Origin of the sequence: Novosphingobium sp. B 225 (assembly GCF_002198665.1) — a bacterium.
GTDB lineage: Bacteria > Pseudomonadota > Alphaproteobacteria > Sphingomonadales > Sphingomonadaceae > Novosphingobium.
The window spans coordinates 1-56207 of the sequence record NZ_MWLM01000056.1; the positions used below are offsets into that span (position 1 = coordinate 1).

A 56207-nucleotide genomic window follows, 5' to 3' on the forward strand; every position below is an offset into this window, starting at 1 on the left:
GGTGGGGGTGGGGGGTCCCCCGCTGGCGTCGAACCCCCATCCCAACCCTTCCCCAACGGGGAAGGGCTTTGGTGGTGCAGATTTACCGCACGCCGCTCAGTCTGTTTCCGCGGGAGTGGAACAGACTCTTGGGCAAGTCGCGCTGCAATAATTCCACCCCAACGGGGGGCGAATCTTGACCCTTACCCTTCGCCGATCAGCGACTGGTGGAAAACCACCGCCGTTCAAACCACAGTGCCAGGTTGACCAGCGCGATTAGTGCCGGGACTTCGACCAAGGGTCCAATCACGGCTGCAAAGGCAACCGGAGAGGCGAGGCCGAAGGCAGCGATGGAGACCGCGATAGCCAATTCGAAATTGTTCGATGCGGCGGTAAAGGCCAATGCCGCCGTGCGCGGGTAATCGGCGCCAATCATGCGGCCGGCCGCGAAAGCCAGCACGAACATCACCACGAAAAACAAGACGAGCGGCAGGCCGACGCGGAGCGCATCTCCGGGCAAGGCCAGTATCTCGCCGCCTTTCAGGCTGAACATGGCGACGATCGTGAACAGCAGCGCAACCAGCGTGATCGGGCTGATCGCAGGCAGGAAATGGTGTTCGTACCAGTCCGCCCCGCGTAGATTGATCAACCACTTGCGGACGAGAAATCCCGCCAGGAACGGCACGCCAAGATAGGTCAGGACGGCCCTGGTGATGGTTCCGAAATCGATCTGAACCACTTGCCCGTCCAGTCCGAACAGCGGAGGCAGGACGGTGAGGTAGAACCACGCATAAGGCACATAGAATACGATCTGGAACAGTGAATTGAAGGCGACCAGTGCGGTGACATATTCGGCACTGCCACGCGCCAGCTGGTTCCACACCAGCACCATGGCAATGCACGGCGCGATCCCGATCAGAATCAGCCCGGTCATGTAAGCGGGTTTGTCTGGCAACAGCCAGGCAGCCAATGCGAACATGAAAGCCGGGGCGACAATCCAGCACAGCACGAACGACAAGGCCAGGATGCGGGTATCGCGAAAGACTGCGCCCAATGCCTCGTACCGAACCTTGGCCAGTGGCGGGAACAGCATCAGGATCAGGCCGACGGCGATCGGCACACTGGTCGATCCGATTGACATTGCACCGAATGTTTCGGGAACAGCTGGCACCAGCGTCCCCAATGCGATGCCCAGCGCCATCGCGGCGAAAATCCACAAGGTCAGGTAGCGATCAAGAAACGACAGCCGCGGGCGCGGCAGGTCTTCGGCAATGCTGGCCATCAGGCTGCTCCTTCCATCTGTCCTATTTCGGCCAGCACTTGCTGGGCCTGTGCCCGGCCCATCGCCGCCAGATCGAGCGCGAGCATGGCGCGCACCCGCATATCCAGCAAGCGCCAGGTTTCGGCAAAGGCGGCGTCGACCTCGGCCTCGCTGCCGGTCACATCGGCCGGATCGGGCAGGCCCCAATGCGCGCGCAGCGGGGTGCCGGGGAAGATCGGGCAAGCCTCGCCCGCGGCATTGCCGCAGACGGTGATGGCCAGATCAATTTCCGGCGCATCGGGGCCGGTGAACTGGTTCCAGCTTTTTGAACTGAACGCGGCGGTATCGATCCCCTTGCGCGCCAGCAGCCGCAGCGCGCCGGGGTGGGGCTCACCCTTGGGCTTGCTTCCGGCGCTATAGGCGGTCAGTCGCCCCGCGCCGCGCAGGTTGAACAGCGCTTCGCCCAGGATCGAGCGGGCGGAATTGCCGGTGCAAAGCACCAGAATATTGCGGATCTGGGTCATGGGATCGAATCGGTCCGGGCTTGATGGAAATTTCCGAGGGTCCGTTCGTGTCGAGCGAAGTCGAGACACCTTGCGCAAGGTGTCTCGACTTCGCTCGACACGAACGGGAACAGGAACGGGAACGGGAACGGGAAGGAGAGGGAAAGGCTACGGGAAAGGGGGCGTTACCCGCAGCAGCCGGTGCTGGCCGGGGCAGCCGCTTGCGGGGCAGGTGCGCAGCACGCGTTCGCCGCCGCATTGGCCGAGGCGAGCTGGTGCAGTTCCGGGTTGCCGCCATAGACGGTCGAATCCCCGGTGGTCAGGAAGGCTTCCCAGACCACGCCATCGGGATCGGCGATCCAGCTTTTTTCGGACTGGGCATAGCAGCAGGTGGTCGCGCCTTCTTCCAGCACGGGGCGATCCGCAGCCTTGAGCGCGGCGTAAACTTCTCCCAGTTCGGCCTGATCCTCAACCTGCAGGCCCAGATGCTCGACCCCTTTGGCCGCGCCGCATTTTTCCGAAATGGCGAAATTGATGCGCGGATCGTCCAGCATCCATTTGGCATAGTCGCGCTTGGTCACGCTGGGTTCCTGCCCGAACAGCGCGGAATAGAACGCGATCGACTGATCAAGGCTGGTGACCCCGACGTGGACGTGAAAACGCTTCATGCAACATTCCTTTCTTCGCTGGTGCTGGCAGGGGCGCAGGCAGCGGCAGGGCCGCATTGATCCTGCCCTGCGCAGCAATTTTCGGTAAGGTAGGCGAGCAGGCCGGTCATCGCCGGATAGTCTGCGGAATAGAGGATCGAGCGCCCCTCGCGCCGCTGGCTGACCAGCCCGGCATGGCTGAGCTGGGCCAGGTGGAACGAAAGCGAGGAGGGCGCGACGCCAAGCGCTTCGGCCAGCGCGCCCGCCGCCAGTCCCTGTGGCCCGGCCTGCACCAGCAGGCGGAACGCGGCGAGGCGGTGTTCCTGCGCCAGCGCGCCGAGTGCGCGGATCACGTGTTGCGGGTCCATCTCAATCCTTCAACGATTCGATAAATGTTGAAATATGGAATTGAGAGGGTCCGCGTCAAGCATTTTCCTACATGCGGCGAATCTGTCATGCTGCGATTCGCCCTTTGAAACCGTGAATCCCACCATCCCAAAGGCCGCATCCCCATGCGGCCTTCAGCGTATCTGGCTGCCTGCAAAAACATTTCGCCAATATCCGCCGCCAGGATGTGTTTCATCAACTTGCCTGCCTGGCAGGCGCACCAACGGCCACGAAAAAGGGCGGCCCCGCAGGACCGCCCTTCTTGAATTCTGGTTGTGAAAACCGGAACTTAGCGCGAATAGAATTCGACGACCAGGTTCGGTTCCATCTTCACCGGATAGGGCACTTCGTCGAGCGTCGGAACGCGCACGAAAGTGATCTTGTCGGTGCCGTCCTGCGCGACATAATCAGGAACTTCGCGTTCCGGCAGGCTCTGCGCTTCGGCGATCAGGGCCATTTCCTTGGCCTTCTTGCCCAGGCTGACCACATCGCCCGGACGCACGCGGCGGCTGGCGATGTTGCACTTCACGCCGTTCACATAGATGTGACCGTGCGAAACGACCTGACGGGCCGAGAAGATCGTCGGCGCGAACTTGGCGCGATAGACCACCATGTCGAGGCGCTGTTCGAGCAGGCCGATCAGGTTCTGACCGGTATCGCCCTTCATCTGCGACGCTTCCTGGTAGGTGCGCTTGAACTGCTTTTCGGTGACGTCGCCGTAATAGCCCTTGAGCTTCTGCTTGGCGCGCAGCTGGATGCCGAAGTCCGACACCTTGCTCTTGCGGCGCTGGCCGTGCTGGCCGGGGCCATACGAGCGGCGGTTGACCGAGCTCTTGGGACGACCCCAGATGTTTTCGCCCATGCGGCGGTCAATTTTGTACTTCGATGACTTGCGCTTAGACATGGCGCGTCGCTTCCTTCAATTTGCCACCCGTGGGCGGATGCCCACAAGCTGATAATGCCCGGCGTTGATGCCGTGGCTTCTGGTCCGGAACCGCACCACCCGGAAAACCGGATGCGAGCAGGGCTTCACCGGAGTGCCCGCTCAATTGCGAAGGCGCGCCCTTGGCCGGGAACGCCGGTAAAGTCAAGCGTCGGGGCGCGGCTTTCGGCCCAGGTGGGTCAGAACCCCGCGCAGGGTGCGCACTTCCAGGTGGTTCCAGCCCGGCTTGGTCAGCAGATTGCGCAAGGTCAGCCGGGTGGCCGCCGCGCGGTCTTCGGGATAAAAATAGCCGGTCGGCTGCAAAATGGTGTCCAACTGGGCGATCATCCCCTCCAGCTCCTCCTGCGGGGCAGGGGGCAGCAGTTCCTCCAGGGTCGGCTGCGCAAGGCCGGTCTGCTTTGACCATTCATAAGCGCACAGGATCACCGCTTGCGCCAGATTGAGCGAGGCGAATTGCGGATTGATCGGCACGGTCACGATCGCACGGGCCAGCGCGACATCCTCGGTATCGAGGCCCGAGCGTTCCGGCCCGAAGACCAGAGCGGACCGCCCCGGATCGGCATGGATTGCCCGCGCGGCCTGTTCCGGTGTGACTACCGGCTTGGTCACCCCGCGCTTGCGCACCGTGGTGGCATAGACATGCGCGCAATCGGCCACGGCATCGGCCAGCGTTTCGAACACTGCGGCGTGCTCCAGCACCTCGTCCGCCCCCGATGCGGCGGGGCCGGCGCTGGGGTTGGGCCAGCCATCGCGCGGCGACACCAGCCGCAGCTCGGTGAGGCCAAAGTTGAGCATTGCCCGCGCCGCCTTGCCAATGTTCTCCCCCAATTGCGGGCGAACCAGGACAATGACGGGCTTGCGATCAGGGCTTGCCGACATCGCGGACCGTTCCGGCGAATTCCTCGAAATCCCGCGCCTCGGTGAAATCGCGATAGACGCTGGCGAAGCGGATATAGGCGACAGCATCAAGCCGCCGCAGCCCTTCCATCACCATTTCGCCAATCGCCCGGGCCTGGACTTCGCTTTCACCCAGGGTTTCAATCTGGCGCTGAACGCCAGAGACCAGCTGGTCGAGCCGTTCCTGCGCAATCCCGCGCTTGCGGCAGGCGAGGTCCACCGATTGTTCGATCTTGGCGCGATCGAACGGTTCGCGTTTGTCACCGCTTTTCAGCACGGTAATCTCGCGCAGCTGGACCCGCTCAAACGTGGTGAAGCGTGCCCCGCAGCTTTCGCACTGGCGGCGGCGGCGGATCGCGGTGTTGTCCTCGGTCGGGCGCGAATCCTTTACCTGGCTGTCATCGTGGGCACAGAACGGACAACGCACTTAGGGCCTGACCCGCTTGTAGAACATCCAGCCCGCACCGATGATCAGCCCCGCGGGCAGCGACAGCACAGGCAGTAGCGCCCCGGCCACCGCGCCCACGGCCGCGCCGGTCAGCACCGGCTTGGTTGAGGGGTGGCGCATGCCGCCCTTGGCCATGCCGGAAAGTTCAACCTTGGCGTCGTCGATGAAATCATTGCTCATGGCTCAAAGCTCCGGATAGATCGGAAAACGGCTGCACAGCTCTTCCACCCGGTCACGGACCCGGGCTTCGACCTGGCCGTCGCCATCATCGCCGTTGCGCGACATGCCGTCCACCACTTCCGCGATCAGCTGACCGATGGTGGTGAACTCTTCCTCGCCAAACCCGCGGGTGGTGCCGGCCGGAGTGCCAAGCCGGATCCCCGAAGTGACGAAGGGCGAGCGCGTGTCATAGGGCACGCCGTTCTTGTTGCAGGTCAGCCAGGCGCGATCGAGGCCCTTTTCGGCGGCCTTGCCGGTGACGTCCTTGGCCGACAGATCGACCAGCATCAAGTGGTTGTCAGTCCCGCCTGAAACCACGCGCAGGCCCTGCGCGGTGACACTGGCAGCCAGCGCCTTGGCATTGGCGACGATCTGCGCGGCATAGGCCTTGAATTCCGGCTTCAGCGCATCGCCGAACGCGACGGCTTTGGCTGCGATCACGTGGACCAGCGGGCCGCCCTGCAGGCCCGGGAAGACTGCCGAGTTGAGCTTCTTGGCGAGATCCTCGTCATTGGTCAGGATCACGCCCGAACGCGGCCCGCGCAGGCTCTTGTGGGTGGTGGTGGTGACCACGTGGGCATGCGGGAACGGCGAAGGATGCGCGCCGCCCGCGACCAGGCCGGAAAAGTGCGAGATGTCGGCCAGCAGATAGGCGCCCACTTCATCCGCAATTTCGCGGAAACGCTGGAAATCCCAGTGGCGTGAATAGGCGGTGCCGCCGCAGATGATCAGCTTGGGCTTGTTCTCCCGCGCGATCCGGGCAACCTCGTCCATGTCGATCAGTTCGTCCTCGCGGCGCACGCCGTAAGGGATCGGTTTGAACCACTTGCCGCTCATGTTCACGGGGCTGCCATGGGTCAGGTGCCCGCCGCAGTTGAGGTCGAGCCCCATGAAGCTGTCACCCGGATTAAGCAGCGCCAGGAACACTGCCTGGTTCATCTGGCTGCCCGAATTGGGCTGGACGTTGGCATAGGCACAGCCGAACAGCTGCTTGGCACGCTCGATCGCCAGCGTTTCCACCACGTCGGCATATTCGCAGCCGCCGTAATAGCGCTTGCCCGGATAGCCTTCGGCATACTTGTTGGTGAAGACGCTGCCGGTGGCTTCCAGCACGGCCAGGCTGGTGATGTTCTCGCTGGCGATCAGCTCGATATTGTGGCGCTGGCGCTTCAGCTCATTCTGGATCGCGGCGTGGACCTCGGGGTCAGCCTCGGGCAGGTGAGCGGTAAAGAACCCGGCGGAGCGGACGGCATCAGTCATCGGTGTCGAACCTTCAGATCGTGGGATTGGACAGTTTTTCAACGCGGCCAGAATGGCGGCCGCCGCCGAAGGGGGTGGAGAGGAATGCGTCGAGGCAGGCTTTGGCCATGTCCTCGCCGGTCAGCCGTGCGCCCATCGCGATGCAATTGGCATCGTTGTGTTCGCGCGCCAGTACTGCGGAAAGCGGTTCGGAGACCAGCGCGCACCGGCAGGCCGGATTGCGGTTGACCGCGATTGAAATGCCGATCCCGCTGCCACACAGCGCCACGCCGCGCTCCACCGTGCCATCGGCGACCACTTCGGCCAGCGTGTAGCCGAAATCGGGATAATCGACCCGCGCGTCGCTGTCCGGTCCCAGATCGGCCACTTCATGGCCCAGGCCGATCAGATATTCGCGCAATACGGCCTTGAGGTCGAAAGCGGCATGATCGGAAGCTATCGCGATGCGCATCGGGCAGGGTCTCGGCACGGAGTGGAAAGATTCGCTGGCGCTCCTTTAGGCTGCCCCCGCCGCAATCGCCAGCATGACCGGTCTAAATTTTGCTTATACCTGCCGATGCTGCGCTATCGCCTTGTTTGGCTTCGGTTTGACAAGGGCCGCCATGCGGCGCAGCCTGCATGCGGGACAACAGGAGGGTGAGCGATGGGCAAGATGTGGCCGCTGGTATTGGCAGTGCTGCTGGGCATTGGGCTGGCGATCAGGGCGACGACACCGCCCGCTCCGGTCCTGGCCGGTTCCCCGCCTGCGCTATTTTCTGCCGACCTGGCGATGGAAGATGTCCGCGCCGTGGCCAGCGAGCCGCACGCCACGGGGACGCAGGAAAACGCGGCAGTCCGCGCTTTCCTCGTCGCCCGGATGCAGGCGCTGGGAATGAACGTTTCAACCGAGCAAGGCACGATTGACGCGCGCGGCACCGAAAAGCGTAACCGCTGGACTGGGCAGAACGATCCGCCAATGCCGCTGACCAATCTGATTGGCGTGCTGCCCGGCAAGAACCCGGCGCTGCCCGCTGTGCTGTTGATGGCGCACCATGACAGCGTCTGGGGATCGGCTGGCGCAGCGGATGATGCCGCAGGTGTGGCCGCGGCGCTGGAAGTGGTCCGCGCGGTCAAGGAACGGGGCCAACCGCAACGCGATCTTATCGTGCTGCTGACCGACGGGGAAGAGCTGGGCCTGCAGGGCGCACGCCAGTTCTTTGCCGCCAATCCGCTGCGCACCCATGTTGGCGCGGTGATCAATATGGAAGCGCGCGGCGGGGGCGGGCGCACCACCCTGTTCCAGACTTCGCGGCAGAATGGGGCGGCGGCGCAGTTCTATGCCTCGGCAGTCGGTGCGCCGGGGGCTTCTTCACTTTCGGCATTTGTCTATTCCGTGCTCCCCAATGACACCGATCTGACCCCGGTGATCAAGGGTCCATACCTGGCCTACAATTTCGCCTTCATTGGCCGGTCCGGCCTGTACCATTCGCCGCTGGCCACGCCCGACCGGCTCGATCAGGGTGCGTTGCAAGACATGGGCGCGCAAGTGCTGGACCTGACCGATGCCCTGGTGCGGGCGGACAGCCTTCCCGGCAAGTCCGCCGATGCGGTGTTCTTTGACCTGTTCGGGCTGACCACAGTGACTTATCCGACCTGGCTGGGCTGGATCCTGCTGGGTCTGGCCGGAGCAGCGTTCGGCCTGGTGCTGAAGCGTGGTGGCCCGGCGGGAGCCGGTAGCGGTGCCGCGCGGATGGTGGGACTGATCGCACTTTCGGCGGTGCTGCTGTATGTTTTCAACCGGCTCTCGCTCGGCTTCGCAGCATCCAATTATTATGATCGGCTGGCCGCGATCCCCCGACTGGAAGCGATGGCGGCGCTGGTCGGGCTTGGCAGCTTTCTGTTGGTCTTCGGCAAATCCAGCCTCAGCCGCAGCCAGATTGCCGGGGCGGCATTGCCACTGCTGGCGCTGGCCGTGCTGGCGCAAGTGCTGGCTCCGACGGCTGCCTATGTGCTGAGCCTGCCTTTGCTGGTGGTGGGGCTGGCGATGGCCTTGCCAGCGCTGGATGGCGCGGGCTGGACCCGGCCTGCGGCGGCTGTGCTGGCGGTAGCTGCGCTGGCGGTGATCCAGCTGTCGCTGGGCGAACTGGCGGTGCAATCGCTGCGGCTTTCGCCCTGGCTGGTGCTGGGCATGCTGTTGCTGGCGATACTCGCGCTCCAAGCGTTCCGGTTGGGAGATAATCCGCTGCGATTGCTGGCCTGTTTCGGCGGAGCATTGGTGCTGGGCTATCTGATCGCCCTTGGGCATCAGTTGATGCAAGGGGTGGGTCCGACCATGCCCTCCGCCGCGGCCCTGCCGATCGCGCTGGGCGCTCTGGCCATGCTGCCCTTGTGGCCGGGCCTGACCCGGCGGCACATGCATGGCGCGGCGGCTGCGGCGCTGTTGGCAGCGGGAGCGATTGCCCTGTGGGTGCAACTGGATGAACCGGCGGCAAGCCGGGCGATCTATTCCGATACCAAAAAGTAGGGCGCCCTAACCGCGCGCCGGAATCCCGGCCAGCGCGCGCAGGGTCAACAGGATCATCATCATGGTCGGGTTGGCCCCGCCGCTGGTGGGCAGTACCGACGTGGCAAAAATCCGCACATTGTCGAGCCCGTGGACCCGGCACTGGTCATCCACAACGCCCTGATCCGCGCCCGCACCGATCCGTGTCGATCCGCAGGGGTGGAAAATCCCGCCCGAATTGTCGAGCTCGGCCAGGATCGCGTCATCCGCAAGCGGGGTCAGGCTGCCCAGTCTGGCCAGGGGTGAAGCGGCCCAGGCTGCGGAAAAGCTGCGCGCGCTGGCGAGCAATGCCGCCCGGTCGCGTTCGGTAATGCGCCAGTCGATCGCGGCGAGCGGTACCCCGAAGCGGTCGCTCTGCGCGGTGGACAGAGTAATCCGGCTGTCCGGGGTGGGGGTCTGTTCGGTCACCGTGAACAGTTCCGCCACGGCCCCGCGCGGGGCCAGCACGCGGCGTTCGGCAAAGCGCCACCAGACCGCTCGGGCCAGCCAGGGGCTGTGGCGCAGCAATTGCGCGAATGTGGCCATGTGCGGCAGACTTTTACGCTGCACGGCGCGGAACAGGTCACGCAAGGCGGCAAAGCCATCGGCTTCATCACCGCTGAACTGGATATGGGTGAACTGCGGGGGCAACTGGCGGCGCAGTGCCGTGGCGGGGGCCAGTTCAAACCGCAAGTTGCGCATTCCCGCCCCCTCAAAGCGAAATCCGGCAAGGCGGTTCAGTTCGGCCTGATTGGCAGGAGTGATCCGTGCGGTGCGGGATGAGAGGTGATCGTGGAAATAGCGCCCCACCACGCCGCGTGGCGCCAGCAGCCGGGCGTCCAGGGCCCGGTCCAGCAGTAGCGCCAGCCGGGTGCTTTCGATGGCGCCGCCGCAGATAAGCAGGTGATCGGCTGTCAGCGTCTGTTCGGTGCCATCCGGGCGGGCGATCCGCACTCCGCCGATGCGCCGGTCCTGGCCGGGAACGAACCCGGTAACATGCGCATTCAGCCAGACGTCAATGCCGTGGTTTCCAGCGATCCGATCGCGCAGCAGCGCAGCGACATTGCGTTTGCCGAACGCGGGCCATTTGCCAAGCCGGGCGCAGTAATCAGCGGCCTGGCCCATCAGGTCCGGCAGGTCGTAAGCGGAGGCGGGCAGGCCGAACAGTGCTTCAACCTCGGCCACAAACGGGGTGAGTTCAGTCAGCGGGATTGGCCAGAGCGCCGGATCAAGGTCGGCCGCCTGAAACGGGATCAACGCGCCGCCCCAGCGGGTGGACGTGCCGCCCAGACACCGGAACCGCCCATCGCGCGCGCCCAGATAGTCGCGGCCCAGCATTTCAACCGTGTTGAGCGGGTGAGTGTCCTCGTCCTGTCGCTCGCTGCCGCTTTCCAGCACGGTGACGCGGTAGCCCAGCCGGGCGAGCCGGTCCGCCGCGATCAGTCCGGCAATCCCAGCGCCGATTACCAGATAGTCGCTGCGCTCTGCCGGGGCCGCTCCGGCTGGGCCGAGCGCGCGGATCACCGCGCCAGTTCCGCCGCCGCCGCCAGTCGTTCGGGCTTGCGGGTGCCATAGATCACGCTGCCGGTGCGGTTGCGCGCCAGCCCCGCGGCCAGGGCCTGCATCGGTGACAGGTCAGCGCTGCCCCGGATATAACCAAAGGTGATCTGCATTTCGCGGTCGTGGCCGTTCAGCACATCGGCTTCGTGCCCGGGGACGCTATCAGACAGTTGCAGCACCTCGCACAGCGGCGAAGCGCGGTCGAGAAACGGCGCGGCGCGGTCAGCCAGGACGGCCAGGCCGAAGTGGCGGACCTTGCCCTGCGTCTTCACGTCCTCCAGCCAGCGCAGCCAGCCATCGTGATCGATCAGGGCCAGTTCGGGTTCGTGCAGCAGGTAGATGTCGATCGCGTCACGGCGCAAGCGGCGCAGGCTGCCCTCCAGGCTTCGCCGCGCCCAGGCCAGGGCAAAGTCGGCCTGCGCGGCAGACAGCGCCGGGATAGCCTTGCCCGCCGCCTTGCGCAGCACTGCGCCAACCGCCGACTGGTCATCCCCCCCGGGTGAGCGCAAGCCCACCTTGGTGGCCACGGTGCAGTCTGCGCGGTTGCCAATTACCCGGCCCAGATCGCGCTCGGCATTGCCAAAGCCATAGAGCGGGGCCGTATCGAAATGGGTAAAGCCCGCGTCCAGCGCCGCGCCGATCACCGCATCACGGTTGCGGCGCGATCCGGCGCTGAGCAGCGATGCCGTGCCGAGCGACAGGCGCGAAACCGTAAGGTCCGTTCCCGGCAGCACCAGCGATTGCATCGCCCGCCCTTACTGGTCGAGGAAGGAACGCATCTTGCGCGAGCGGCTGGGGTGCTTGAGCTTGCGCAGCGCCTTGGCCTCGATCTGGCGGATACGTTCGCGCGTCACCGAAAACTGCTGGCCGACTTCTTCCAGCGTGTGATCGGTGTTCATGCCGATGCCGAACCGCATGCGCAGCACGCGTTCCTCGCGCGGGGTCAGGCTGGCAAGGACGCGGGTGACCGTTTCCTTGAGGTTCGCCTGGATCGCCGCATCGACCGGGATGATCGCGTTCTTGTCCTCGATGAAATCGCCCAGGTGGCTGTCTTCCTCGTCCCCGATCGGGGTTTCGAGGCTGATCGGCTCCTTGGCGATCTTCATCACCTTGCGGACCTTTTCGAGCGGCATCGACAGACGCTCGGCCATTTCCTCAGGCGTGGGCTCGCGGCCCTGCTCGTGCAGGAACTGGCGGCTGGTGCGGACCAGCTTGTTGATCGTTTCGATCATGTGCACCGGAATGCGAATGGTGCGGGCCTGATCGGCGATCGAACGAGTGATCGCCTGCCGGATCCACCAGGTCGCATAAGTGCTGAACTTGTAGCCGCGGCGGTATTCGAACTTGTCGACCGCTTTCATCAGGCCGATGTTGCCTTCCTGAATAAGATCAAGGAATTGCAGGCCTCTGTTCGTGTACTTTTTGGCGATCGAGATCACCAGTCGCAGGTTCGCTTCGACCATTTCCTTCTTGGCGATGCGCGCTTCGCGTTCACCTTTCTGGACCATGTTGACGATGCGGCGGAATTCGGTGAGCGCCATGCCGGTCGCCCCGGCAATATCGGCCACTTCGGCGCGGATGCGTTCAACTGCATCGGCTTCCTGATCAGCGAAGGCCGCCCACTTCTTGTCCTTGCCGGACTGCGCCTGCAGCCAGCCATCGTCGAGCTCGTGCCCGACATAGCTGTCAAGGAAGTCCTTGCGGTTGACCTTGTGGCGTTCTGCCAGGCGCAGCATCTGCCCGCCCAGCGCGGTCAGGCGGCGGTTGAAGGCATAGAGGTTGTCGACCAGATATTCGATCTTGGTCGCGTGGAACTGCACGCTTTCAACTTGCGCGGTCAGATCTTCACGCAGCTGCTGATAGGTCTTTTCGCGCGCGGCCGAGAAGGCTCCGCCCGCGGCCATGACATCAAGCCGTTCCGACTGGATCTTTTCGAACTTGCGGAACAGCGAGGTGATCGCGGCGAACTTCTCAAGCGCTTCAGGCTTGAGTTGCGCTTCCATCTGGGCGAGGCTGAGAGTGTTGTCCTCTTCCTCTTCCTCTACCGGGCGGCGGGCGCGGCGTTCGACGCCGTCCTCGTCCTCGTCCTCATCGGCCGAGGGCTCTTCCTCGATGTCTTCTTCTTCCTTGTAGGTCGGCCCGGCGGTGGCTTCGGTGATTTCACCGTCGCCTTCTTCCTCACCATCCTCGGTCAGGTTTTCTGGCGCGGGTTCCTTGGACAGCATCGCGTCGAGATCGAGGATTTCACGCAGCTGCATTTCGCCCGCGTTGAGCGCTTCGGACCACTGGATGATCGCGTGGAAAGTGATCGGGCTTTCGCACAGCCCCAGAATCATCGTGTCGCGCCCGGCCTCGATCCGCTTGGCGATGGCGATTTCGCCCTCACGGCTGAGCAGTTCGACCGCACCCATTTCACGCAGGTACATCCGCACCGGATCGTCGGTGCGTTCGATGGTTTCCTTTTTCTTGATCAGGTCCGGGCGTTCGCCAACCGGATCCGGCTCGTCGATTTCATCGACTTCCTTCTCATCCGGATCGACCGCGTCCTCATCGCTTTCCACGATGTTCACGCCCATTTCATTGAGCGCCGAGGTAATATCCTCGATCTGATCGGACGACATGTCCTGCGGCAGCGCTTCGTTCAGCTCGTCATAAGTGATCACGCCGCGACGCTTTGCGCGCGCGATCAGCTTCTTGATCGAAGCATCGTTGAGATCGATCAGCGGGGCGTCGCCGCCCTCCTTGTCGCTGCCGTTGAGTTCTTCGTCCATCAGTCCGCCATTGTTCCGTCGTTGGGCAGCGCTCCCCCCGGAGCGCCTGCTCGCGCGCTGGCCATTTGCCTTAGACGCGAGTCGAAATCCAGTTTTCTCTTCAACAGCCTTTGCTGCTCGGCATAGGCCCCGTCAGAAAGGTCGCGCTCGAACTGCCGGGTCGCTGCGGCCAGCGCTTGTTCAAGCGCGGGCCGTTCGACCAGCAGGCCTACCGCCTGGGCCAGATCCTCGCGGGCCTGATCGGGCGGCGCCGCTTCGGCCAGAAAGCCAAAGGGCAGGGCGGCGTATTCGTCGGGATGAGGGGCTGCCATACCCCGCTGCGCCAATATGGTGGCAAGTGCGTCAGTTTCAAGCGGCGCACCATCATCCACGGCATCTGCCAGTGCGGCAAAGCGTGGATCGGCCAGCGGGGCGTGCCACAATTGCTCTGCGTGCCGGGCCAGTTCCGCAGGAAAGCGCAGCAATCCGGCCAGCACCGCAGCTGACAGGGCATCACGCGTGCCGCCATCCACGGCGCGGCGCAGGCGGCGCATCTGGGCCGGATCGGACCGCGCCGGGGCAGGGGCGCCGCGTCCGCCACCAGGACGCCATTCGCGCTGCTCGCGCCGGGGAAAGGCATAGGCAGAAAAGCGTTCCAGCAGGTCGCGGCGATAGAGCGCCTGAATGTCACGATCGGCAATCGTATCGACATGCGCCATCAGCCGCGCCTTCAGCCCGGCCTTGTCCTCTGGCGAAGCGAGCGGCGCGGCATCGCGCTCGTGTTCCCACAGCAGATCCAACAGCGAACTTGGCTGTGTCAGCAATGCCTCCAGCGCCTTGACCCCATCGCGCTTGATCAGGTCGTCCGGGTCCAATCCAACCGGCAGGCGCACGATTCGCAGCGAATGCGCGGGGCGCAGCATCGGCAAGGCGCGGGTGATTGCCCGCATCGCCGCGCGCTGGCCCGCCGCATCGCCATCAAAACAGAGGATCGGCGTTTCGACCAGGCGCCACAGCATCTCGATCTGCCGCTCGGTCAGCGCAGTGCCCAGCGGTGCGACCGCATCGGCAATCCCCGCTGCCGCCAGCGCGATCACGTCCATATAGCCTTCAACCACCACAATCCGCCCGGTCTGGCGGCTGGCGGGCCCGGCGCGGTGGAGGTTGTAGAGCGTACGGCCCTTGTCAAACAACGGCGTGTCGGGCGAATTGAGGTACTTGGGCGCATCGGTCTTCTGTGCGTCCAGAATGCGTCCGCCAAAGGCGATCACGCGCCCGCGCGCATCCTCGATCGGCAGCATCAGGCGGCCGCGAAACCGGTCATAGGGTTCCTTGTCATCGACCGCGATCCGCAGTCCAGCCTCGATCAGCCGGTCTTCGGGGAAGGCCTTCAGCGCGCCCTTCATGGCCTGTCGCCCTTCCGGCGCATAGCCAAAGCCAAACCGCTGCACCGTATGCGCATCGAACCCGCGCGTGGCGAGATAGGCCCGCGCCCGCTCGCCTTCCGGCCCGGCCAGTTGTGCCATGAACCAGTCCTGCGCGGCCTTCATCACTTCGTGCAGCCCGCCCATCTGCTCGGCCTGCTGCGCCGCGCGCGGATCGGGGGCGGGGACTTCCATCCCGGCCTCGCTCGCCAGTTCCTTGACCGCATCCATGAACGACAGCCCGCGCTGATCGGTCATCCAGCGGATCACATCGCCATGCGCGCCGCAGCCAAAGCAGTGGTAAAACCCCTTTGCATCGTTGACCGTGAAGCTGGGGCTTTTTTCGTTGTGGAACGGGCAACAGGCCTTGAATTCATGCCCCGCCTTGGTCAGCCGCGTAGTCCGCCCGATCACCCCGGAAAGGGTGACGCGCGCACGCAGTTCGTCAAGCCATTGAGGGGAAAGGGCCATGGTGCTCTTGGTGTCTCGACTTCGCTCGACACGAACGGAAGTTGGGGGAATGACGTCGGCTAGAGTCTAACCCCCACCTCCGTTCGTGTCGAGCGAAGTCGAGACACGCTCGCAGGGCGGCGCCCCTTCGCGCTCTCCAGGTGGTTTGGCAAAGTATGACAGGCGTTCCCAATCTGCTGCAGCCAGCGCTTCCTTCTTGGCGCGAGACCACTTCTTGACCTTCAATTCGGCGTCGAGTGCTTCATATCTGCTAGGGAATGAGTCGGCCCAAATCAGCTCGATCGGGCGGCGTTTTGTGGTGAAACTGCAATAACCGCCGACGTGGTGTTCCGCGATCCGGCGATCCAGGTCATCCGTGTGACCGGTGTAGTACTTTCCATCGGCGCAGCGCAGGATGTAGCACCAGAAGGCCATGTCAGCGCGGGTGTGTCTCGACTTCGCTCGACACGAACGGAGGGTGGTTTTTAATTATCATGACTTCTCTCAAACCTATCCGTTCGTGTCGAGCGTAGTCGAGACACCCTTGCGCTACCTCACCCCAAGGCTGCCTTCACCAGCCCGCTGGCCTTCCCCATGTCCAGCTGCGATCCATGCCGCACCTTCAGTTCGGCGATCACCTTGCCCATGTCCTTCATGCCCGTAGCGCCCAGTTCGGCCTTGATCGCCTCGATCGTCGCCTTGACCTCGTCCTCGCCCATCTGTTGCGGCAGGAATTCCTCGATCACCGCAAGTTCGGCCTGTTCCACTTCGGCCAGTTCCTGGCGGCCGCCCTGTTCATAAAGCGTGATCGATTCGCGGCGCTGCTTGGCCATTTTCTGCAGCACGTCCACCACCAGCACGTCATCATCGGGCACCGAACTGGCGGTGCGCAGTTCGATGTCCTTGTCTTTCAGTTTGGCGAGGATCAGGCGGACGGCGGAGAGGCGGCTCTTGTCGCCAGCTTTCATCGCCGCAACCTGGGCGGCCTTGATCGAATCGCGGATCATGGTGTCCTTCAATACGTTTGCAGTTGGGGAAAGCTTGGCTCTACCCGAAAGATTCCGCCTTTCATAGGTTGACGCTGCCCGATCACCCCTCTAGCGGCGGTGCCTTAGCGACATTGCTGGAACCGACTGTACGGAGCGCCCCTACCATGGCTGACGCCGCCACCTCGCACGCGCCGCAACCTGCCGGCGCGACGGGAGTCCTTGTGCTGGCCGATGGCCACGTGGCCTGGGGCCGCGGATTCGGTGCTGAGGGTGAGGCGGTGGGCGAAGTCTGCTTCAACACCGCGATGACCGGCTATCAGGAAGTGATGACCGATCCCAGCTATGCCGGGCAGGTGGTGACTTTCACTTTCCCGCACATCGGCAATGTCGGCGTGAATGACGAAGATCTGGAAAGTCACGTCGATGGCGCGGTGGGCTGCGTGGTGCGCGAAGATGTGACCCGGTCCAGCAATTTCCGCGCAGCCAGCGAATTTGGAGCCTGGTTGGCCAAGCTTGGCAAGATCGGCCTGTCGGGCGTGGACACCCGCGCGCTGACCCGCCGCATCCGTCAATCCGGCGCGCCCAACGCAGTGATCGCCCATTCGCCCAGCGGCAAGTTCGATATTCCCGCGTTGATCAAGCGCGCAGCGGACTGGCCGGGGCTGGAAGGGATGGACCTTGCCCGCGTGGTCAGCCGGCACGAGGTTGAAAGCTGGGAAGGCGGCGTGTGGACACTGGGCAAGGGCTATGCCCGCAGCCCCCGCGATGCGCGCCCGCACGTGGTCGCGATGGATTTCGGGGCAAAGGACAACATCTTCCGCAATCTGGTCAAGGCCGGAGCGCGGGTGACAGTGGTGCCGGCGCAGACCCCGCTTGATGGCGTCATGGCGCTGGAGCCGGACGGCGTGTTCCTCTCCAACGGCCCGGGCGATCCGGCGGCGACCGGCTCCTATGCCGTGCCGGTGATCCAGGGCCTGCTGGCCAAGGATGTACCGGTGTTCGGGATCTGCCTTGGCCACCAGATGCTGGCGCTGGCGGCGGGGGCCAGGACCACCAAGATGCACCAGGGCCACCGCGGCGCGAACCATCCGGTCAAGCGGCTGGAAGACGGCGTAGTCGAAATCACCAGCATGAACCACGGCTTCGCGGTGGACAATTCGGCGCTGCCGGACGGCGTGGAGGAAACGCATGTCTCTCTGTTCGATGGCTCGAACTGCGGGATTTCGGTGACGGGCAAGAAGGCGTTCGGGGTGCAATATCACCCTGAGGCATCGCCGGGGCCGATGGACTCGTTTTACTTGTTTGAGCGGTTTGTGGGGATGTTGGATGGCACATCTGATGCCCGGTAAATTTGCGTCTCTAGCGGTTAGCTTGGCAGCGCTGCTTGGCGCGTGGTCTGGTGTACAGGCTCAGTCGACATATAAGGTCGATGGTCGGCCCGACCAGATCGTCGCCAAGGAAGGCCAGCTCAGTATCAAAAAGATGCCAAGCGCTGATGCCGCTACCGTCAAGTTGGTCGCAAAAGTGCCTACCACCAAGGGGACTGGCACTTGCATTATCCAGTTCAGCAAATCCCCCGAGCAGGATTTGTTGCGAGTTGAAAGTCGTGCGCGGACCGCTTTCGAGGCAAACGGACTTCCTGCGCCGGTAGCGGGTGCCAGCTCTGATTGGGTACGCCAGTTCCGTAGCATGAAGGACGATACGCTTCTGACTATCGTCTACTATGAACAGCGTGGGACGATTCAGGTGCTCTACAAGACCTGCAACGCAATTGGTCAGGCTTTGATAGCCGTCCAATATTCAAGATTTTAAGACCGGAACGCTGATAAGCCATGCCCAAACGCACTGACATCTCCTCGATCCTCGTCATTGGCGCTGGCCCGATCATTATCGGGCAGGCGTGCGAGTTCGACTATTCCGGCACCCAGGCGATCAAGGCGCTGAAGGAGGAGGGGTACCGGGTGGTCCTGGTCAACTCCAACCCCGCCACGATCATGACCGATCCGGACATGGCCGACGCGACCTATATCGAGCCGATCACGCCCGAAATTGTCGCGCGCATCATCGAGAAGGAGCGGCCTGACGCGGTCCTGCCGACCATGGGCGGGCAGACCGCGCTCAACACCGCGCTGGCGCTGTTCAACGATGGCACGCTCGAAAAGTACGGCGTCAAGATGATCGGCGCCGATGCCGATGCGATCGACAAGGCCGAAGACCGCCAGCGCTTCCGCGAGGCGATGGACAAGATCGGACTGGAAAGCGCGCGCAGCGGCGTGGCGCACACCGTGGACGAGGCGTTCGCGGTGCTCGAACGCACCGGCTTGCCCTCGATCATCCGCCCCAGCTTTACCCTGGGCGGCACCGGCGGCGGGGTGGCCTATAACAAGGCGGAATTTGAACACATCGTCCGCACCGGGCTCGATGCCAGCCCGACCACCGAAGTGCTGATCGAAGAATCGCTGCTCGGCTGGAAAGAGTATGAGATGGAAGTCGTGCGCGACCGGCACGACAACTGCATCATCATCTGCTCGATCGAAAACGTCGATCCGATGGGGGTCCACACCGGGGATTCGATCACCGTCGCCCCGGCGCTGACGCTGACCGACAAGGAATACCAGATCATGCGCAACGCATCGATCGCGGTACTCCGCGAGATTGGCGTGGAAACCGGCGGGTCGAACGTGCAGTTCGCGGTCAATCCCGCCGACGGCCGCCTGATCGTGATCGAGATGAACCCGCGCGTGTCGCGCAGTTCGGCGCTCGCCTCCAAGGCCACCGGCTTCCCGATCGCCCGCGTCGCGGCCAAGCTGGCGGTGGGCTATACACTGGACGAGCTGACCAACGAGATCACCGGGGCCACCCCGGCGAGCTTTGAACCCAGCATTGACTACGTCGTCACCAAGATCCCGCGCTTCGCCTTTGAAAAGTTCAAGGGCGCCGAACCGCTGCTGTCCACCGCGATGAAATCGGTGGGCGAAGTCATGGCGATCGGGCGCAACTTCAAGGAATCGATGCAGAAGGCGCTGCGGGGCCTCGAAACCGGGCTTGACGGGTTCAACCGCGTCATGGCGCTGGAAGGGGCCGGGCGGGACGAGATCACCGCGGCTCTCTCACGCCAGACCCCGGACCGCCTGCTGATCGTCGGTCAGGCCTTCCGCGAAGGCTTCACCGTGGACGAGGTCCACGCCATCACCCATTACGACAGGTGGTTCCTGCGCCACATCAATGAGATCATCGCGGAAGAAACCGCGATCATGGAGAACGGCCTGCCGAACGATGCGGCCGGGCTGCGGCGGTTGAAGGCGATGGGCTTTTCGGACAAGCGTCTCGCCGTTCTGGCAGTGCGGGGGGTCCATGTGGCCGGCGGGCTGGGCGAAACCAGCGCGCGCCGCTCGGGCTTGCTCCATGATGCCCTGCGCGCCATGGCCGGGGCCACCAGCGAGGACGAAGTGCGCGCGCTGCGCCACCGTCTGGGGGTCCGCCCCGTGTTCAAGCGGATCGACAGCTGCGCCGCCGAATTCGAAGCGGTCACGCCTTACATGTATTCGACCTACGAAGGCCCCCTGTTCGGAGAGCCGGAGTGCGAATCTGCCCCGACCGACCGCCGCAAGATCGTGATCCTGGGCGGCGGGCCGAACCGGATCGGGCAGGGGATCGAATTCGATTACTGCTGCTGCCACGCCTGCTTTGCGCTGGACGAGGCGGGCTATGAAACGATCATGATCAACTGCAACCCGGAAACGGTCAGCACCGATTATGATACTTCCGACCGGCTCTATTTCGAACCGCTGACCGGCGAGGACGTGCTGGAAATCCTGCGCACCGAACAGCAGAACGGCGAACTGGTCGGCGTGATCGTGCAGTTCGGCGGGCAGACCCCACTGAAACTGGCGCAGGCGCTGGAAGACGCCGGGATCCCGATCCTGGGCACTTCGCCTGACGCGATTGACCTTGCCGAAGACCGCGAACGGTTTGCTGCGCTGGTCAACAAGCTGGGCCTCAAACAGCCGCTTAACGGCATCGCCCGCAGCCGCGATGAAGCGGCGGCGGTGGCGGGCCGGATCGGCTATCCGGTGCTGATGCGCCCCTCCTATGTCCTCGGCGGGCGGGCGATGGAAATCGTCGACAGCGAAGCGCAGCTTGATGATTACATCGCCACCGCGGTGCAGGTTTCGGGCGATTCGCCGGTGCTGATAGATCAGTATCTGCGCGATGCGATCGAATGCGATGTCGATGCCCTGTGTGATGGTGAGCAAGTGGTGGTCGCGGGCGTGATGCAGCACATCGAGGAAGCCGGGATTCACTCCGGCGATTCGGCCTGCACCCTGCCGCCCTACAGCCTGGACCAATCGATCATCGACGAGATGGAACGTCAGGCCGAAGCGCTGGCGCTTGCGCTGGGCGTGAAGGGGCTGATGAACATCCAGTTCGCGGTCAAAGGCGAGGACGTCTATCTGATCGAAGTCAACCCGCGCGCCAGCCGCACCGTACCGTTCGTCGCCAAGGCAATCGGCCAGCCGGTCGCCAAGATTGCGGCGCGGGTGATGGCGGGCGAAAAGCTGAGCACGTTCCCGCCGTTCAAGCGCAAGTTCGATTACATGGCGGTCAAGGAAGCCGTATTCCCCTTTGCGCGCTTCCCCGGGGTCGATCCGGTGCTCAGTCCCGAGATGAAGAGCACGGGCGAAGTCATGGGAATCGATGATACTTTTGCCATGGCCTTTGCCAAGAGCCAGCTCGGCGCGGGGACTGTCCTGCCGCAGGGCGGGGTAGTGTTCGTCTCGGTCAAGGACAGCGACAAGCCGGTGGTGCTCCCGGCGGTGAAGAAGCTGGTCGAACTGGGCTTCAGCCTGATCGCAACGGGCGGAACCCAGCGCTATCTGGCCGAAGCCGGGGTGCCGGTGGTGCTGGTCAACAAGGTGGCCGAAGGGCGACCGCACATCGTGGACAAGATCATCGACGGCGATGTCGCGCTGATTTTCAACACCACCGAGGGCTGGCAGAGCCTGAAGGATTCGCAATCGATCCGCGCATCGGCGCTGACCGGGCGGGTGCCTTACTTCACCACGGCGGCCGCTTCGGTCGCTGCAGTCGAAGCAATTGCGGCTTTGCGCGGCGCGAAACTTGAAGTGCGCTCGTTGCAGGCCTATTATAGTTAGGAAATCGCGCTTCCCCACCATATCGCGATAGCCCGAACCCGCGCCTTGGTTGGCACGGGGCGGCGCAGTAGTCGCTGGGGGAGCCCAAGGAGGAATGTGCGGACATGGCAAGCGTCGAAAAGTTGCCGATGCTGGCGGATGGCTATGAAAGGCTGATCGCCGAGCTGAAAGCGCTGCGTGAGGAGCGGCCGAAGATCGTTGATGCGATCGAGGAAGCGCGCGCTCATGGCGACTTGTCTGAAAATGCCGAGTACCACGCCGCAAAGGAACGCCAGGGCCAGGTCGAAATGTCGATCGCGGATCTGGAAGACAAGGTTAGCCGTGCGCAGATCGTTGATCCGACCACGCTTTCGGGTGAGAAAATCATCTTCGGGGCAACCGTGACCTTGTTGGATGATGATGAAAAGCCGGTCCGGTATCAGATCGTTGGGCCGTATGAGGCCGATGCCAAAGTTGGCCGGATCAGCTACAATTCGCCATTGGGCCGCGCACTGATTGGCCGCGTCGTGGGCGACGAGGTTGAAGTTTCGGTGCCGGCTGGCGACCGGTTTTACGCGGTCGAGAAGATCGAATTCATCTAAGCGGAACGGCTCGCGCCGGGGCCTTGAGCATACTCAGACCGGGCAGGCCGGGCTGAATTCCCGACCCGCTCAGGCCAGTCCTATTGATATTTTTGACAAGCCCGACGCCCGTTAATGGCTCGCTTGTCGCAGTCCGCCGCCTACAACGGAATCCTAGCGCTTCAGCATGTCCGGCTGGAGCAGGCGGTGCAGGTGCACCACCACAAATTTCATTTCGGCATCGTCCACCGTGCGCTGCGCACGGTCACGCCAGGCTTCTTCGGCCTGGGCGTAGTCGGGATAGACCCCAACCAGTTCGATTTTCGAAAGATCGGCAAATTCAAGGCCCTGCGGATCCTTGACCCGCCCGCCCATGACAAGGTGGAGTTTCTGATCGCTCATGATGCTTCCCGGGAGAAAGAGAAGCGCGGCCCATAGGCAGATTGCGATAAATTCGCAAGTTCGGAACGGCTCCGCACCTATTTGAAAGTGCTATTTTCCGCGCTGTCTGGTCGCGATCTTAAGCGCTTCGCGGGCCAGGGTGAGACCGGCAGAACGCGCGGCTGACCCACTTCGGCTGGCGCGCTGGCGCAGCGGAGCCGTAGCTTCGCCCACCCGGCGCAGGCCCTCGCGGCCACTTTCGCTGGCGGTGTCGCCAGCCTTGCGGGAAAGGACCAGACCGAATTCCGCGGCGAGTGAGGCGGCGGTCAATGCGCGCTTGCCAAGTTTTCCGCCCGCTCCCTTGGGAAGCACCGCCCCAAGCAGCAGGCCTGCGCCCACGCCCGCGGCGATCGTCAGCCAGGGGTATTCAGCGGCCAGGCTGCGGTAATCTTCGGGCGGATAGGCATCAGGAAAACTTTGGCGCGGGGGCGCGGTCGGCAATGCTTCACTGTCCCGTTGCAGGCGGGCCTGGGATGCAGCCACTTTACCGCGAATCCGATCACGCCGTTGCTCTGCCTCGCTCACGCTTGCTGCTCCTCACTGGGGTCCTCGTCGGGGGCATTAACTGTGGCATCCTGAACCCCGGCTTGCCCGAACAGGCGCCGGGCCAGCGAGGTTACGTGGCCGCGAAGAAACCATAACGTCAATGCGCCCAGGGTTCCCGCGATAATGCCTTTGCTTTCCCTGGCCACGGACAGCGCCTCGCCAGCCAGCTCCAGCGCATCACCCTTGGCCTTGGCCACGATGCGGCCACCTACTCCGCGTGCGGCCAGATCGGCCTTCACCTGCGCCAGATTGGCATCGTGAACCGCGCGCGCTGCATTGCGAAGGGCGCGATCTTCAGCAAGGCGTTGTCCGGGGCCGGTCACGGGCCTTCAACCGTATCTGAAAGCTGCCGGGACATTGCCGACCAGCGCCGGGCGGCAATCAATCCCGATAGTCCCGCCGCAAGCAGGAGCAACAGCACCGAGATCAGCGTGGCCCACCACGGGCCGAACATGGATGCCAGCCCCAGCACCAGGCCGAACGTCAGCGCCATCAGCGCAAACATCACCAGAACCAGCGCCAGCGTTCCCCAGCCAGCAATCGCCTTGGCTCCCTGACCGGCAACCGCCGCGCGGCTTTTCTGGTAGGCGAGTTCCGCTTCCAGCAAGGTCCGGCCGTCACTGGCCAGTTGTCGCAGATCTTCCACCAGCGAACGCTCGGCAGCGTCAGCAGGAGAATCCTTGATCAGGGGCGGTTCCGGTTCGGTCATGGGCTGCAGTCAGCAGTCCTGTGGTCTGGCGTCAATCTTCCGACGATCCACCCTTGAACAGGCGGGACAGCAGAAAACCTGCAACAGCCGCCAGCCCAATTGCCAGGCCCGGGCTCTTGCGCACGAATTGCTTGGCATCTTCACCCAGTTCGTTCAGATCCTTGGCTTCGATCTTGGCGGCAGTTTCCTGCATCGAACGGGCAGCGGTGCGGGCATAATCGCCATACTTGGCGCCCAGCTTTTCATCGATCGTCCCGGCGCTGTCAGCCACGACCTTGCCCAAAGTGGCAATCGCATCGCTGGTCTTGGCCTTGCCTTCATGGGCCAGTTCGGCCGCGCGGTCCTTGGCCTGTGCGGCAATATCCTTGGCGTCGGCGGCCCAATCCCCACTTTTGGCGGCGAACTGTTCTTTATAGGCCTCTGCCTTGTCCTGCGCCTGCGTGGCGAGTGATTGGGCGCCAGCGCGGGCATCTTCGATTGCCTTTGCGAACTTTGCCTTGGGATCGGCCTTGGGTGCGGCGGCTGTTGCTGCCTTGGGCGCGGCCTTCTTCGCGGCGGGCTTCTTGGCTGCGGTGGTGGTCTTGGCGGTGGCGGCGGGTGACTTGGCCATTGTAACTGCCCTTTCTGTGCCCGGACGATCGGGCCTGAAGTTCATGTGGTGACACAATAGTCCGCGTGCAAGGTCTTGTCATGCTGCATTGCAACTTGCCAGAGGTCTTGTCGCTGCTAAGGGAGCCCACGCAAATGCATGCAGGAGCTTAACCCGCCATGACCGCAATCATTGACATCCACGCCCGTGAAATCCTCGACAGCCGGGGTAACCCCACCGTCGAAGTCGATGTGCTGTTGGAAGACGGCAGCTTTGGCCGCGCCGCCGTGCCCTCTGGCGCGTCGACAGGTGCGCACGAAGCTGTTGAACTGCGCGATGGCGACAAGTCCCGTTACCTCGGCAAGGGTGTACTCAAGGCGGTTGCCGCCGTGAACGAGGAACTGCGTGAGGAACTGATCGGACTCGACGCCGAAGACCAGCGCGACATTGACCTGACCATGATCGCGATCGACGGGACCGAGAACAAGGGCCGTCTGGGCGCCAACGCGATCCTTGGCACTTCGCTCGCCGTGGCCAAGGCCGCCGCGAACGCGCGCGGGCTGCCGCTCTACAGCTATATTGGCGGGGTTTCCGCGCATGTCCTGCCGGTGCCGATGATGAACATCATCAATGGCGGCGAGCATGCTGACAACCCGATCGACTTCCAGGAATTCATGATCATGCCGGTCGGCGCCTCGTCGATTGCCGAAGCCGTGCGCTGGGGTGCGGAAGTGTTCCACACCCTGAAAAAGGGCCTGCATGATAAGGGGTTGGCGACTGCAGTGGGCGATGAAGGCGGCTTTGCGCCCAACCTGTCGAGCACCCGTGCCGCGCTCGATTTCGTGATGGAATCGATCGAGAAAGCCGGCTTCAAGGCCGGGACCGACATCAAGCTGGCACTGGACTGCGCGGCGACTGAATTCTTCAAGAACGGCAAGTACGAGATCAGCGGCGAAGGGCTGTCACTCAGCCCGGTGCAGATGGCGGACTACCTGGCGGACCTGGCTGCGGCCTACCCGATCGTGTCGATCGAGGACGGCATGGGCGAAGACGATTTCGAAGGCTGGAAAGCGCTGACCGACAAGATCGGGCACAAGGTCCAGCTGGTTGGTGACGATCTGTTCGTGACCAACCCCAAGCGGCTGGAAATGGGCATCGCCAAGGGCCTGGCCAATTCGCTGCTGGTCAAGGTCAACCAGATCGGTTCGCTGTCTGAAACGCTGGACGCGGTCTCCATCGCCAATCGCAATGGCTACACCGCGGTCATGTCACACCGGTCGGGCGAAACCGAAGATGCGACCATTGCCGACCTGGCAGTCGCTACCAACTGCGGCCAGATCAAGACTGGCAGCCTCGCGCGTTCGGACCGGCTCGCCAAGTACAACCAGCTGATCCGGATCGAGGAAGAGCTGGGCGACGCGGCGCATTATGCTGGGGCCGGGGCGTTCGGGCGGTTGGCGGGCTAACCGCCGGGGGAACCTTCGCGCCGTAACTGCTGGAAATAGCACGCCATCTTGGCGTAGCCCTCGCTGGTGAGGTGGAGGAAGACCCGGCGCGCGTCGCGGGGGTCATCCTCGCGCCGAACAAGCCCGCGTCCCTCAAGGATCACCAGCCAGCGCAGCGCCGTGCTGTTGGGAACTGCAGCGCCGATGCAGGCGGCTGTGATTGAAAGCTGCTTACCGTCTGCCTCGGCAATGAACAGGTCAAGCAGCATGTCCCATGCCGGTTCACCGAACAGGGCATCGTCATTGAAAGCGCGGGAGCGGGCGCGGCGGCTGCGATAGATGGCGCGGGCCAGGTCCACAAATTCTGTTTGGGTTTCAGAGACTAACCGGGTGTAATCGGAAAGCTCGGCAAGCGCGGGGTCGGTCTTCGTCAACGAGGCTTGGGGTAACAGGGCTTCTGCAATGAGTTGCAGTTCTTCTGCCAGGCTAATCAGCTTGCCCGCCTCGATTCCAATGTTCTGGTACGCCTCCGGTTTTGCCATGACCGCCTGATAATACATAGGTGATCGACCGTGAAATCAGGGTATTCCCTTATTTCCACGATCTTTCCGAATGCGCCCGTGACAATTGCGTTATCAGGATTGATCTTAATCAGATTGTTGACCGGTAGATACGTAATTCACCATAGTTAGTTCAAATTGGACTATTCTTGAGGAGTTACATTCATTTTGAAGGTATTTTTATTCGATGAATTTTGTTGCAGCAATTCATGAATTGTCGCGTCAAGGTGCGCTGCGGCGATGTTTTCGCCTTGCGCATCCAGCTCGACCAGACAGGCGAGCAAGCGTTCGATGATGGCAGTGTTCACTTCAGCGATCCGTGTGTTCGATTTCTGTTGAATCGCGTAGCATGTGATAAATATCACAGAAAGGGCTCAAAGGCTGTGCCGTGCCCCGTTTGCGGGGGGTGACCCGCTTTGAGACAAGCGCGACTCTGAAACCGTGCTGCGGAACGTGGCGGAAACGACCGGGAATGGCCTACCTCGCCTCATTTTGCCTGGCTTGCCAGCTTCGGCCCGGTGGTTTAATCGTTCGCTTAAATAATCCTGGGCGAGGGCAGAGATGAGCGGAATTCCGACGCATCCGGACATGATCGAGGTTGACTGGCTGACCGGGCGGCTGCGCGCGGCGGGGCAAATCGACGATGAGCGGGTTATCGGGTTCTCCTGGCAGGCGATCGGCACTGGGCAAGTTGGCGATTCGGCGCGGCTGACCTTGCAGTATGACCGCGCGGGCCGGGGCCCGGCCACGCTTGCGGGCAAGTTCCCGGCGGCGGACCAGACCAGCCGGGGGACGGCGGCGGCGTTCGGGCTCTACGCCAAGGAAGTCGGCTTTTACCGCGAGGTTGCGCCGCAGCTTGATGTCCGTGTGCCCGGGGTGATCGCGGCGGAGATCGCACCGGACGGGGTCGATTTCGTCCTGATCTTCGAGGATCTCGGCCCGGCGCGCGGCGGCAACCAGCTCGCCAGCTGCTCCGCCGAAGACGCTCGCGCGGCGATCCGCCAGGCTGCCGCGATCCATGCGCCCAGCTGGGGCAATGCGGCGCTGACCGATCTGCCGTGGCTGCAACCGGTGCCGGGGCAAGCCGATCAGATCAAGGCGCTCTACGGCAACGCCCAGGTGATCTTCCGCGAGCGGTATGGTGACAGCCTTGAGCCGGAATTCATGGCGATCTGCGAGGAGCTTAACGACAACCGTGAGCTGTGGTTCGGGCGCGAAGGCGGGCCAAAGGCGATCCTGCATGGCGATTTCCGGCTCGATAACCTGCTGTTCGACATCAAGAGCGGGGCCGAACCCGTCGCGGTGCTCGATTGGCAGACCGTCGCGGTGGGCAATCCGCTGACCGACATCGGCTATTTTCTTGGCACCGGGATCGGCGATGCCCTTCGGCGGGAGTACGAGGACGAACTGCTGGGCCTCTACTGCGCCGAAATGACCGCGCGCGGGGTGCCGCTCAGCCGCGATGCGGTGTGGGACCATTACCTGGTCGGTGCAATCCACGGCATTTCGACCGCCGTGTTCAGTGCGGCCTATGTCGAGCGGACGCCGCGCGGGGACGAGAACTTCCTGTCCATGGCCCGTGGCGGCTGCGCTTTGGCGTTGCAGCATGGCAGCCTTGGCAAACTCAAAGGATAAGACCGATGCTGACCAAGGGTGACGACTTTCCGCTGCATCAAACGCCTGAGCCGGTGGCATATGCCGGGACCGACCGGAATTTTTACGATCGCTATTTCTTCAACGGCTATGCCCCGGACGGTTCGGGGTTTTTCGCCGTCGCATTCGGGATCTATCCGCATCTCAACGTGGCAGATGCCCATTTCAGCACGATCCGGGACGGGGTGCAGTATAACCTGCATGCCAGCCGCGAACTCAACATGGAGCGGCTGGATCTGCAAGTCGGGCCAGTGCGGATCGAAGTGCTGGAACCGCTGCAGAAACTGCGCGTTACGGTGGATGGCGAGGGGCTGAAGGCCGACCTGACCTTCACCGGCCGCGCCTTTCCGATCGAGGAGCCGCGCTTCATCCACCGGATCGGGCCGCGCACTTTCATGGATTACACGCGCCTCACCCAGAACGGCCATTACGAGGGCTGGATCGAGGTTGACGGCGAGCGGCAGGACTGCGCGCCCGGCACGTCCGGCACGCGCGACCGCAGTTGGGGGGTGCGGCCCGTTGGGGCGAGTGACCAGCAGCCGCACGGGCACGGGGTGGTGCCCGGCTTTTTCTGGCAATGGACACCGATCAACTTTGCCGACCGTTCGGTGTTCTTCCACGTCAATGCCGATGCCAAGGGCAACAAGTGGAACACCCGGGCAGTGATCGCGGCGGATGGCGCCGGGGCCGATGCCCATTTCGATACCGAAGGCGAGATGACATCACCCATGGCCAAGGGCACGCGCTGGCCGGAAAACGGCGTGTTGACCATCGATGGGCCGGACGGGCCGGAGGTGTTGACGCTTCAGCCGCTCGGCCGGTTCCAGATGCGCGGGATCGGCTATACCCATCCCAAATGGGGCCACGGCCAGTACCACGGCCCGCTGGCGATGGAGCGCGAGGATTTCGGGCTGGAGCAGTGCAATCCGGGCTCGATGGACAATTACCACGTCCAGCTGCCCTGCAAGGTGACAAGTGACAAGCATGGCGAGGGCTTCGGCGTGTTCGAACAGCTGATTATCGGGCCGTATAAGCCCTATGGATTCAAGGAATTCATGGACTTGGCGTGAATTCGGGCCGGGTGAGGCCGGGCGGACAGGCGGACAACAGGGTGACAGGTTGTCCGGCCTTATTCCGGTTTTATATCAACGTCTTATGCCAAATAAGGTGACACATGTGTGTTTTCGGGAACCAAATCCGGCGCGGAGGCGCTGGTGGCGGGGTGCGGGGATATTCAGACTGTCAAAGAGCAACCCGCCTTATCGCAGATTCGGGGCCTGTAGGAAAGTTGATCCGGTTTCATTCCCCCCTGCGCAGGGCCGCGCCGGCCCGCCGTTTTACCGAAACCCGGCCAGTATCACGGCTCGCTGGCGATTGGGCGATTGAGCATGAAGTTTTTGACCTGATGCAATGCGATCCGGGATCGATGGACAACTACCACGTCCAGCTGCCATGCAAGGTCACAGTGACAAGCACGGTGAAGGATTCGGCGTGTTCGAACAACTGATCATCGGGCCGTACCAGCCCTTTGGCCTGAAGGAGTACATGGATCTTGGCTGATCAACCCCTGTCGCGCTGGAAGTTGGCGCTCGTCCTGTTGCTGGGTCTGGCGATAGGTGCCGGTTCCGCCGTTCACTCGATGAAGCGCGGCGGACTGCGCGGGGCTGGGAGCACCGGCTGGCACGGCAATGCAGTGACCGGCTCGGTCGATGCCGATCCCTGGACCCGCGCGCGAGTGGCGCTAACCGGGCTGCTGGCGCTCAACAAAAGCCAGGCGATCTACTTCACCACCCAGACCGATGACAGCGGCGCCCGGCTGAGCGAGCGTTGCCGCTACCGCGTTTCGGGCGGGGCCTTGCCGGCGCGGTGGTGGTCAGTAACGGTCTATGCCGACGACGATTATCTGCCTCAAAACGAAGATGATGCCCTCTCGTTCGACGCGACCGAAGTGAAGCCGGATGCACGGGCGCAATGGAGCGCACTGGTTGCCAGCAAGCCGGAACCGGGGCTGCCTTGGGCGTCAAGCAACAAGGCGGGTGACTACACTCTTACGCTGCGGCTCTATAACCCGACCAAGGCGGCGCAGGAAGATTTCGGCACGATCCCGCTGCCCAAGGTCACCAAACTCAATTGCGGAGGTGCGGCATGAACCGCTCGGTCAAATATGCGCTGGCCTTTGCCGTGGCGGTTGCGGCGGGGCATGTCGGCACGATCATCGCCGCGCCGCGGGCGATCATGCATGTGGCGCTGAACAAGATGTCGGACGGAGGTAAACGGCTCAACCAGTTCAGTTTTGGGCCGCGCACAACTTCGCATTCGCGCACTGTCGTGCGGCCGTCGCCCGACCTGGCCTATTCGAACTGCGTCTATGACCTGTCGCAGGGGCCGATCCGGGTCAGTGCCGCGCCCAGCCCGGATAATGGCTATGTCTCGCTCTCGGTGTTTGATGCGCGGACTGACAACGTCGGGGTGTTCGATTCACTCCAGTTCCCGCAAGGGATCAGCTTTGTGCTGGCCAAGGCCGGGCAAAAGACCCCGCCCGGCGTATCGGTGGTGATCTCACCTTCGACCCGTGGGGTGATCCTTGACCGGCGGCTTGCCCCCAGCGCGGAACTGTTCGCAAAGGTCGACCAGGCCCGCCGCGCGGACAGCTGCGCGCCGCTCTGACGCAAGGCGATCGGCGCGCCGCTGATGTCAGCATCAGCAGCGCCGCAGTCTGGCTCATCCGGCGGCGGAAAGGCGCGCGAGCTGCTCCTCTGTCAGTACCAGATCGGCTGCTCCTGCCAGTTCGCGCAGTTGCCCGGCCGAGGTCGCACTGGCGATCGGTGCGCCGATCCCCGGCTGCACCCGCAGCCAGGCGAGCGCGATCTGCGCGTGGGTGGCACCGGTTTCGCGGACCACATCGTCCATCACCGCCAGCATCGGCGCGCCTTTGGTCAGGAGATCGCCCATCCGCGCGCCGCGCATTGATTTGCCCAGATCCGCCTCGGTCCGATACTTGCCGGTCAGGAAGCCCGAGGCGAGGCCGAAGAACGGCAACATGGCGATCCCGCGCGAGGTGCACAGCGCTTGCAGGTCAGGCCCATAGGCCGCCCGCGCGACCAGGTTATATTCGTTCTGCAGCACGCTGAACGCCATCACGCCTTGCGCATCAGCCGCAGCGAGCGCCTCGGTCAGCCGCGCGGCGTTGAAGTTCGACGCGCCGAGCGCACGCACTTTGCCGGTCTTTGCCGCTCCGCCAAACGCCGCGACAATGTCTGCCATCGCCAGTTCCTCGTAATCGCGGTGCGCGTAATAGAGGTCGACATAGTCGGTCTGCATCCGCTCAAGTGAGGCATCGAGCGAGGCCAGCACGCGGGCCGGTTCATACAGTTCCTTGCCGCCCAGCATCCCGGTCTTGGTGTGGAGCTTCATGTCGGCGCGCTTGCCGCTGGCGGCAAACCATTTGCCCAGCATCGTCTCGCTCTCGCCGCCCTTGTGGCCGGGCACCCAGGCCGAATAGACGTCCGCCGTATCGATCATCCGCCCGCCTGCAGCGTAAAAGGCGTCGAGTACGGCAAAGCTGGCATCCTGATCGGCAGTCATGCCGAACACGTTGCCGCCGAGGACGAGGGGGAGGCCGGCGATCGCTGGATGAGTCATGCAAACTTCTCCTTCAGCGCCAGCAGCGCCATCGCTGCCTTGGCCGCTTCACCGCCCTTGTCTTTCTGCTGCGGGTCGGCGCGGACCAGGGCTTGCTCCTCATTCTCGACTGTCAGGATGCCGTTGCCGATCGGCATGCCGTCCATGGTCAGCGCCATGATCCCGCGCGCGCTTTCGCCTGCGACGATTTCGAAGTGATAGGTTTCGCCCCGGATCACCACGCCGATCCCGACGAAGCCGTCATAGGCGCCGCTCTGTTCCGCCAGCGCGATCGCGCCGGGCACTTCCAGCGCGCCGGGGACGGTGAGGACTTCGACCTGGTGGCCCGCGGCTTTCAGAGCGGCCGAAGCGCCCGCGACCAGCATGTCGTTGAGATGGTCATAGAAACGCGCTTCAACGATCAGGAATTTCGCCATGTCAGTTCTCCGGGATCGGCCGTTCGCCGACAATGTTGATGCCGTGGCCTTCGATGGCGACGATGTTGCGGTGGGAATTGGTGAGCAGGATCATGTCGTGCACGCCAAGATCAGTCAGGATCTGTGCGCCCAGGCCGTAGCTGCGCAAGTCCATCGCCGGACCGTCGCGGCCGCCGACTTCGGCGCTGAGCTCGCCCGGCGTGGTCGGCATCAGCAACACGATCACGCCTGTGCCGGCCTTGCCAATCTCGGCCATGGCGCGCTGCAGCACCCGTTTGCGCGGGCCGGGTTGGCCCAGCACGTCGGAAAAGATCGAGATCCCGTGCATCCGCACCAAGGTGGGTTCGCCGGGCACGACATGGCCCTTTTGCAGCGCGATGTGGACGGTGCCGTCAACCTTGTTGCGATAGGTCTTGGCGATCCAGTCCCCGCCGTAATCTGAGGTAAACGGGGCCTGCGACACGCATTCGACCAGATGGTCGTGCTTGCGGCGGTATTCGATCAGGTCGCGGATCGTGCCCATTTTCAACCCGTGGCGGCGCGCGAAGGGGACCAGATCGTCCATCCGGGCCATGGTCCCGTCCTCGTTCATGATCTCGCAGATCACGCCCGAAGGGTTGAGCCCGGCCAGCCGCGAAATATCGACCGAAGCCTCGGTATGCCCGGCGCGGACCAGCACCCCGCCATCGCGCGCGATCAGCGGGAAAACGTGGCCGGGGGTGACAATATCGTCGCGGGTCTTGCCGGCATCGATCGCCACGGCAACGGTGCGGGCGCGGTCTCCGGCGGAAATCCCGGTGGTCACCCCTTCGCGCGCTTCGATTGATACGGTGAAGGCGGTTTCGTGGCGGGTGCCGTTCATCCGGCTCATCAGTTCCAGCCCCAGCTGCTCGGTGCGCTGCTGGGTCAGGGTCAGGCAGATCAGCCCGCGGCCATAAGTCGCCATGAAGTTGACTGCATCGGGGGTGGCCATCTGCGCGGGGATCACCAGATCGCCCTCGTTCTCGCGGTCCTCGTCATCGACCAGGATGAACATCCGGCCGTTGCGGGCTTCCTCGATGATCTCCTCGATCCCGACCAGAACCGGGGCCTCATCGCTGTCCCACAGGAACATTTCCAGCTTGCGCAAAGTATCGGCGGTGGGGTTCCAGCCGTCCTCGGTGCAATCGCGCAGAGTGTTGGCGTGCAGCCCGGCTGCCCGCGCCAATCCTGCCCGCGACATGCCGCCATCGGTAACGAGACGGCGGACCTTTTCGATGATGTTGGTGCTCATGACTCGGGAATATCACACTAGAGTGTGATTTCAAGGGACATCACATTGCAATGTGATTCAATCCCCCTTGAATACCGGGGTGCGCTTTTCCAGGAAGGCGTCGACCGCTTCGTTGTGGTCCTGCGTGGCGTGGGCCACGGCCTGCATCGCGGCGGACATTTCGAGCACGGTGGCCAGATCACTGCGGCGCGCTTCCCACAGCAAGCGCTTGGTCATCCGCACCGCAAACGGCGGGTTGGCAGCGACTTTGGCGGCAAGCGCGCGGGCGGCGTCCATCAGTTCGGTATCTGGCACGACCTTGCTGACCAGCCCGCAGGCGAGCGCTTCGGCGGCGCCAATCGTGTCCCCGGTCAGCGACATTTCCGCCGCTTTGGAAAAGCCGATCACGCGCTGCAGCAACCAGGCCCCGCCATCGCCGGGGATGATCCCCAGCTTGACGAAGCTCTCCGCGAACTTGGCGCTTTCGCCCGCGATGCGCAGGTCGCACATGCAGGTCAGATCCAGCCCCGCGCCGATCGCCGGGCCGTTGACCGCCGCGATCACCGGCACTTCCAGCGCCGCGAAGGCGAGTGGGAGGAGCTGGATTCCGCGCTTGTAATTGCCGCGCGTGCGGGCCGGCAGCCCGGCGTTAAGCCCGCCGCCGCCTGGCTTCATCGCGTTGATATTCCCGCCCGATGAAAACGCCTTGCCCGCCCCCGTCAGGATCGCCACCCTGGCGCTGGCATCGTGCTCCAGCCGGTCAAGCGCGGCAAGCAGGGCCTGGACGACTTCGTGGTCCGAAATCGGATTGCGCATTTCCGGGCGGTTGAGCGTGATTGTGACAATGCCCTGAGCATCGGCTTCGTACAGAACGGGGCTATCCATGGGGCAAAATCCTTATCCTATGGCATGGCCCATAAGGCCAAGCTGCGGGTCAAGGCAACAGGCGTTGGAGGAACCAGAAGCTGGCGGTGATCCCGATGGCATAGGTCGCGGTGACCACCGCCAGACGCTGGCGGGCTGGGGCAAACCGGCGCAGCGCGGCGAGCACCGCCAGGCACACGGCAACGATCACCAGCTGGCCGAGTTCAACCCCGACGTTGAAGGTAAACAGCGCCATCGGCACGTCGCTTTCAGGCAAGCCAATCTCGCGCAGGGCCCCGGCGAAACCGAAACCGTGGAGCAGCCCAAACAGGAACGCGACCACCCATGGAATCCGCTCGGACAGGCGCGGCGCGCCGGGTTGCTGCTTCACGATTTCCACTGCGAGAAATATGATCGACAGCGCGATCAAGGCTTCGACCGGGGCCTGGGCAAGGCCGATCAGGCCGAGCGTTGATCCGATCAGGGTAATCGAATGCGCCACGGTAAAGGCCGTCGCCGCGCGCACCACCACCCAAAGGTTGCCGAGCAGCAGCACCAGCGCGACCACGAACAGCAAGTGATCGTAACCGGCCAGGATATGTTCCACCCCCAGCACCAGATAGGTCTGCGCGACCTGCCAGCGGCCCTGCTTGGCGGTGACGGTGATCATCGGCCGGTCCTGCGTCAGCCGCTCGGCCTGAACCGGTCGGCCCAAAGGGGCAACGCGCAGCAGGGCGTCGGTATAGCCGCTCTCCAGCCCGGCCAGACCGACTTGCTGGCCTTCAATCGGTCCGCGGCAGGTGAACAGGCCGGTGGCGATCACCGAACCGCCGTCAAGCCGGGTGTTGCCGGGGGTCAGCGTGCAGAACTTCGGCATAGCGGGCCGCGCACGGGTGGCAACGCCGCCCAGGATCGGGGCTTTCCACACCATCTTCCAGTGCTGCGCGTCCTGCTGGGTCAGTTCCAGATAGCCAGGGCGCAGTTCGTCCGCGCGGGCGGGGGCGCTGCCCAGCAGCAGCAGGGCCAGCAGCAGCAAGACGGCACGCAAGTTCATTTCGGCTGCTCGATCACCACGTCGTAATTGGCCAGCACCTTGCGATAGGCCGCTTCCTCGGCGCGCTGGCGGGCAGAGTTGTGCCAGTCATTGGTGACCTGCTGGCGCACTTTTTCCAGTTCGGGCCTGGCCGGGTTTGAGCGCGCCGCGACGCGAACCACGTGCAGGCCCAGCCCAGATGAAACCGGCCCGGTCCATTGCCCCAGCGGCAGGCCGAGCAGGCTATCGGCAAACGGGCCGCCGAACACCGCCGCCACGTCGCTCGCTGCGTTCTGGCTATAGTTTGACGGGATCGGCGCGGGCTGGGCAAAGCGGTCAGCGGATTGTCCGGCCTGCAGCAGCTTCAGCGCCTCTGCCGCCTTGGCCCGCGCGGCAGGGCTTTCTGCGCCAAGATAGAGCTGGTCAAAGCTGTAGGTTACCTCTGCCGCATAGCGCGCCGGGTCCTTGTCGATCAGCTTTTGCAGCTCTGCATCGCTGGGGGTCGCGGCTTCGACATCGCTGGTGGCCAGCGCCAGCATCTTGTTGCGCATCCGCCGCATCACCACCTCGTCATCCTGATCGAGGCCGAGGCTCAGCGCCTCGCGGTAATAGACCTGATCGCGGACATATTCGGCGATCAGCCCGTCCAGTTCCTCTTGGCTGGGCGCACGGCGAAAACTTTCGGTCCAGCGATTTGCCAACCGCGAAACCAGCGCTTCGTTGACCACGATCCGCCGTTCGCCCAGATCCGGCGCACGGCCAGACATCAGCGCAAACACCAGCGCTCCTGCGATCAGGAAATGCACGATCGGTTCGCGCAGCAGATGTGCCGCGCCATTACGCCAGTTCACGTGTGTCCTTCCCGAGTCATATCAAACTCTTGCCCCGTTCGTGTCGAGCGAAGTCGAGACACCTGACACTGAGGTGCCTCGACTTCGCTCGAGACGAACGGGTGGGTTAGTTGCAATTCCATTGGAACGAACAGAGCTGGTTCACCCCGGGTTGTACCAGATCGGCGAGGTATAGGCGCGTTCCTGGCCTTTGAGCGGCACTTCCGGCCCCAGTTGCAGCTTGAAGCGCACCTTGTCGAAATTAACCCAGGTCGGGGTCGGGATTTCCAGCACGCGCAGGTAATAGAAGGCGCGCTGTCCCGCGTTGAATTCCGGATCGGCCCAAACCGTGGTCAGCGCGGGCGCGCCGATGGTGTTCTGATAGGTGGCATCGTCAGTGTTTACCGTATCGCCCACCGGGGTCAGCTTGCCGCCCGCCAGCTTGCGCGTATCGGCATTGGACCAGACCACGTCGAACACCTTTTCATGGCTGTTTCCGGCCGCATCGACCCAGCCCTTGACCACTTGCACGCGGTCAAGGTTGGCGCCGATCGGGTCCTTCAGCGCCGAAATCAGAAAGCTTGGCCGCCCGCCCGGCGCGGCATCGAGCTGCCCGCCCATCGGCACCCCGTGGGCATAGGCCTGCCGCACCCAATCGCCTTTGAGGTCGCTGTCCTTGAAGGCCCAGCCGCCAAAGAAGCGCACAGTCATGCGCGGGCCGGTGGTGGCGTAAACCTCGCGCCGTTGCATCGCGTCCCAGATCGCGCTGCGGGTATTGGCCTTGGCCCAGACCGCAGCATAGCCGCTGGCGAGGTAGTTCCAGCCGAACCGTCCCTGACGGGTCCCCAGGTTCTGCGGTTCCATCGTCCGGCCGGGACGTGGTTCGACATTGGAATGCTTGCCGAAATAGTTGTCCTCATCGGCGGTGGCGAGGCCGGTGTGACTGTCGGTCGATCCGATCACGCCGAACTTGTACGGGTTCTCGCCCGTCTTCGCTTCGATCAGCAGGCCCCGCTTCAACGCTTCGCGGACATAGCTGCCAGTCTGCATTTCGGGCGTGGTCTTTTCGGTCATCATCAGATTGCCGAGTTCCCAACCCGCTGTGCCATAGCCAGCAAATTCATCGTTCGGCGACATGAAGGGATGAGCTTCGCTGTCACCTTTGATCTGGGTAATTTCCACCACCGGTTCATGCGCCGCGCGGCGCTTGGCATAAGCTGCGCTCATCGGCCCGCCGTTCGGCTCGGTCAGCATGAACATCTGCCCGTTCGACATGTTCGAATTGTGCGGGATCGCCAGCACTTTGCCGCCAGTGTCTTTTTCATAGGCGTCCATATAGTCCCACAGCTTGTCAGGGGACGTCTGGCCGAACGAATCGATCGGGAACACCTTGCGCACTGTGTCTGCGCCATCGCGGAAAATAATGTTGCGATGCAGATTGTTACCGCCCTGCATCAAAGTATATTCGAACCCGAACAGGGCCGTAAACCGGCCCGGCGCGTTATAGCGATCAACGGTATTGATGTACTTGTTCCAGGTGGAACTGATCCGCTTGGCATTGCCATCGGGATTGATCAGCGATGGCGGCAAGGTGTTGTTCGCCTTGGCATCGATGATTTCCGCCACGGCCTTTTGGCTTTCGGCCTTGCCGGCGTGCATCATGTCATACCAGCGCAGCATCAGCGGTTCGGTGATCATCAGGCGCGGGGCGTTGAACAGGTCCAGCATCGAACCCAGCCCGTCGGAGTGATCGGCCACGACCAGGAAATCGAGCGGTCGATCAAGCTTGGCCTTGATCCCGGTGGAGGAGGTGACCTGCTGCCCCTGGGCAAAGCGTAGCGCATCTTCGGGCGAGAGCCGCGCGCCAAACCCGAAGGCATCGGGCGAATTGGCTGTGTGCAGGTGGGTATCACCCCAATAGACCCGGTCTGGATAGTCCGCCAGCTTGATGTCTGCTTCGCTGACCTTTCCGAACAGCACGGTCCGCGCCTGTTCGCAGCCCGACAGCATCATCGCACTGCCCAGCAGCAGGGCAGCTGTCCATTTCGTCTTGCTCATTGCCATTATGCTCCCTGTTTATCCCGGCTTCAGCTTGGCGTGAACCAGATCGGCGAGGTATAGGCGCGTTCCTGCTGCTTCAGCGGGATTTCCGCACCAAGCGCCACTTTGAACCGGACCATGTCGTAAGCGACCCAGGTCGGGGTGGGGATTTCCAGGACGCGCAGGTAATAGAACGCGCGGGCGGTGGGATCGAATTCCGGATCGGTCCAGACCGTGGTCAGCGTGGGGGCGCCGATGGTGTTCTGGTAAGTGGCCGTGGCCGTATCCACCGTATCTCCCACCGGGGCCAGCTTGCCGCCTGCCTGTTTGCGGGTATCGGCGTTGGACCAGACCACGTCGAATACCTTTTCATGGCTCTGCCCGGCCTTGTCGACCCAGCCCTTGACCACTTGCACGCGGTCCAGGTTGGCGCCGATCGGATCCTTCAATGCGGAAATCAGGAAGCTTGGTTTGGCTCCGGCCTTGGCAGCCAGCTGCCCACCCATCGGCACGCCGCGGGTATAACCGGCCTTGACCCAATCGCCCGAAAGATCGGCGGAGGTAAAGTCCCATCCTGCAAAGAAGCGCACCACCATGCGCGGGCCGGTGGTAGCATAGACTTCGCGCCGTTGGAGTGCGTCCCACAGCGCGCTGCGGGTGTTGGCCGTGGCCCAGACTGCCGCATAGCCGCTGGCGAGCGACTGCCAGTTCATCTTGCCGCTGTTCGCCCCGGGGACGAAATCGTCCTTGGCGCGGTGGTTGTTGGGTTCAACCCCGGCGTGCTTGCCGAAGAAGTTGTTGTCATCCCCCGTGGCCAGGCTGGTGTGGGAATCGGTCGATCCGATCAGGCCGAATTTATAGGGGTTTTCGCCGGTCTTCGCCTCGATCTGCATGCCGCGCTTGAGGGCTTCGCGGACATAGCTGCCGGCATAGTCGCCCGGCTTGGTCGGCTGGGTGCCAAGCAGGTTGTTCTTGTCCCAACCGGCAGTTCCGTAACCGGAAAATTCATCGTTGGGAGACAGGAAGGGGTGGGCTTCGCTATCACCCTTGATCTGAGTTATTTCGACAATCGGTTCCCGTGCGGCCCGGCGCTTTGCGCTGGCGGCGGTCAGCGGGCCGCCGTTGGGTTCGGTCAGCATGAACATCAGGCCGTTGGACAGGTTGCTGTTGTGCGGGATCGCCAGCACTTTGCCGCCGGTCTTCTGCTCATAGGCATCCATGTAGTCATAGAGCTTGTCCGGCCACAGTTCGGTGGTCGGATCGAGCGGTTCGATCTGCCCCACCTTGTCGCCGCCATCACGGAAAATGACGTTGCGGTGCAGGTTGTTGCCGCCCTGCATCAGGGTATATTCAAACCCCAGGAAGGCGGTGAACTTGCCGGGGTGGTTGTATTTTTCCACCGTGTCGATGTGACCCCGCCAGATCTTGGCGGTGCGTTCCTTGCCTTTGACCGGATCGTTGAGCGCGGCCGGCATCGTGCCATTGCCGCGGGCCTTCAGGATTTCACCCATGGCAACCACCGACTGGGCGGGCCCCTTGTGCATCATGTCGTACCAGCGCAGCATCTGGGGATCAGAAATCATCATGCGCGGGGCGTCATACAGCGCCTTGGTTGATCCCAGTCCTTCGGCGTGGTCAGAAATAACCAGGAAGTCCAGCGGGCGATCCAGTTTGGCTTTGAGACCATTGGTGCTGGTCACTTCCTGACCCTGGGCGAACCGCAGCGCTTCTTCCGGGGCAAGCCGGTTGCCGAATCCGAAGGCATCGACCGAATTGGCGGTGTGCAGGTGGGTATCGCCCCAATAGACCCGTTCGGGATAGGCGGTCTGCTTGATATCGGCTTCGCTTTGCTTGCCAAACAGCGTCCGTTCGGCCTGATCGCAGCCTGCCGTCAGCATGGTTCCCGTCAGCAGCATGGCCGCCAGCAGCGTCTTGCCTCGCATCATTCCCTCCTCATCCCCAAATGCGTTTTTGTTCGCAATGCGTCACCATGCCATGCCGGTGGCGCGCGTCAACTGACACAATTGTAACTTTGCCGGAAGAACTGAACTTTTCCCGCCCCGCGCCGTCCTTTGCCCGTGCCGATCAGGAAGGGGAACCGATGGCGAAGTTCGATTTCGTAGTGCTGGGCAGCGGCCCGGCCGGTCGCCGCGCGGCGGTGCAGGCGGCCAAGCTGGGCAAGAGCGTGCTGGTGGTGGACAACCGCGAGCGCGTGGGCGGAGTATCGGTCCACACCGGGACGATCCCCAGCAAGACCCTGCGCGAAACCGCGCTGAACCTGTCAGGCTGGCGCGAACGCGGGTTCTATGGCCGGTCCTACCGGGTCAAACGCGACATCGATTCCAGCGACCTGACCAACCGGCTGGGCAAGACCCTGACCCACGAGATCGAGGTGCTGGAACATCAGTTCGCTCGCAACGGAGTTCGCACGATCGTGGGGGCGGGGCGCTTTATTGGCCCCAACAAGCTCTCGATCCGCCAGACTGCCGAAGGTCGCGTGGCGGAAGAAGTGGTCGAGGCGGAGCGGATCCTGATCGCGGTCGGGACCGAACCTTACCGGCCAGAAGGGATTCCGTTTGATGGGGAGCGGGTGCTCGACAGCGACCAGTTCATCCTCAATCCCCGCGTGCCGCGCAGTCTGACTGTGGTCGGGGCGGGGGTGATCGGGCTGGAATATGCCACGATTTTTTCCGCGCTCGACGTGCCGGTGACCCTGGTCGAACCGCGCGCGCGGCTGCTGGAATTCATGGATCAGGAACTGGTCGATCACTTCGTCTACCACTTGCGGGATCAGGGCATGGCGCTGCGGCTGTCGTGCGATGTCGACCGGGTGGAATTCGGCGACGATGGCTGTCCGGTCTGCGTGCTGTCCGACGGGCGCGAGCTGCGCAGCGAGATGGTGCTGTTCACCGCCGGGCGGCGCGGCGCGACCGATAGCCTGGAGCTGGGCGCGGCGGGGATCGAAACGGATGAGCGCGGGCGGATCAAGGTCGATCCCGGCACGTTCCAGACCCAGGTCTCGCACATCTATGCTGCGGGCGACGTGATCGGCTGGCCAAGCCTTGCCTCGACCTCGATGGAACAGGGCCGCGCGGCGGCTTGCCATGCGTTTGACCAGCCCCTGCCGAAAGGCGGATCGAACTTTCCAATCGGGATCTATGCCGTGCCCGAACTGTCCAGCGTCGGCCTGACCGAGGACGAGGCGCGGCGGCGCGGCACGGCGGTGGAATGCGGCATTGCCCGGTTCCGCGAAACGTCGCGCGGGCACATCATGGGGGTGGAGGCCGGGATCCTCAAACTGGTGTTCGACATCACCACCCGCCGCCTGCTGGGCGTCCACATCATTGGCGAAGGCGCGACCGAACTGGTCCATATCGGCCAGGCGGTGATCGAACTGGGCGGGACGATCGATTACTTCATCGACAACAGCTTCAACTATCCCACCCTGGCCGAAGGCTACAAGGTGGCCGCACTCGATGCGTGGAACCGCTTGCGCCACCGCGACGGAGCGGTGATCGCGTTCCGGGGGCGGGCCAGCGCCTGATCGGGCAAGGGCGCTTGCTGGGGGCGATGCGCTGACCTAGGATCAGGCCATGGCGGCCCCCTCCGACGATCCAGACAGCGGTATTTCCCCATCGGTCTGGCGCTTCGTCCGCGCCAGCCGCGCCCATGTGGTGATCGACGCGGCGGACTATTTCGAAGTGATGCAAACCGCGATGCGCCGCGCGCGGCAGCGGATCCTGTTGATTGGCTGGGATTTCGACAGCCGGATTCACCTGGGGCAGGGGCGGCGGTGGTGGAACCGGCCCAGCAAGCTGGCCATGCCCGCCCGGCTGGGGGCCTATATCGTCTGGCTGTGCAAGCGCACGCCCGATCTGCAAGTTCGGCTGCTGAAATGGAACATCGGTGCGCTGAAATTCATCTTTCGGGGCTCGATGGCGCTCGATCTGCTGCGCTGGCTGTTCCACCGCCAGATCGATTTCAAATTCGATTCCGCCCATCCGATCGGTTGCAGTCACCACCAGAAGATCGTGGTGATTGATGACAAATTTGCGGTCTGCGGCGGGATCGACATGACTTCGGACCGCTGGGACACACCTGAACACCGCGAGAACGATCCGCGCCGCCGCCTGCCCTATGGCCGCCGGCTCTATGGCCCGTGGCATGACCTGACCATGCTGGTCGAAGGCGAAGCTGCCGCTGCGCTGGGCGAACTGGGGCGGCAGCGCTGGGCGCTGGCGGGCGGACCGCCACTGGACCCATGCTGGCAGCAATCGGCCTCGCCCTGGCCGAGTGAGCTCAAGGCGGAATTCATCGACGTCGAAGTGGGCATTTCGCGCACCCGCGCCGCCTGGAATGGGACCAGCGAACTGCGCGAGATCGAACGCCTGTTCATCGAACACATCGCCCGCGCGAAGCACTTCATCTATGCCGAAAGCCAATACTTCGCCGCCCGCGCCGTGGCCGAGGCGATCGCCCGCAAGATGGCCGAGCCCGATCCGCCCGAAGTGGTCCTGATCAACCCGCTGAGCGCCGAAGGCTGGCTGGAACAGGCCGCGATGGACGGCGCGCGGGTGCGGTTGTGCCATGCCGTGGCGGAACACGATCACGCCCAGCGCTTCCGCATCTTCGTTCCCCGCAACGCGGCGGGAACGCCGATCTACATCCACGCCAAGATGATGATCGTCGATGATGAAGTGGTGCGGATCGGCTCGGCCAACATGAACAACCGCTCGCTTGGGCTGGACAGTGAATGCGACGTGTTCATCGATGCCGCGCGCCCCGGCAATGGCCACGCCAAGGCCGCGATCACCCGCCTGCGCCACCGCCTGCTGGCCGAACACTGCGGAATGAAGATGGAAGACGTGCGCCAAGCGCTGGCCGCCAATCCATCGATGCTGGCGCTGATCCAGAATGCGCCAAAAAGCGGCAAGCGGCTGGATGCTTTGCACTTGCCTGAACTGACCGAAACGGAGAAAGCGGTGGCTGACAACGCGCTGCTCGATCCCGAGCGGCCGGAGGAACTGTTCGAACCGTTCAGCAAACGGCGCGGATTGTTTGCCCGGGGCGGCTGGTTGCGCCGCCCGCGCTGAAGGAGAAATACGGTAATGAGCTGCGATCACGATGCGGGCGATGGTGGCCCGATGGCCAAGCTGCCGGTGCCCGATGAAGTGCAGGAAGCGATCCGCACTCTGCTGCGCTGGTCGGGCGACGATCCGGAGCGCGAAGGGCTGGTCGATACCCCGGCCCGGGTCGCGCGGGCGTGGAAGGAATATTGCCAGGGCTATCAGGAAGACCCGGCGCTGCACCTGGCCCGCCAGTTCGAAGAAGTGGGCGGCTATAACGAACTGGTGTTGCTGAAGGACATTCCGTTCCAGTCGCATTGCGAACACCACATGGCCCCGATCACCGGCAAGGCCGCGATCGCCTATATGCCGCGCCATTCGGTGGTCGGCATTTCCAAGCTGGCCCGTGTGCTGCACGGCTATGCCCAGCGCCTGCAGATCCAGGAACGGCTGACCGCCGAAGTGGCGCAATGCATCTGGGAAAACCTCAATCCGCACGGCGTCGCTGTGGTGATCGAGGCGCAGCACGGTTGCATGACCGGGCGCGGGGTCAAGACTCCCGGCGTCGGCATGGTCACCAGCCGCCTGCTCGGCTGCTTCCTTGAAGATTCGCGCAGCCGCAAGGAAGTGCTCAGCCTGATGGGGTATTGATCATGCGCAAGGGAGTGATCGGGGCGGGGTTGCTGCTGGCATTGGGCGGCGGTGCGATGCTGCAGGCCGCTGGGGGTTCACCCATGGCAGGCATGGCGGGCTATTATGCCCGCACCTGGCAAAGCGGCGATGTCAGCGGCGGCAAGTTTGATGTCACCGACGAAGTGGTGATCGAGCCAATCGATGCCAAACAGGCCAAGGTCTCGTTTGCGCTTAATTTCTTCAATGGCCACACCTGCGATCTAGAGGGCACCGCCACTCTGATGGGCAACCGGCTGATCTATACTGATCCCGATGGCTGGGACGGCAATGCTTGCAAACTGGAAATCTGGCGTCAGGGCAAAGACTTGCGCTGGACAGATCGTGACAATGGCTGCCATTCCTATTGCGGCATGCGCGGTACGTTCACGGACATGAAACTGGCGCTGAAATACCGCAAGCCTTTGTCAGCCAGGCCCAAACCGCGCGAGAATTGACGGCGCCGAACTTCCCCCGCCATGGGAGGGTCCGTCCCTTTTTATCGCCGTGCCGCCGCATCATACCAGGTCGCCACATCATCCCGCATCTGCGTCAGTGCCTGGGGGTTAAGGTAGATCATGTGCCCGGCCTGATAGTATTTGAAGCTGATATTGCGCCGCAGTTCGGGCGTCAGACCCAGATGCGCGGCATCGAATTCGGTGCTGTAAAATGGCGTGGCGGCATCATAATAACCGTTCAGGAACAGTACCTTAAGATGCGGATTTGTTCTCATGGTATAGGCCAGGTCAACGCCCGTATTGGGTGAAGTCTGCACTCCGCGTTCTCCGGGTGCCCGGTGCTTCCAGTCCCAGTCAAAGCCGCTGTCGCGCGCTGACTGTTTGTAGAGCATGTCGGTCTTGTAGCCCAGCGTGCGCGCAGCATAATCCCGGAAGGTGTTGAAATAGGCCCCGGTGATGGCAGTGCTGGCGGGATCATCGTCCGGGCTGTCTGCATTGGCATCCCCGACATTGAGGAGATAGCGCGTATCGAGTCGGCCGGTGGCCAGGCCCCGGTCACGCAGCAGTTCGGTTTGAAAATGGTTGAGCGACACGCGTAGCCGCGCACGCAGAATGAAATCGACGGACAGCCCGGTGAATGCGGCCATCTGCTCGGCCACAGTGCGCGCTTCTTCCTGAGAGATCGTATCGCCTTTGGCCAGCGCGGCGGCATAGGGGCCGGCAACGAAGGCCCGGACCTGGGCCAAAAAACTATCCAGATCGGCCGGCCGGCCTGGCACGCGATTATGATACCACGCTGTTGCCGCGAAAGTCGGGAACAGGATCATGGTATTCTGATCGTAACCAGGCTGGCGCACACCATAGTTCAGGATCGTGGACAGCAGAACAATCCCATCAAGGCTAACCCCGCGAGCTTCCAGCAAGGCCCCGACCGCACCGGAACGCAGCGTGCCGTAACTTTCGCCGAACAGCACCTTGGGGCTGGCCCAGCGGTTGTTCTTGGCGACATAGCGCATGATTGCCCGGGCAAAGGCATCGGCATCCTGATCGACGCCCCAGAAATCCTTGCCGCTCTTGTCCCCCAGCGGGCGTGACCAGCCCGCGCCGATCGCGTCAATGAATACCAGGTCGGTCTTGTCGATCAGGCTGTCGGGATTGGGGCGCAGTGCATACTGGCTTGGTGCTACATAGACCGGATCATTGGTCTGTACCCGCACCGGGGCAAAGCTGCCCAGATGCAGCCAGACTGTGGGAGAACCAGGTCCGCCGTTGAAGAAGAACGTTACCGGCCAGTTGCCGCCGCCATCCTTGGTATAGGCGGTGTAGAACATGCTGGCAGTGGGTTTGCCATCATCGTCACGAATGGTCAGCGTACCCGCCGTTGCGGTATAGGGGATTTTTGCCCCGCGCACGGTGGCCACGCCCTTGCTGACCGCGCTGGCTTCTTCCACCGGGGGTTTGACCCAGGCCTGCTCAACCTCGGCAATCATGGCCTCCTTGTGGCCCTTGGATGCTTCAGGCTTTTTGTCCTGCGCAGAAAGCGGCAAGGAGGTGGCAGCAAGCAGCAGCAGGCTGGCGGCAATGCGCATGGATGTGGTCCCCGTTTGGTTGTGCTGCAGGTGATGCCGCCCCTTGCGCCAAGTCGCAAGAGCGCTGCGCAAGCCAAGCCGGCTAAACCGGCAAGCCCCAGCGGCGTCCGGCCCAGATCAGCACCAGATAGCCCGCCATCGCCGTCAGGCAGCCAAGTGCCAGCGCGAGCGGGAAGCCGATCCCGCGGCGCAGCAACGTAGCGAGGATCAGGAAAGAGGGCAGGGCGGCGACAACGTAAAGTGCCGTTCCTGTCAGAAAATCTGCCGCGCGGGCCGGATCGTGCGTATCGCGCCACAGCCACACCAGCGCGACCAGACTGGTCAGCGGAAGTGAGGCAACCAGCCCGCCCCAACCTGGGTTGCGGCGGGCCAGTTCAGAAGCAATAGCAATCAAAACGCCCGAAAGCGCGGCTTTGATCGCCAATTGCCCCCACATTGCAGTCAGCCCTAGAGCTGCTCAATCATGTAATCGGCAGCGCTGACCTTGAATTCGCCCGGTGCTTCGACGTTGAGCTGTTCGACCACGCCGTCGTTGATCACCATCGAGAAACGCTGGCCGCGCTTGCCCAGGCCAAAGCCCGAACCGTCCATGGTCAATCCCAGGGCTTCGGCAAGATCGCCGTTGCCATCGGCCAGCATGGTCACGTCCGCGCTGCCCGAAGCCTTGCCCCAGGCGCCCATCACGAACGGATCGTTGACGGCCGTGCAGGCGATTTCATCGATGCCCTTGGCCTTGAGGTCTGCGGCGTGATCGACATAGCCGGGCAGGTGCTTGGCTGAGCAGGTCGGGGTGAAGGCACCCGGAACCGAGAACAGCGCCACGCGCTTGCCCTTGAAATAGTCGGCCGACTGGACCGCTTCGGGGCCAGCTTCGCCAGCCTTGACCAGCTTAACGTCGGGCAGCTTGTCACCAACGGCAATCGTCATCGTCATTCTCCTGTAGGCAGTGTTGCGAATCTTTCGCAGGATATAGGCACGATCAGGCAGAGGGCAACGCCCGCGCATGGTTAAATTCGCTTTACTGCGCCGCTTTAAGAATGCGTAAACGAATTGCGCGAGGCTGTCTTTCGCGGGGGATCGATCCCGCCGGGAGACTGTTAGATGAAAATCGCACAAGGGGTCGCGGCTGGATTGGTCGCTTTTTCGATGGTATTGGCCGCACCGGCCAGTGCCGGATCAATGAGTAGCGCGGAAAAGCTGCGCCGGCTGGACATCATGCTGATGGTAACCGGGCTGCGGTGCCGCACCGGGGCAGACAATTTTCAGGCCGATTATGGCCGCTTCACCACCAACCACCTCGCCGAACTGAACGCCGCCAGCGATGCGTTGAAGGCGCAGATGGGCGGATCGGGCCGCATCGCCGACCGCGCGCTGGACAAGCTTAGCGTGACCATGGCCAACACCTATGGCCAGGGCCACCCCTGGCTCGATTGCGGCCAGCTGAAGCAGGTCGCACGCGGGCTGGCCGAAGCGCGCGGTCCCGAACCGCTAATCGCAGCGGCGGACCAGTTGCTGGAAAGCAGCGGCACCCCGCAGTTTGCTTGGTTGCGCCGCTAGGCCATATAAAGACATCTTTATATTTGCCTCGTTTGGGGCAAGTGGGTAAGGGGCGGCACAGACCAGGTGCCGTCCTGACCCGTACGGGCGGTTCCTCCAGATTCAGGAGCTTCCCCGGTGACCACCGCCCAGACCGAACATGACTATGTGATCGCCGATATCGGCCTTGCCGACTATGGTCGCGCCGAAATCCGCATTGCCGAAACCGAAATGCCTGGGCTGATGGCGCTGCGTCAGGAATTCGGCACGTCACAGCCGCTCAAGGGCGCGCGGATCACCGGCAGCCTGCACATGACGATCCAGACCGCGGTGCTGATCGAAACCCTGACCGCGCTGGGCGCCGAAGTGCGCTGGGCCACCTGCAACATCTTCTCCACCCAGGACCACGCCGCCGCCGCGATTGCCGCTGCGGGCATTCCGGTGTTCGCGGTGAAGGGCGAAAGCCTGGCCGAATACTGGGACTATGTCGGTTCGATCTTCGACTGGGGTGACCAGACCGCCAACATGATCCTCGACGATGGCGGCGATGCCACCATGTTCGCGCTGTGGGGCGCGCGGGTGGAAGCGGGCGAGGACCTGTTCGAACCCAGCAATGCCGAGGAAATCGAATTCGTCCGCGCGCTGAAGGCCTTTCTGAAGCGCAAGCCGGGCTACCTCACCATGTCAGTCGCCCACATCAAGGGTGTTTCGGAAGAAACCACCACCGGCGTCCATCGCCTTTACCAGATCGCCAAGGACGGTAAGTTGCCATTCCCCGCGATCAACGTGAATGACAGCGTCACCAAGTCTAAGTTCGACAACCTCTACGGTTGCAAGGAATCGCTGGTTGACGCGATCCGCCGCGCGACTGACGTGATGCTGGCCGGCAAGGTCGCCTGCGTTGCCGGGTTTGGCGACGTGGGCAAGGGCTCTGCCGCCTCGCTCCGCCAGGGCGGCGCGCGGGTGATGGTCACCGAAGTCGATCCGATCTGCGCGCTGCAGGCCGCCATGGAAGGCTATGAAGTCGTCACCATGGAAGAAGCCGTGACCCGCTGTGACATCTTCGTCACCGCCACCGGCAACGAGGATGTGATCACTGCCGAACACATGAAGGCGATGAAGCCGATGTCCATCGTCTGCAACATCGGCCACTTCGACAGCGAAATCCAGATTTCGGCGCTCGACAACTACAAGTGGACCGAGGTCAAGCCCGGCACCGATCTGGTCGAATTCCCGGACGGCAAGCAGATCATCATCCTCGCCAAGGGCCGCCTGGTGAATCTGGGCTGCGCGACGGGCCACCCCAGCTTCGTGATGAGCAGCAGCTTCACGAACCAGACCCTCGCGCAGATCGAACTGTTCACCAATCCGGCACAGTACAAGAACGAGGTCTATGTTCTGCCCAAGCACCTCGACGAAAAGGTCGCGGCGCTGCATCTGGAAAAGCTGGGCGTGAAGCTGACCAAGCTGAGCAAGAAGCAGGCGGACTATATCGGCGTGTCCGAAACCGGCCCGTTCAAGCCGGATCACTATCGCTATTGATCGACAGCTTGTGCGTGCCGCCCGGTTGTATTCCGGGCCGCACGCGCATAGCTGGGAAGCATGACTCTGACCCCCGCAGTGCTGTTGCTGGTCGGGCTGCTGCTGGCGGCCTGGACCGTGGCGGCCATCTGGGCCTGGCAGCGAGCCCGCCAGCGTGAGCGCAAGGCCGAATCCGGCCAGCGCCAGGCGCGGCGGCTGGCCAAGATGGTCGATGAAAGCCCGGCGCTGCCCTTGCTGGTCCGCGCCGATGGCAAGATCGAAGCCCCGCAGCGGCTGGCCAACTGGATCGGGCTGGAGCGGGTTCCCCAGTTCCTGACCGAACTTGACGGCGGCCGGATCGACGGCGGCGGGGGCGGGCTGACCCGCGAACAGCTGGAGGAATTGAGCGAGGCGGTGCGCCGCACGCAAAAGACCGCCGCACCGTTCCGCATGGTCGTCACCCCGCGCGGGTCAAAGCGCAGCCTGGCCTTGCGCGGGCATCTGGCCGATCCGGCGGTCTCACCGGGCGGGGCAGCTCTGGTCTGGGTATTCGACTTTTCTGACAGCGAAAGCGAACTGGTCCAGCTGCGCACCGAAGCCGCCCGGTCCCAGGCTGATTTCGCCGCACTGGTCGGCCTGATCGAAGCGGCGCCGATGCCGATGTGGTTCCGCGGCCCCGATGGCACGCTGCAACTGGTCAACAATGCCTATGTCCGCGCAGTCGGCGGCAAGGACGCGCGGCAGGTCGTGGCTGACGGCATCGAACTGGTCGAGAGCGTCGATGGCCTGACCGCGCAGCAAGTCGCCGCGCAGGCGCTGGGCAAGCATTTGCCGATCGAACGGATCGTGCCGGTGACAATTGACGGCGCCCGCCGCGCGCACCGCGTGTCTGATCTGCCCTTGGGTGAGGACGGCGTGGCCGGCTATGCCGTCGATATCGAGGATATGGAGGAACAGGCCCGCGCCTTCCGCGCCTTCCGCGATGCCCAGCGCGCGATGCTCGATCAGCTTTCCGCCGGGGTCGCGCAGTTCGATGCCAAGCGCCAGCTGACTTTCGCCAACCAGCCGTTCCAGCGGCTGTTCGCGTTGAAACCGGCGGTGATGCTTGATCCGCCGCAGTTCGAACGCCTGCTCGATCTGGCCCGTGATGCCGGGCGCGTGCCCGAAGCGCGGGATTTCCCGGCCTGGCGGCGCGAACGTGTGGCTTGGTTCCTGGCCAGCACGGCGCAGGAAGAGGCCTGGGTGCTGGCCGATGGTACGCACCTGCGGATCGTGGCCCAGCCGCTGCCCGATGGCGGAATGCTGCTGATTGCGGAGGACCGGACCGAGCAGTTGCGCCTGTCCGCCGTGCGCGACACTCTGCTGCGCACCCGCACCGCAACGTTCGACAGTCTGTTCGAATCGGTCGCTGTGTTCGCTCCCGATGGCCGGTTGCAGCTCTGGAACCGGCGCTTTGCTGCCGATTGGGGGCTGGAAGAAAACTTGCTCGATTCGCACCCCAGGATCGAAACCCTCTTGGAACAGATCACTCGGCGACTGGCCAAGCCGGTCAAGGCCAAGGCGGTGGGCGATGTGGTCCGTGCGGCGACGCTGGACCGCAAGCAGACAGGAGGACGGGCGCTGCTGGCTGATGGGCGCACGCTGGAATTCGCCGGGGTGCCGCTGCCCGATGGCAATGGGCTGCTGACCGTGCTGGACATCACCGATTCGCAAAAGGCCGAGGAAGCACTGCGCGAACGCAATCTGGCACTGGAAGAAACCGACGCGATGAAAACGCGGTTCCTGGCCAACATGAGCTATGAATTCCGAACGCCGCTAACGTCCATTGGCGGCTTTGCCGAACTGCTCGAAGCCGGGCTGGGCGGTGATCTCAGTGAGAGTGGAAAGGAATATGTCGGGGCAATCCTCACCTCGGTCGAGCGGCTGGGCGAACAGATCGAAAGCGTGCTCGACCTGTCGCAAAGCGAAGCCGGGATGCTGCCGCTGGCACGCGAAGAGATTGACCTGCTGCCGTTCGTCACGAAACTGGTTGAGGATCGTGCTGGCAGGCTCAAGGAAGCTAGTTTGACACTTGATCTGCGCGGCGACAAGGGCGTGGGCCGGATCACCGGCGATCGCCGTCGTCTGGCCCGCGCGCTGGGCCACGTGATTGACAATGCCATGGCCGCGACACCGTCCGGCGGGCGCATTCTGGTTGAATTGACCGGGCGCAAGGGCAAAGCGCGGGTAGTTATTTCCGACAATGGCCCTGGCATGGACAAGGCCACACTCGCCCGTGCGCTCGATGGGCTCAAGCTCACTGCCGATGGCAAGGCGGTGGAACGCCGCCAGGGCCTTGGCTTGCCACTTGCCCGGCAATTGATCGAAGCCCACGGCGGCACGCTGACGCTGCACAGCGAACCCGGCCAGGGCACGGCTGCGATCATCGATCTGCCGTGAAGCGGATCGCGCTGCCCGATCTGGACGCGATGGTCGCCTTTGGCGAGTGCATCGCCGCCGCGCTGCGTCCGGGCGATGTGGTTGCCATGTCAGGCGGGTTGGGTGCGGGCAAAACCACCCTGGCCCGTGCGATCATCGCCGCGCTGGGGCATCAGGGCGAAGTGCCAAGCCCAAGTTTTGCGATCATCGAAACCTATGATCCTCCCGCTGTTCGCCTGCCGCTGGTCCATGCCGATTTTTATCGGCTGGAACGGGCGCAAGAGATGGAAGAGCTGGGGCTGGATGACTATCGCGAAGGTGCGGCACTGCTGGCCGAATGGCCCGAACACGCGGGCGGCTTTGTCCACGAACCGGGCTGTCTTTCGATTTGTTTGGAAACTGCGGAAACGGGCCGGATGGCCATTGTCGAACCGGGCCCCGATTGGCTAGGGCGCGAGCCATGGAACTGAATTTGCCAGCCGGCCTCGACGCTTTTCTTGCCACTGCCGGGTGGGAGGACGCCGCGGTCGAACCGTTGGCCGGGGACGCTTCGTTTCGCCGCTATTTTCGTCTGCGCCGGGATAGTGGCAAAACCGCGATGCTGATGGATGCCCCGCCGCCGGAAGAGGATCCCTTGCCCTTCCTGCGTGCCGCGAAGTGGCTTGATGCCAACGGGATGCGCGCCCCGCGCGTGCTGGCCGAAGATGCGCAGCGCGGGCTGGTGCTGTTGGAGGATTTTGGCGAATCGCGGATGCGCGAATACGTCGATGCCTGGCCAGGGGATGAGCGAGAGATCTATACCGCCGCGATTGATGCTTTGATCGACCTCCACCGCTTGCCGCCAGGACCGTTCGTTGACTATGGCATGCAGGAATACCAGCGCGAGGCGAAGCTGTTTGTCGACTGGTATTGTCCGGCGAAAAACCTCTATATCGATGGGCCGGGCTATGCTGCGGCCTGGGAACAAGTGCTCGCACCGATGCTGCCTCGCCAGCGCCCAGGCGTGACGGTGCTGCGCGACTACCATGCAGAGAATATCATGCTGCTTGGGTCGCTGCGCGAACAGGGCCTGCTCGATTTTCAGGACGCGCTGATTGGCCATCCGGCTTATGATCTCGTTTCCTTGCTGCAAGATGCGCGGCGCGATGTCACTCCGCAGCTTGAGGCGGAAATGTTCGATTACTACGTCTCGAAAGTGGGTGCTGGAGAGGACTTTTTGGCCGATTACGCCCGGCTGGGTGCGCAGCGCAACGCCAAGATCATCGGCATATTTGTGCGGCTGTGGAAGCGTGACGGCAAGCCCAAGTACCTCTCCTACATTCCGCGCGTTTGGGAAGCGATGGAGCGCGATCTTACCCACCCGGCCTTGGAGCCGGTGGCACGGTGGTTTGATGCGAATATTCCTGCCGAACTGCGCGCAGCCCAAGGCGGCATGTTGGGCGAATGAACGAATTGGCCGTCATGCCCGGTACCGCCATGATCATGGCCGCCGGAAAGGGCACGCGGATGATGCCGCTGACCGCTGACCGGCCCAAACCATTGGTCAGGGTCGCTGGCACCACTTTGCTTGATCACGTGCTCGATTTGTTGCGTGATGCAGGGGTGGGGCGGATCGTGGTCAACGTCCATTACTTCGCCGATCAGATCGAAACCCATCTGGCCCGCCACGCCGCTGACTTTGATGTCCGCATATCGGATGAGCGCAACTTGCTGCGCGATACCGGTGGCGGGCTGGTGCAGGCGCTGCCGCTGATCGCGGACGATCCGTTTTTCTGCATCAATGCCGACAATTGGTTCGCCGATACCCAGGAGCACGCGCTGCACCGCATGGCGGCGATGTGGGACGCGGAGCGGATGGACGTGCTGATGCTGGTCGTCCCGTTTGAACGTGCCGGCAATACGCAGGGGCAGGGCGATTTTGACATCGACGATGCGGGCCGCCTCTCCCGCGATGGGCCAAAGCGGGCGCGACCCCATGTCTGGACCGGGATTCAGCTGCTGGCCAAGCACGTGGTCACCGATCCGCCGTCGGACGTGTTTTCAACTAACCTGTTCTGGGACCGCGCGATCGCGCAGGGGCGCTGCTACGGGCTGATCCACGATGGCGATTGGTTCGATGTCGGCTATCCCGAAGCGATCGGCCTGACCGAGGCGGCACTGGGTCTTGGCTGAGCGGCCGGGCCCCAACGTCTATTCGATCGCTGCGCACCGCGGCTTTGCTGATGCGCTGGTTGCGGGGCTGATCCCGCGTTACGCCGAACCGGACCTGGGCCTCGCCCGCCTGACCTTGCTGCTCCCCAGCCGCCGCGCCGAACGGATCGTAACCGAGGCGTTCGTGCGCCTTTCGGGCGGGGGCATGTTGCTGCCGCGTATGGCTATGGTCGGCGATCTTGACCTGGATGAGACGCTGGGGCCGCTGCTCGACCCGCTGGGGGCGGGCAGTGAAGTGCGGTTGGCTGCGGATCCCACCCGGCGCTGGCTGCGGCTGGCTGAATTGCTGCGCGAGGAAATGGGTGAGAAAGCCCCCAAGGCCCCCGGCCTGCTGCGGCTGGCGCAAGAACTGGGGCGGACGATGGACCGGTTGACGGTCGAAGGGCTCGACCTGGCTGATCTGCTGCAAGACCGGGTGGCCGGGATCGTTGGCGATCTGGCCGATCACTGGCGCGAATCGACTGTGCTGTTCGCGCGGGTACAAGCGCGCTGGGCGGCAGAGCTGGAGGCGCGCGGTGAGGTTGATCCGCCCGAGCGTCGCAACCGCCTGTTTGAACGCGCGGCGAATCGCTGGCAGGCCGAACCGCCGCCGCACTCGATTGTCGCCGCCGGGGTGACCAGCGCCTCGCCGTCGCTGGCCCGACTGCTCAAGGTCGTGGCGGAGCTGCCGCGCGGAGCGGTGATCCTGCCTGACCTGGATCTTGAACTGGAAGGCGATGTCTGGGCCGCGCTGGGCACGGCGGGCGCTCCGCAAGGACCGGACGATCCGCCCTTCGCCGCCGATGATGCGGTGACGCACCCGCAGTACCACCTGAAACTGCTGCTCAACCGGATGGGCATCAGCCGCGCCGAAGTGCAGCCGTGGCACCGCGCGGGGCTGGCGGCAGCCCGGCCAGAGCGCAGCCGCGCGATCTCCAACCTGTTCCTGCCCCCGCAAGCCAGCGCGCGCTGGGTTGATCTGCCAGCGGCAGAGCGGCGCCTGTCAGGCGTGCGGTTGATGCAGAGCGCCCACCCCGGCGAGGAAGCGCAGGCCGTGGCGGTGCTGGTCCGCAAGGCGCTGGAACAGAGCGAGCGCCGGGTCGCCGTGGTCACCCCCGATCGTGGTCTGGCCGGGCGGATCGTGGCGCACCTGCGGCGCTGGGGGATCGAGGCGGACGATTCGGCCGGGCGGCCGCTGCCGCAGACCACGGCCGGGCGCGTGCTGCTGCTGCTGGCGGAAGTGGTGGCACAGGCCGCCGCGCCGGTGCCGCTGCTGGCCCTGCTGCAACACCCGCTGGTCAAGGCGGGCGAAGACCGTGCGGCCTGGCTGGAGGCGAGCCGCGCGCTCGACCTCGCCTTGCGCGGACCGCGCCCGGCACCGGGGCTGCCGCCGTTGCGCGCGGCGATCGACAAGCTTGCCAAGCGCACCAATGGCGAGGCGATCCGGGCGTGGTGGGACGAGGTGGAAGCCGTGTTGGTCCCGCTGCTCGACTGGCCCGAAGCCATGCCGCTGGCCGATGCACTTGAACGGCTGACCACTGCGGCCGAGGCGCTGTGCGGCGTGGCGCTGTGGGGCAACGCCGATGGCCGCGCGCTTGCGGCGCTGATTGAGGACTTACGCGGCGGGGCGGCAGAGATTGGCACTGTGCTCGCGCCCGCCGATCTGCCGACGGTGCTGCGCGATGCGCTTGACCAGGTCGCCGTGCGCCCACCGTGGGGCGGGCACCCGCGCGTGGCGATCTACGGCTTGCTCGAAGCGCGGATGAGCCGCGCGGATCTGGTAGTGTGCTGCGGGCTGACCGAAGGCGTCTGGCCTGCCAGCCCCAGCCCGGAACCCTTGCTGCCTCCCGCCGTGCTGCGCGCGCTGGGCGTGCCAGGGGCGGAATTCCGCATCGGCCTGTCGGCACATGACCTTGCAGGAGCGCTTGGCGCACCTGAAGTGGTGCTGAGCTGGGCCCAGCGCGATGAGGGCGCGCCAGTGATCCCCAGCCGCTTCGTGCTGCGGGTGGAAGCGATGCTGGGCGAGCTCGCGGCTGCGCACCGCGAGCTCGAGGCGGTGGAATTGGCCCGCCAGATCGACCTTGGTCCGCGCGCTAATCCGGCCCAGCGCCCTGCGCCGAGCCCCACGCTGGAACAGCGCGACGTGCCGCTGGCGGTCACTGCAATCGACCGGCTGCTGGGCGATCCGTATCAGTTCTATGCCCAGGCGATCCTGCGCTTGCGTGTGCTCGATGCGCTTGATGCCGAACCGACCGCCGCGTGGAAGGGCACTGTGGTCCATGATGTGCTGCACCGCTGGAGCGAGGCAGGCGGTCGCGCTGGTGAGCTGCTAGCACTGGCCAGCGAAGCCTTGGCCGAGATGCGGGCACACCCGTTGGTCCGCAGTCTTTGGTGGCCCCGTTTGTCCAAAGGACTAGAGTGGGTTGACGACGAAATTGCGCGGCTCAAGGCGGATGGGCGCGAAATACTTAAAACGGAAGTGAAAGGCGAAATGTCCTTCCGCGGAGTCAAGGTCCACGGCCGCGCGGACCGGATTGACCGGCTGGCTGATGGCAGCCTGGCGGTGGTAGATTACAAGACCGGAGCCCCGCCCAGCCGCAAGCGGGTGGCCGATGGCTATGCGCTCCAATTGGGGGTCATCGGCCTGATCGCGGCGGCGGGCGGTTTTCCCGGCGTGGCGGGTGATCCGGCGTGGTTCGAGTATTGGTCACTGGCCAAGCGCCCGCGCAGCGAGGACAAGGCGGCGTTCGGATACGTGTTCGAACCCTTCAAGACCGACCGTGCGC

General features: G+C 63.7%; 55 protein-coding genes (1 of these 55 running past the window's edge). 21 read left to right on the forward strand and 34 right to left on the reverse strand.

Annotated features, from left to right (window positions below; genetic code table 11):
• Positions 1-196 precede the first annotated feature (196 nt).
• The 10 genes from arsB to MNBBLIKP_RS09870 all read right to left on the reverse strand — a co-directional run bounded on the left by arsB (position 197) and on the right by MNBBLIKP_RS09870 (position 6995).
• Positions 197-1261, reverse strand: coding sequence for an ACR3 family arsenite efflux transporter (gene arsB / locus MNBBLIKP_RS09825; RefSeq protein WP_088309977.1), 1065 nt, complete (start codon positions 1259-1261; stop codon positions 197-199).
• Positions 1261-1764 carry an arsenate reductase ArsC gene (locus tag MNBBLIKP_RS09830; RefSeq protein WP_088309979.1) on the reverse strand — a complete coding sequence of 168 codons (504 nt, stop codon included), beginning with the start codon at positions 1762-1764 and terminating at the stop codon, positions 1261-1263. Before MNBBLIKP_RS09830 ends, arsB begins: the two co-directional genes overlap by 1 nt.
• A gap of 164 nt (positions 1765-1928) precedes the next feature.
• Positions 1929-2411, reverse strand: coding sequence for an ArsI/CadI family heavy metal resistance metalloenzyme (locus MNBBLIKP_RS09835; protein WP_088309980.1), 483 nt, complete (start codon positions 2409-2411; stop codon positions 1929-1931).
• On the reverse strand, positions 2408-2758 hold the full coding sequence (locus tag MNBBLIKP_RS09840) for an ArsR/SmtB family transcription factor (RefSeq protein ID WP_088309982.1): 351 nt from the start codon (positions 2756-2758) through the stop codon (positions 2408-2410). The genes MNBBLIKP_RS09835 and MNBBLIKP_RS09840 overlap by 4 nt, the downstream gene beginning before the upstream one ends.
• A gap of 308 nt (positions 2759-3066) precedes the next feature.
• Positions 3067-3681, reverse strand: coding sequence for a 30S ribosomal protein S4 (gene rpsD / locus MNBBLIKP_RS09845; protein WP_088309984.1), 615 nt, complete (start codon positions 3679-3681; stop codon positions 3067-3069).
• 183 nt (positions 3682-3864) lie between these two features.
• A complete protein-coding gene (locus MNBBLIKP_RS09850) occupies positions 3865-4599 on the reverse strand; it encodes an RNA methyltransferase (RefSeq protein ID WP_088309986.1) in 735 nt (244 codons plus the stop codon).
• A complete protein-coding gene (nrdR, locus tag MNBBLIKP_RS09855; RefSeq protein ID WP_088309988.1) occupies positions 4583-5044 on the reverse strand; it encodes a transcriptional regulator NrdR in 462 nt (153 codons plus the stop codon). The genes MNBBLIKP_RS09850 and nrdR overlap by 17 nt, the downstream gene beginning before the upstream one ends.
• Positions 5045-5245, reverse strand: a complete 201-nt coding sequence (locus MNBBLIKP_RS09860; protein WP_088309990.1) for a hypothetical protein — start codon at positions 5243-5245, stop codon at positions 5045-5047. It lies immediately after the preceding gene.
• Positions 5246-5248: 3 nt separating this feature from the next.
• On the reverse strand, positions 5249-6544 hold the full coding sequence (gene glyA, locus MNBBLIKP_RS09865; protein WP_088309992.1) for a serine hydroxymethyltransferase: 1296 nt from the start codon (positions 6542-6544) through the stop codon (positions 5249-5251).
• 13 nt (positions 6545-6557) lie between these two features.
• A complete protein-coding gene (locus MNBBLIKP_RS09870; RefSeq protein WP_088309994.1) occupies positions 6558-6995 on the reverse strand; it encodes an RpiB/LacA/LacB family sugar-phosphate isomerase in 438 nt (145 codons plus the stop codon).
• A gap of 192 nt (positions 6996-7187) precedes the next feature.
• Between MNBBLIKP_RS09870 and MNBBLIKP_RS18380 the strand changes: the two genes are divergently transcribed.
• Positions 7188-9047, forward strand: coding sequence for a M20/M25/M40 family metallo-hydrolase (locus tag MNBBLIKP_RS18380; RefSeq protein WP_088309996.1), 1860 nt, complete (start codon positions 7188-7190; stop codon positions 9045-9047).
• A 6-nt stretch (positions 9048-9053) separates the two neighbouring features.
• Here MNBBLIKP_RS18380 and MNBBLIKP_RS09880 read toward each other — a convergent pair whose 3' ends face one another.
• The 6 genes from MNBBLIKP_RS09880 to MNBBLIKP_RS09905 form a co-directional block, all read right to left on the reverse strand.
• Positions 9054-10589 (reverse strand): GMC oxidoreductase, encoded by a 1536-nt coding sequence (locus MNBBLIKP_RS09880; protein WP_088309998.1) that lies wholly within the window; start codon positions 10587-10589, stop codon positions 9054-9056.
• Positions 10586-11371, reverse strand: a complete 786-nt coding sequence (locus tag MNBBLIKP_RS09885; RefSeq protein WP_088310000.1) for an aldo/keto reductase — start codon at positions 11369-11371, stop codon at positions 10586-10588. Before MNBBLIKP_RS09885 ends, MNBBLIKP_RS09880 begins: the two co-directional genes overlap by 4 nt.
• A gap of 9 nt (positions 11372-11380) precedes the next feature.
• Positions 11381-13396 carry an RNA polymerase sigma factor RpoD gene (rpoD, locus tag MNBBLIKP_RS09890; protein ID WP_088310002.1) on the reverse strand — a complete coding sequence of 672 codons (2016 nt, stop codon included), beginning with the start codon at positions 13394-13396 and terminating at the stop codon, positions 11381-11383.
• On the reverse strand, positions 13396-15270 hold the full coding sequence (gene dnaG / locus MNBBLIKP_RS09895) for a DNA primase (protein ID WP_088310004.1): 1875 nt from the start codon (positions 15268-15270) through the stop codon (positions 13396-13398). Before dnaG ends, rpoD begins: the two co-directional genes overlap by 1 nt.
• 66 nt (positions 15271-15336) lie before the next feature.
• Positions 15337-15684: a GIY-YIG nuclease family protein gene (locus MNBBLIKP_RS09900; RefSeq protein ID WP_088310006.1), complete on the reverse strand. Its 348-nt coding sequence runs from the start codon at positions 15682-15684 to the stop codon at positions 15337-15339.
• A gap of 119 nt (positions 15685-15803) precedes the next feature.
• A complete protein-coding gene (locus MNBBLIKP_RS09905) occupies positions 15804-16256 on the reverse strand; it encodes a GatB/YqeY domain-containing protein (protein WP_088310008.1) in 453 nt (150 codons plus the stop codon).
• Positions 16257-16402: 146 nt separating this feature from the next.
• On the opposite strand from MNBBLIKP_RS09905, the gene carA reads away from it, so the two are divergent.
• From carA to greA, 4 genes are all read left to right on the forward strand, one after another.
• Complete coding sequence (gene carA / locus MNBBLIKP_RS09910) at positions 16403-17587, forward strand: glutamine-hydrolyzing carbamoyl-phosphate synthase small subunit (RefSeq protein WP_088310010.1); 1185 nt, start codon at positions 16403-16405, stop codon at positions 17585-17587.
• On the forward strand, positions 17565-18050 hold the full coding sequence (locus MNBBLIKP_RS09915; protein ID WP_140420574.1) for a hypothetical protein: 486 nt from the start codon (positions 17565-17567) through the stop codon (positions 18048-18050). The genes carA and MNBBLIKP_RS09915 overlap by 23 nt, the downstream gene beginning before the upstream one ends.
• Positions 18051-18070: 20 nt before the next feature.
• On the forward strand, positions 18071-21394 hold the full coding sequence (carB, locus tag MNBBLIKP_RS09920) for a carbamoyl-phosphate synthase large subunit (protein ID WP_088310014.1): 3324 nt from the start codon (positions 18071-18073) through the stop codon (positions 21392-21394).
• A gap of 104 nt (positions 21395-21498) precedes the next feature.
• Positions 21499-21975 carry a transcription elongation factor GreA gene (greA, locus tag MNBBLIKP_RS09925; protein WP_088310016.1) on the forward strand — a complete coding sequence of 159 codons (477 nt, stop codon included), beginning with the start codon at positions 21499-21501 and terminating at the stop codon, positions 21973-21975.
• Positions 21976-22128: 153 nt separating this feature from the next.
• Here the strand turns inward: greA and MNBBLIKP_RS09930 are convergent, their stop codons facing one another.
• The 5 genes from MNBBLIKP_RS09930 to MNBBLIKP_RS09950 form a co-directional block, all read right to left on the reverse strand.
• On the reverse strand, positions 22129-22356 hold the full coding sequence (locus MNBBLIKP_RS09930; protein ID WP_088310018.1) for a DUF4170 domain-containing protein: 228 nt from the start codon (positions 22354-22356) through the stop codon (positions 22129-22131).
• 90 nt (positions 22357-22446) lie between these two features.
• Positions 22447-22920 (reverse strand): hypothetical protein, encoded by a 474-nt coding sequence (locus MNBBLIKP_RS09935; protein ID WP_140420575.1) that lies wholly within the window; start codon positions 22918-22920, stop codon positions 22447-22449.
• Complete coding sequence (locus MNBBLIKP_RS09940; RefSeq protein ID WP_088310022.1) at positions 22917-23264, reverse strand: hypothetical protein; 348 nt, start codon at positions 23262-23264, stop codon at positions 22917-22919. Before MNBBLIKP_RS09940 ends, MNBBLIKP_RS09935 begins: the two co-directional genes overlap by 4 nt.
• The gene (locus tag MNBBLIKP_RS09945; protein ID WP_088310023.1) at positions 23261-23650 is read right to left on the reverse strand and encodes a phage holin family protein; all 390 of its coding nucleotides are present in this window, start codon (positions 23648-23650) and stop codon (positions 23261-23263) included. Before MNBBLIKP_RS09945 ends, MNBBLIKP_RS09940 begins: the two co-directional genes overlap by 4 nt.
• Positions 23651-23681: 31 nt before the next feature.
• The gene (locus tag MNBBLIKP_RS09950) at positions 23682-24260 is read right to left on the reverse strand and encodes a hypothetical protein (protein ID WP_254912995.1); all 579 of its coding nucleotides are present in this window, start codon (positions 24258-24260) and stop codon (positions 23682-23684) included.
• Positions 24261-24418: 158 nt separating this feature from the next.
• On the opposite strand from MNBBLIKP_RS09950, the gene eno reads away from it, so the two are divergent.
• Entirely contained in the window at positions 24419-25705 is a 1287-nt protein-coding gene (eno, locus tag MNBBLIKP_RS09955; protein ID WP_088310027.1) for a phosphopyruvate hydratase, read from the forward strand.
• Here eno and MNBBLIKP_RS09960 read toward each other — a convergent pair.
• Positions 25702-26226, reverse strand: coding sequence for a MarR family transcriptional regulator (locus MNBBLIKP_RS09960; RefSeq protein WP_140420576.1), 525 nt, complete (start codon positions 26224-26226; stop codon positions 25702-25704). The genes eno and MNBBLIKP_RS09960 overlap by 4 nt on opposite strands.
• Before the next feature lie 161 nt (positions 26227-26387).
• Positions 26388-26552, reverse strand: coding sequence for a hypothetical protein (locus MNBBLIKP_RS18050; RefSeq protein WP_176399732.1), 165 nt, complete (start codon positions 26550-26552; stop codon positions 26388-26390).
• A gap of 253 nt (positions 26553-26805) precedes the next feature.
• Here MNBBLIKP_RS18050 and MNBBLIKP_RS09965 point away from each other — a divergent pair, with 253 nt between their 5' ends.
• The 4 genes from MNBBLIKP_RS09965 to MNBBLIKP_RS09980 all read left to right on the forward strand — a co-directional run bounded on the left by MNBBLIKP_RS09965 (position 26806) and on the right by MNBBLIKP_RS09980 (position 30564).
• Positions 26806-27879 carry an aminoglycoside phosphotransferase family protein gene (locus MNBBLIKP_RS09965; protein ID WP_088310031.1) on the forward strand — a complete coding sequence of 358 codons (1074 nt, stop codon included), beginning with the start codon at positions 26806-26808 and terminating at the stop codon, positions 27877-27879.
• 5 nt (positions 27880-27884) lie between these two features.
• The gene (locus MNBBLIKP_RS09970) at positions 27885-28967 is read left to right on the forward strand and encodes a hypothetical protein (RefSeq protein ID WP_088310033.1); all 1083 of its coding nucleotides are present in this window, start codon (positions 27885-27887) and stop codon (positions 28965-28967) included.
• Between the two features lie 482 nt (positions 28968-29449).
• The gene (locus MNBBLIKP_RS09975) at positions 29450-30046 is read left to right on the forward strand and encodes a DUF1214 domain-containing protein (protein WP_217896677.1); all 597 of its coding nucleotides are present in this window, start codon (positions 29450-29452) and stop codon (positions 30044-30046) included.
• Entirely contained in the window at positions 30043-30564 is a 522-nt protein-coding gene (locus MNBBLIKP_RS09980; protein ID WP_088310035.1) for a DUF1254 domain-containing protein, read from the forward strand. Before MNBBLIKP_RS09975 ends, MNBBLIKP_RS09980 begins: the two co-directional genes overlap by 4 nt.
• A gap of 54 nt (positions 30565-30618) precedes the next feature.
• Here MNBBLIKP_RS09980 and MNBBLIKP_RS09985 read toward each other — a convergent pair whose 3' ends face one another.
• The 8 genes from MNBBLIKP_RS09985 to MNBBLIKP_RS10020 form a co-directional block, all read right to left on the reverse strand.
• Positions 30619-31539, reverse strand: coding sequence for an aldo/keto reductase (locus MNBBLIKP_RS09985; RefSeq protein WP_088310037.1), 921 nt, complete (start codon positions 31537-31539; stop codon positions 30619-30621).
• Positions 31536-31955 (reverse strand): 6,7-dimethyl-8-ribityllumazine synthase, encoded by a 420-nt coding sequence (gene ribH, locus MNBBLIKP_RS09990; RefSeq protein WP_088310039.1) that lies wholly within the window; start codon positions 31953-31955, stop codon positions 31536-31538. Before ribH ends, MNBBLIKP_RS09985 begins: the two co-directional genes overlap by 4 nt.
• A 1-nt stretch (position 31956) precedes the next feature.
• Positions 31957-33228 (reverse strand): 3,4-dihydroxy-2-butanone-4-phosphate synthase, encoded by a 1272-nt coding sequence (ribB, locus tag MNBBLIKP_RS09995; protein ID WP_088310041.1) that lies wholly within the window; start codon positions 33226-33228, stop codon positions 31957-31959.
• Between the two features lie 57 nt (positions 33229-33285).
• Positions 33286-34092: a crotonase/enoyl-CoA hydratase family protein gene (locus MNBBLIKP_RS10000; protein ID WP_088310043.1), complete on the reverse strand. Its 807-nt coding sequence runs from the start codon at positions 34090-34092 to the stop codon at positions 33286-33288.
• A 49-nt stretch (positions 34093-34141) separates the two neighbouring features.
• A complete protein-coding gene (locus MNBBLIKP_RS10005) occupies positions 34142-35125 on the reverse strand; it encodes a HupE/UreJ family protein (RefSeq protein WP_088310045.1) in 984 nt (327 codons plus the stop codon).
• On the reverse strand, positions 35122-35955 hold the full coding sequence (locus MNBBLIKP_RS10010) for a peptidyl-prolyl cis-trans isomerase (RefSeq protein ID WP_088310047.1): 834 nt from the start codon (positions 35953-35955) through the stop codon (positions 35122-35124). The genes MNBBLIKP_RS10005 and MNBBLIKP_RS10010 overlap by 4 nt, the downstream gene beginning before the upstream one ends.
• Positions 35956-36096: 141 nt before the next feature.
• Complete coding sequence (locus MNBBLIKP_RS10015) at positions 36097-37992, reverse strand: DUF3604 domain-containing protein (protein ID WP_088310048.1); 1896 nt, start codon at positions 37990-37992, stop codon at positions 36097-36099.
• Between the two features lie 29 nt (positions 37993-38021).
• Complete coding sequence (locus tag MNBBLIKP_RS10020) at positions 38022-39920, reverse strand: DUF3604 domain-containing protein (RefSeq protein WP_254912996.1); 1899 nt, start codon at positions 39918-39920, stop codon at positions 38022-38024.
• A 155-nt stretch (positions 39921-40075) separates the two neighbouring features.
• On the opposite strand from MNBBLIKP_RS10020, the gene sthA reads away from it, so the two are divergent.
• From sthA to MNBBLIKP_RS10040, 4 genes are read left to right on the forward strand one after another with little or no spacing between them, the layout of a single operon-like run.
• The gene (sthA, locus tag MNBBLIKP_RS10025) at positions 40076-41518 is read left to right on the forward strand and encodes a Si-specific NAD(P)(+) transhydrogenase (protein ID WP_088310140.1); all 1443 of its coding nucleotides are present in this window, start codon (positions 40076-40078) and stop codon (positions 41516-41518) included.
• 49 nt (positions 41519-41567) lie between these two features.
• Entirely contained in the window at positions 41568-43067 is a 1500-nt protein-coding gene (locus MNBBLIKP_RS10030) for a phospholipase D-like domain-containing protein (RefSeq protein WP_088310050.1), read from the forward strand.
• 15 nt (positions 43068-43082) lie between these two features.
• Entirely contained in the window at positions 43083-43691 is a 609-nt protein-coding gene (gene folE / locus MNBBLIKP_RS10035) for a GTP cyclohydrolase I FolE (RefSeq protein ID WP_088310052.1), read from the forward strand.
• A 2-nt stretch (positions 43692-43693) separates the two neighbouring features.
• Complete coding sequence (locus MNBBLIKP_RS10040) at positions 43694-44167, forward strand: hypothetical protein (RefSeq protein ID WP_088310054.1); 474 nt, start codon at positions 43694-43696, stop codon at positions 44165-44167.
• 41 nt (positions 44168-44208) lie between these two features.
• On the opposite strand, the gene MNBBLIKP_RS10045 is transcribed toward MNBBLIKP_RS10040, so the two are convergent.
• The 3 genes from MNBBLIKP_RS10045 to MNBBLIKP_RS10055 all read right to left on the reverse strand — a co-directional run bounded on the left by MNBBLIKP_RS10045 (position 44209) and on the right by MNBBLIKP_RS10055 (position 46683).
• The gene (locus MNBBLIKP_RS10045) at positions 44209-45756 is read right to left on the reverse strand and encodes a S10 family peptidase (RefSeq protein ID WP_088310056.1); all 1548 of its coding nucleotides are present in this window, start codon (positions 45754-45756) and stop codon (positions 44209-44211) included.
• Between the two features lie 82 nt (positions 45757-45838).
• On the reverse strand, positions 45839-46180 hold the full coding sequence (locus MNBBLIKP_RS10050) for a DUF3147 family protein (protein ID WP_254912997.1): 342 nt from the start codon (positions 46178-46180) through the stop codon (positions 45839-45841).
• 23 nt (positions 46181-46203) lie between these two features.
• Positions 46204-46683 carry a peroxiredoxin gene (locus MNBBLIKP_RS10055; protein ID WP_088310142.1) on the reverse strand — a complete coding sequence of 160 codons (480 nt, stop codon included), beginning with the start codon at positions 46681-46683 and terminating at the stop codon, positions 46204-46206.
• A gap of 174 nt (positions 46684-46857) precedes the next feature.
• Between MNBBLIKP_RS10055 and MNBBLIKP_RS10060 the strand changes: the two genes are divergently transcribed.
• From MNBBLIKP_RS10060 to addB, 7 genes are all read left to right on the forward strand, one after another.
• Complete coding sequence (locus MNBBLIKP_RS10060; RefSeq protein WP_088310060.1) at positions 46858-47313, forward strand: S-adenosyl-L-homocysteine hydrolase; 456 nt, start codon at positions 46858-46860, stop codon at positions 47311-47313.
• Between the two features lie 117 nt (positions 47314-47430).
• Entirely contained in the window at positions 47431-48834 is a 1404-nt protein-coding gene (gene ahcY / locus MNBBLIKP_RS10065) for an adenosylhomocysteinase (RefSeq protein ID WP_088310062.1), read from the forward strand.
• A gap of 60 nt (positions 48835-48894) precedes the next feature.
• The gene (locus MNBBLIKP_RS10070) at positions 48895-51252 is read left to right on the forward strand and encodes a sensor histidine kinase (RefSeq protein ID WP_088310063.1); all 2358 of its coding nucleotides are present in this window, start codon (positions 48895-48897) and stop codon (positions 51250-51252) included.
• Positions 51249-51701, forward strand: a complete 453-nt coding sequence (gene tsaE, locus MNBBLIKP_RS10075) for a tRNA (adenosine(37)-N6)-threonylcarbamoyltransferase complex ATPase subunit type 1 TsaE (RefSeq protein WP_441339273.1) — start codon at positions 51249-51251, stop codon at positions 51699-51701. Before MNBBLIKP_RS10070 ends, tsaE begins: the two co-directional genes overlap by 4 nt.
• Positions 51692-52678, forward strand: a complete 987-nt coding sequence (locus tag MNBBLIKP_RS10080) for an aminoglycoside phosphotransferase family protein (RefSeq protein WP_088310065.1) — start codon at positions 51692-51694, stop codon at positions 52676-52678. The genes tsaE and MNBBLIKP_RS10080 overlap by 10 nt, the downstream gene beginning before the upstream one ends.
• A complete protein-coding gene (locus MNBBLIKP_RS10085) occupies positions 52675-53403 on the forward strand; it encodes a nucleotidyltransferase family protein (protein WP_254912998.1) in 729 nt (242 codons plus the stop codon). Before MNBBLIKP_RS10080 ends, MNBBLIKP_RS10085 begins: the two co-directional genes overlap by 4 nt.
• Positions 53396-56207 carry the 5' portion of a double-strand break repair protein AddB gene (gene addB, locus MNBBLIKP_RS10090; RefSeq protein ID WP_088310067.1) on the forward strand. It continues 182 nt past the right edge of the window, so only the first 2812 of its 2994 coding nucleotides appear in the window; it begins with the start codon at positions 53396-53398; its stop codon lies off the right edge, out of view. The genes MNBBLIKP_RS10085 and addB overlap by 8 nt, the downstream gene beginning before the upstream one ends.

Bases quoted from the DNA above. Each gene is read 5' to 3' on its own strand.
- arsB (WP_088309977.1), bottom strand. From the start codon at position 1,261: ATGGCCAGCATTGCCGAAGACCTGCCGCGCCCGCGGCTGTCGTTTCTT.
- MNBBLIKP_RS09830 (WP_088309979.1), bottom strand. From the start codon at position 1,764: ATGACCCAGATCCGCAATATTCTGGTGCTTTGCACCGGCAATTCCGCC.
- MNBBLIKP_RS09835 (WP_088309980.1), bottom strand. From the start codon at position 2,411: ATGAAGCGTTTTCACGTCCACGTCGGGGTCACCAGCCTTGATCAGTCG.
- MNBBLIKP_RS09840 (WP_088309982.1), bottom strand. From the start codon at position 2,758: ATGGACCCGCAACACGTGATCCGCGCACTCGGCGCGCTGGCGCAGGAA.
- rpsD (WP_088309984.1), bottom strand. From the start codon at position 3,681: ATGTCTAAGCGCAAGTCATCGAAGTACAAAATTGACCGCCGCATGGGC.
- MNBBLIKP_RS09850 (WP_088309986.1), bottom strand. From the start codon at position 4,599: ATGTCGGCAAGCCCTGATCGCAAGCCCGTCATTGTCCTGGTTCGCCCG.
- MNBBLIKP_RS09860 (WP_088309990.1), bottom strand. From the start codon at position 5,245: ATGAGCAATGATTTCATCGACGACGCCAAGGTTGAACTTTCCGGCATG.
- glyA (WP_088309992.1), bottom strand. From the start codon at position 6,544: ATGACTGATGCCGTCCGCTCCGCCGGGTTCTTTACCGCTCACCTGCCC.
- MNBBLIKP_RS09870 (WP_088309994.1), bottom strand. From the start codon at position 6,995: ATGCGCATCGCGATAGCTTCCGATCATGCCGCTTTCGACCTCAAGGCC.
- MNBBLIKP_RS18380 (WP_088309996.1), top strand. From the start codon at position 7,188: ATGGGCAAGATGTGGCCGCTGGTATTGGCAGTGCTGCTGGGCATTGGG.
- MNBBLIKP_RS09885 (WP_088310000.1), bottom strand. From the start codon at position 11,371: ATGCAATCGCTGGTGCTGCCGGGAACGGACCTTACGGTTTCGCGCCTG.
- rpoD (WP_088310002.1), bottom strand. From the start codon at position 13,396: ATGGACGAAGAACTCAACGGCAGCGACAAGGAGGGCGGCGACGCCCCG.
- dnaG (WP_088310004.1), bottom strand. From the start codon at position 15,270: ATGGCCCTTTCCCCTCAATGGCTTGACGAACTGCGTGCGCGCGTCACC.
- MNBBLIKP_RS09900 (WP_088310006.1), bottom strand. From the start codon at position 15,684: ATGGCCTTCTGGTGCTACATCCTGCGCTGCGCCGATGGAAAGTACTAC.
- MNBBLIKP_RS09905 (WP_088310008.1), bottom strand. From the start codon at position 16,256: ATGATCCGCGATTCGATCAAGGCCGCCCAGGTTGCGGCGATGAAAGCT.
- carA (WP_088310010.1), top strand. From the start codon at position 16,403: ATGGCTGACGCCGCCACCTCGCACGCGCCGCAACCTGCCGGCGCGACG.
- MNBBLIKP_RS09915 (WP_140420574.1), top strand. From the start codon at position 17,565: ATGGCACATCTGATGCCCGGTAAATTTGCGTCTCTAGCGGTTAGCTTG.
- carB (WP_088310014.1), top strand. From the start codon at position 18,071: ATGCCCAAACGCACTGACATCTCCTCGATCCTCGTCATTGGCGCTGGC.
- greA (WP_088310016.1), top strand. From the start codon at position 21,499: ATGGCAAGCGTCGAAAAGTTGCCGATGCTGGCGGATGGCTATGAAAGG.
- MNBBLIKP_RS09930 (WP_088310018.1), bottom strand. From the start codon at position 22,356: ATGAGCGATCAGAAACTCCACCTTGTCATGGGCGGGCGGGTCAAGGAT.
- MNBBLIKP_RS09945 (WP_088310023.1), bottom strand. From the start codon at position 23,650: ATGACCGAACCGGAACCGCCCCTGATCAAGGATTCTCCTGCTGACGCT.
- MNBBLIKP_RS09950 (WP_254912995.1), bottom strand. From the start codon at position 24,260: ATGGCCAAGTCACCCGCCGCCACCGCCAAGACCACCACCGCAGCCAAG.
- eno (WP_088310027.1), top strand. From the start codon at position 24,419: ATGACCGCAATCATTGACATCCACGCCCGTGAAATCCTCGACAGCCGG.
- MNBBLIKP_RS09960 (WP_140420576.1), bottom strand. From the start codon at position 26,226: ATGGCAAAACCGGAGGCGTACCAGAACATTGGAATCGAGGCGGGCAAG.
- MNBBLIKP_RS09965 (WP_088310031.1), top strand. From the start codon at position 26,806: ATGAGCGGAATTCCGACGCATCCGGACATGATCGAGGTTGACTGGCTG.
- MNBBLIKP_RS09970 (WP_088310033.1), top strand. From the start codon at position 27,885: ATGCTGACCAAGGGTGACGACTTTCCGCTGCATCAAACGCCTGAGCCG.
- MNBBLIKP_RS09980 (WP_088310035.1), top strand. From the start codon at position 30,043: ATGAACCGCTCGGTCAAATATGCGCTGGCCTTTGCCGTGGCGGTTGCG.
- MNBBLIKP_RS09985 (WP_088310037.1), bottom strand. From the start codon at position 31,539: ATGACTCATCCAGCGATCGCCGGCCTCCCCCTCGTCCTCGGCGGCAAC.
- ribH (WP_088310039.1), bottom strand. From the start codon at position 31,955: ATGGCGAAATTCCTGATCGTTGAAGCGCGTTTCTATGACCATCTCAAC.
- ribB (WP_088310041.1), bottom strand. From the start codon at position 33,228: ATGAGCACCAACATCATCGAAAAGGTCCGCCGTCTCGTTACCGATGGC.
- MNBBLIKP_RS10000 (WP_088310043.1), bottom strand. From the start codon at position 34,092: ATGGATAGCCCCGTTCTGTACGAAGCCGATGCTCAGGGCATTGTCACA.
- MNBBLIKP_RS10005 (WP_088310045.1), bottom strand. From the start codon at position 35,125: ATGAACTTGCGTGCCGTCTTGCTGCTGCTGGCCCTGCTGCTGCTGGGC.
- MNBBLIKP_RS10015 (WP_088310048.1), bottom strand. From the start codon at position 37,992: ATGAGCAAGACGAAATGGACAGCTGCCCTGCTGCTGGGCAGTGCGATG.
- MNBBLIKP_RS10020 (WP_254912996.1), bottom strand. From the start codon at position 39,920: ATGATGCGAGGCAAGACGCTGCTGGCGGCCATGCTGCTGACGGGAACC.
- sthA (WP_088310140.1), top strand. From the start codon at position 40,076: ATGGCGAAGTTCGATTTCGTAGTGCTGGGCAGCGGCCCGGCCGGTCGC.
- MNBBLIKP_RS10030 (WP_088310050.1), top strand. From the start codon at position 41,568: ATGGCGGCCCCCTCCGACGATCCAGACAGCGGTATTTCCCCATCGGTC.
- folE (WP_088310052.1), top strand. From the start codon at position 43,083: ATGAGCTGCGATCACGATGCGGGCGATGGTGGCCCGATGGCCAAGCTG.
- MNBBLIKP_RS10040 (WP_088310054.1), top strand. From the start codon at position 43,694: ATGCGCAAGGGAGTGATCGGGGCGGGGTTGCTGCTGGCATTGGGCGGC.
- MNBBLIKP_RS10045 (WP_088310056.1), bottom strand. From the start codon at position 45,756: ATGCGCATTGCCGCCAGCCTGCTGCTGCTTGCTGCCACCTCCTTGCCG.
- MNBBLIKP_RS10055 (WP_088310142.1), bottom strand. From the start codon at position 46,683: ATGACGATTGCCGTTGGTGACAAGCTGCCCGACGTTAAGCTGGTCAAG.
- MNBBLIKP_RS10060 (WP_088310060.1), top strand. From the start codon at position 46,858: ATGAAAATCGCACAAGGGGTCGCGGCTGGATTGGTCGCTTTTTCGATG.
- MNBBLIKP_RS10070 (WP_088310063.1), top strand. From the start codon at position 48,895: ATGACTCTGACCCCCGCAGTGCTGTTGCTGGTCGGGCTGCTGCTGGCG.
- MNBBLIKP_RS10080 (WP_088310065.1), top strand. From the start codon at position 51,692: ATGGAACTGAATTTGCCAGCCGGCCTCGACGCTTTTCTTGCCACTGCC.
- MNBBLIKP_RS10085 (WP_254912998.1), top strand. From the start codon at position 52,675: ATGAACGAATTGGCCGTCATGCCCGGTACCGCCATGATCATGGCCGCC.